Source organism: Okeania sp. KiyG1 (assembly GCF_014132355.1).
In the GTDB taxonomy this organism is placed as follows: Bacteria; Cyanobacteriota; Cyanobacteriia; order Cyanobacteriales; family Microcoleaceae; genus Okeania.
In genome coordinates this window covers 1-57,671 of sequence record NZ_BLZO01000180.1, presented here as the reverse complement: position 1 = coordinate 57,671, position 57,671 = coordinate 1, and the positions used below count along the sequence as shown (strand labels likewise).

The window sequence follows — 57,671 nt, the reverse complement described above, 5'->3', positions numbered from 1 at the left end:
TTTGCTTGTAACTCCTGCAACTGTCCCTGATTCGGTTCGACCCAAATTTCACCTGTTTCCCCATCTAAGGCAATTTGAGACCCTGGGGTTAATGACAATAACTGACCGCCTACTCCCACTACCATCGGAATACCCAACATATTTGCAATCAGCGTACTATGGGCAGTCACACTGCCAGCGCTAGTACAGATACCCAAGACTAAATTTGGTTGCAGTTGGGTTGCTTGGGAGGGGGTTAAGTCTGGAGCTACCAAAATACCAGGTTGTGACAAATTTAGAGTTCTTCTACTCGTACCTGTAAGTAGTTGTAGCACTCGTCCTCCCACATCTTTGATATCTATGGCACGCCCTTGCAAGTAGGGGTCTTCTAATTGTTGGTAAGTGGCTATCATTTCCTCAATAGCTGTTTTCCATGCTACTGCTGCACAGCAATTTTGTGCAAAAATGAGCTGATGTACTTGTTCTAACAGGGTGGGGTCTTCTATATATAATTGGTGTGCTTGAAAAATATCGGCTTGATTATTATCACTTTTATTTTGGTCAGATAGACTGTCAATTATTCTCTGAATTTCCTGTTTAGCGGTTTGCAACATTAACTGTAGGTATTGCCACTCTGCCTCGGAATTTTCTACAGGATAGTCTTCAACTTCTTCTAGAATTTCTGCTCGATCATGCACTACATTTCCAATAGCAATTCCTGGAGATGCTGGAGTTCCTACTAATTTATTATTTGTATTTGGTGTAGTTAATATTCTTGGTGTTTTATTAACTATTACTTCCTCTTCATAGAAATTATTTGCTATTAATTCTTGTATTGCTTTTAAAGCATCAACAGCTTTATTGCCCGTAGCTTTTATTTCGATCTTATCCCCTTTTTTTACTGCTAATTTCATAACTTGATTAATACTTTTTGCATTGACTATATGACTATTTTTCGTCAAGTTTTGCAGACTAATTTTAGCAGAAAAATTATTAGCTATGGCTACTAACTTAGCAGCAGGTCGAGCATGAATACCTTGGGAATTTTTTACCGTAATTTTGATTTTTTCTGACGGTGTTTCGTCATCTTTATGTTGAGTATTTTCAATATTTATTGGGATAGCTTCATCAACATTAAGCTGAGAACTTTTAGCCATTAAAGCTCCATTTGCTTCAGCTATTACCTGTTGAAGATTAGCTCCCAAAGAAGCTTGAATTATTGCAGCGATCGCTCCCTCTATCAAAGGTGCAGGACAGATTTTAATATGATTTTTTTGGGCTGGGGGGAGCAATTCTACGGCCATTTCAGCACTCATTATAGCACTGCCTAAGTCCATGAATATTACAACTCCTGCATCAGTATAAACAGATTCTATAGCCTCTTGTACTTTCAGAACATCAGTGCCAAAAGGGTTTTCTGGGTCATCTATTCCAGCAGCGATCGCTATTGGTACTCGTTCTTGGGTCATTTGTTTTGCTAGTTCTGCCACAGCTTCGGCTAATTTTGCACTGTGGGATACAAGTACAATTCCTACCTTACTTTCTGAAGAAACTGTCATTTTGTTTATCAATTTCTGATATTACTACTTGAGATACTAATATTACCAATTAATAGTTGACAATTGGCAATGGCTTTGTTGCATGAAAGTAGCGTTCTTAAAATTCATTCCGCAGCTATATCGCTGTGTTTGACGATTATTGATGTTCTATTTATCAAAATAACATGGGTCGCGTAACCCCGCCTTGACTGGCGATCGGGTTTTTGGAGAGTTGCTCAAACCCCCTACTTCCTCCTGGGAGGGTTAGGAGTGGGTTAACTTCTGACTTCTGACTTCTGACTTCGTTAACTATTGTCCAATAGTTATGACTCTACAGAGAAAGCGAACGCTGTATTTGGGGATGATTGATAATCAATTTAACTATTGTCCAATAGTTATGACTCTCCACAGAAAGCGATCGCTGTATTTGGGCATGATTGATGTTTAATTTATCTATTGTCCAATAGTTATGACTTTGCCTCAAAAGCGATCGCTATATTTGGGGATGATTAATGTTTAATTTATCTATTGTCCAATAGTTATGACTTTGCCTCAAAAGCGATCGCTATATTTGGGGATGATTAATGTTTAATTTATCTATTGTCCAATAGTTATGACTTTGCCTCAAAAGCGATCGCTATATTTGGGGATGATTAATGTTTAATTTATCTATTGTCCAATAGTTATGACTTTGCCTCAAAAGCGATCGCTGTATTTGGGGATGATTAATGTTTAATTTAACTATTGTCCAATAGTTATGACTCTACAGAGAAAGCGATCGCTATATTTGGGGATGATTGATAATCAATTTAACTATTGTTCAATAGTTATGACTTTCCACAGAAAGCGATCGCTGTGTTTGGGAATTATTAATGTTTAATTTAACTATTGTCCAATAGTTATGACTCTCCACAGAAAGCGATCGCTGTATTTGGGGATGATTAATGTTCTATTTAACTATTGTCCAATAGTTATGACTTTCCACAGAAAGCGATCGCTGTGTTTGGGGATGATTAATGTTCTATTTAACTATTGTCCAATAGTTATGACTCTACAGAGAAAGCGATCGCTGTATTTGGGGATGATTGATAATCAATTTAACTATTGTCCAATAGTTATGACTCTACAGAGAAAGCGATCGCTGTATTTGGGGATGATTGATAATCAATTTAACTATTGTCCAATAGTTATGACTTTCCACAGAAAGCGATCGCTGTATTTGGGGATGATTGATAATCAATTTAACTATTGTCCAATAGTTATTACTTTGCCTCAAAAGCGATCGCTGTATTTGGGGATGATTAATGTTCTATTTAACTATTGTCCAATAGTTATGACTCTACAGAGAAAGCGATCGCTGTATTTGGGGATGATTAATGTTCTATTTAACTATTGTCCAATAGTTATTACTCTACAGAGAAAGCGATCGCTGTATTTGGGGATGATTGATAATCAATTTAACTATTGTCCAATAGTTATTACTTTGCCTCAAAAGCGATCGCTGTATTTGGGGATGATTAATGTTCTATTTAACTATTGTCCAATAGTTATGACTCTACAGAGAAAGCGATCGCTGTATTTGGGGATGATTGATAATCAATTTAACTATTGTCCAATAGTTATTACTCTACAGAGAAAGCGATCGCTGTATTTGGGGATGATTAATGTTCTATTTAACTATTGTCCAATAGTTATGACTCTACAGAGAAAGCGATCGCTGTATTTGGGGATGATTAATGTTCTATTTAACTATTGTCCAATAGTTATGACTCTACAGAGAAAGCGATCGCTGTGTTTGGCGATTATTAATGTTCTATTTAACTATTGTCCAATAGTTATGACTCTGTAGAGAAAGCGATCGCTGTATTTGGGGATGATTGATAATCAATTTAACTATTGTCCAATAGTTATTACTTTGCCTCAAAAGCGATCGCTGTATTTGGGGATGATTGATAATCAATTTAACTATTGTCCAATAGTTATTACTTTGCCTCAAAAGCGATCGCTGTATTTGGGGATGATTGATAATCAATTTAACTATTGTCCAATAGTTATTACTTTGCCTCAAAAGCGATCGCTGTATTTGGGGATGATTGATAATCAATTTAACTATTGTCCAATAGACATCTCCAAAATAGAAAATAAGGTAAAATTATCAAAACCATTTATGTATACAGTCTCCCAAATGAATCCAACTTTAGAATATATTTCTAATCATCCACTCATAAACAAAAAGAATTATTGGTATTACTTATGAACAGCTAATAAAATTAATAGAAAATGCCCAAAGAATAGAATCAGAAAAAAAGGAGGCGATGTAGCTGCCGCACTTGCTCCGCCAACGCCAAAACAGAAAAAGATTAATTAAAGCAGGTGGAGGAAGAAAAAAGAATTTAACAAAGGAAGAAGAAATAATTTTAACGTGATTTTATTTACATCAAATACCAACTTTTCAAACATTAGGAATTAACTTTGGTATAAGTGAATCAAGTGCTAATAATATTTTTCGCGCTCTGGATAGATATTCTCAGAGAATTACTGCCAGCAAGTTTATTAGAACAAGTAAAAAAAAAGTTTTAGGTATTGGAATGGGTAAAGGAGATATTAACAGAATTAGAATTAATTGTAGATAGTACAGAACAAGGTAGAGAAAGACCAAGTGAATATAAAAACTAAGAAAAATATTACTCAGGAAACAAGAAAAATCATAATGAGTAAAAATCAAATAATAACGACACCAAAAGGAACAGAAATAGTGGATGTAATAGTAGGAGAAAAATGTCCAGTAAGTGATGTAAAAATATTAAGAAAACAACAGGATAAATTTGATAAAAAACAAAAATTCAAGGAGATAAAGCTTATGAAGGAGTAGAAAGAACTACTACACCAAAAAGAAACCAAGAAAAAGAAATGCCACCAGAAATCAAAGAAAAAAATCAAGAAAAAGCCAAAAAAGAATATTTGTAGAACATGTAATAAGATTAATTAAAATATTTGGACTTGCTAGAGAAAGATTCAGATTAAAAGATAATAATTATCAAAAAGTAATTTGAACAATATGTGGTTTAGTGCGACTAAGAATTGGCTCATTTATATTAGTATAAATCATCAAAAACTGAGATAAAAATAATAAATCAAAGTCTAATAAATATTTGAATTAGTAACACTAAGTGTCTCTGATACCCATAAAACTGTACAAATTAACTATCTTCATAAGTAGCGATAACCTCCGGTTAAGCGTACGCTATCGCTCCACTAAAGATAGTTAGTATAAGCGTTTGAGTATTTTTGGAGATGTCTAATAGTTATTACTTTGCAGAGAAAGCGATCGCTGTGTTTGGCGATTATTAATGTTTAATTTAACTATTGTCCAATAGTTATGACTCTGTAGAGAAAGCGATCGCTGTATTTGGGCATGATTGATAATCAATTTAACTATTGTCCAATAGTTATTACTTTGCAGACAAAGCGATCGCTGTGTTTGGGGATGATTGATAATCTATTTATCTATTGTCCAATAGTTATGACTCTACAGAGAAAGCGATCGCTGTATTTGGGGATGATTGATAATCTATTTAACTATTGTCCAATAGTTATGACTCTACAGAGAAAGCGATCGCTGTATTTGGGCATGATTGATAATCTATTTAACTATTGTCCAATAGTTATGACTCTACAGAGAAAGCGATCGCTGTATTTGGGGATGATTAATGTTCTATTTAACTATTGTCCAATAGTTATGACTCTACAGAGAAAGCGATCGCTGTATTTGGGGATGATTAATGTTTAATTTAACTATTGTCCAATAGTTATGACTCTACAGAGAAAGCGATCGCTGTATTTGGGGATGATTAATGTTTAATTTAACTATTGTCCAATAGTTATGACTCTACAGAGAAAGCGAACGCTGTGTTTCGGGATGATTGATAATCAATTTAACTATTGTTCAATAGTTATGACTTTCCACAGAAAGCGATCGCTGTGTTTAGGGATGATTAATGTTTAATTTAACTATTGTCCAATAGTTATGACTCTCCAGAGAAAGCGATCGCTGTATTTGGGGATGATTAATGTTTAATTTAACTATTGTCCAATAGTTATTACTTTGCCTCAAAAGCGATCGCTGTGTTTAGGGATGATTGATAATCAATTTAACTATTGTCCAATAGTTATGACTTTGCCTCAAAAGCGATCGCTATATTTGGGGATGATTAATGTTTAATTTATCTATTGTCCAATAGTTATGACTTTGCCTCAAAAGCGATCGCTATATTTGGGGATGATTAATGTTTAATTTATCTATTGTCCAATAGTTATGACTTTGCCTCAAAAGCGATCGCTGTATTTGGGGATGATTAATGTTTAATTTAACTATTGTCCAATAGTTATGACTCTGCTGATTAAACCTCAAAGCTTTTACAGGTAAAAGTTTCAGCCTTTTTTACCTCAAACATTATAGTTACAGCAGTTTCCGCGCATTATGAAGTACATATGTGGAACAAGTACGGCAGCTATATACTTTCATGCAACAAAGTCATTGACAATTGATAATTCTTTACAGCGCTTTTGCTGATTGATAAACCACATCTATCTTCACAAGCAAAACCCTGTAATTTATGTCCGGATAATTAGTTAAGTATTCAACCAGACATGATATAAGGGCAAATGGCATTCACCCCTACTGTGGTCTACTGAAATGAAAACCGCTGTAAATAGTTGGGCAGAACAATCTTGGGATAATTCTTATTCCTACCTCCTCGCTCATTCCCATTTCTTCTGTCTCCTGTCTTCCCCTCCCAGGAGGGGAGGGGTTAGGGTGGGTTGGGAGGGGTTAGGGGTGGGTTGTCTCCTGTCTCCTACAAAGAGCAAAAAGACTTTCCATACGCAAACCCTAAAGACCCCATCGTAATGCCGGAGTTTTCACGGGCGCATCCCAGAATTTAATAAACTCATCATCCAATTTCAACAAAGTAATAGAACAACCTTGCATTTCTAGGGAAGTAATATAAGGTCCGATAAAATTACGGACAATGTGTAGTCCTTTTTGTTCGCAAATTTCTACTAATTTACGATAAATAATATATAACTCAGAAATAGGAGTACCACCCATACTATTAACAAAAGCCAGGATGCGATCGCCAGACTCAAATGGTTGGTCCCTCGACTCCACTTCCTGCCATTCTCCTTTATCCTCATCCCACTCCCGTAGTATCCGACTATAACCTATATCTTCAATAATAGATACAGCCAACATTTCCGCAATTTCATCGGCAGATTTCATAGACATTCGTTCTCGCCCTGGCTCCCCATGAATGCCAATACCAAATTCAATTTCGTTATTACCTAACTCAAAAGTGGGGCTACCTTTAGCAGGTGTTGTGCATGATGTCAATGCCATTCCCATACTGCGTCCGTTAAGATTGACTTTCCGGCAAAGGTCAGCTATTTGCTTCAGGCTATAACCTGCTTCAGCAGCAGCACCACATATTTTTTCTGCTAACACTGTAGTCCCGACACCGCGTCGTCCTTGAGTAAAGAGACTATCTTTAACGGCGACATCATCATCTATTAATATATTCAAGACTCGGATATTTTCTGAGGAAGCAAGTTCAGCTGCCATCTCGAAATTCATCACATCGCCACTATAATTTTTGACAATATTGAGAACACCTGCACCTGAGTTGACGACTTTAGCAGCTTCTAACATTTGGTCGGGAGTGGGAGAGGTAAAAATTTCACCAGGACAAGCAGCGTCTAACATTCCCATCCCCACAAAACCCCCGTGCATGGGTTCGTGACCGCTCCCACCACCGGAGATGATGGCAACTTTATTTTTTATCGGTGCATCAGCGCGGTAGATAAAGTGGGGATCGAAGTTGACTTTAATTAGATCGGGGTGGGCGATCGCCATACCTTGAAGGCTTTCCCGAACTAGATCGTTGGGGTTATTAATCAATTTTTTCATGGCACTTTTCTCAATTGGTTATTGTACTTATATCATGTCCGGATAATGAATAATTAATAATTAATAATTAATAATTAATAATTAAGAGTTGATAGTGGCTTTGTTGCACAAAAGACGATCTGGTAAGCTATTTTTTTGCTAGTCCCTTATATCATGTTCCCCCGGAGGGGGAGCTACGAATTGCGGATAATTACTTATAATAAAACTTTTGTTTGTAGTTGGGCTTTAGCCTCTAAAATACTTACTATTATTGCTAGAGCAAAACTACGAGCCTAATGATAACTGTTCTACCGATAGCGTAGCTCCCCTGGAAGGAGCATATGATATTACTCAAGCGATAGAACATCCGTTCCGCGAGAGCGATCGCTCACTTTCGGGAGATTGATGTTTGATTTATCTATTGTCCAATAGTTACAGCAGTTTCCGCGCATTATGAAGTACATCTCGGGAGTCTAGTCGCAGCTATATACTTTCATGCAACAAAGCCGTTGATAGTTAATAATTATTCATTCAACAATTCACGCCTTGAAGCCTTCTCTTTTAAGGGGATAAAGCGGTCGTAGCGCAGCTTCCCGTAGGGTGGGATGGCTCCGAAACCTGGGCCATATCCAATCGACCAAGAGAATCAAAAAAATCCTTAAGGGTCAATTCTCTTCTTTTAAGAAGAGGTAATTGTTAATTGTTAATTGTTAATTGCTGAAAAGGGAAAAGGTTTTTGATAGCTGATTATAGGGAAAATTGCTGAATTTGCAAAATTTTACTTCAATTTTAACATGATTTTCCTAAGTTATTCCCACAAATTTCATCAATTCTAACAAATGATTTATATTGACAAAAATATCCTCTAAACGATGGTTTGGTGAAAGAAGTTCATGGAAGGAAAAACCTAGGGGATTTTCTCCTAATAGATAGTAATATTCTAAACCGACTAAGTTAGAGATTAACCAATAACAAGAATATATATAGTTAGGGGAAAATATTTCGATTACTTTGGTTCCGGGATTGCAAAATACTAAGTTAGTTAAACCTCCACCATGAGGAGAAATTACTACTTTTGCATTTGCTAATAATGATGCTTGTTCTGTGACAGACATTGATTCTAAAGTTATGCTTTGAAACCCGATTTTTTCAAAACATTAATAATTTCATCTTCGTTAATAATCTGGCGGTTATTTGCTTGTTTTCGACTTATATATATCCGGTCGATTTTTTCAGCATTTTCTGAAGGTGGCAAAAATTCTTTTCTGAGAAAATCACAAGTCCATTTTGGCATCCAAGCAACAGAACCAGGAAAGGAAGGAACGATTAATTTTGTGGCTTGAATATGTTGATGTTTTTCGGTATTGATGATTTTTGCTTCAGGAATATCTAGAATTTTTAAGGTTTCTTTTTGGAATGGAAATTGATAGTTAATTAAAAATCTATCTATGTCGTTAAAATTTATTCCACTCTGACGCAATAATTCAATTCTGGGCAAAATATCAAACATCCAGTGAAAGTAGTTATTATTAAATATTCCGGATAAAACTGCTACTGTTCCTTCAATATTCTGAATCGGAGGTAAAGTTTGCAAGGAAAAAATAGAATGTTTACTGGGATGATTTTCTGGGGAGTCTGGGCTGAAAATCGGAAATTTTGGCGAGATGTCTCCTAATATTTTACTTTCTTTGTTTTCTGGATTTTCTGATGTAATAATAGCGGTTTGAAAATTCTTTTCATCTATCCAAAACTTGCCCTCTGGAATAATTGCTACAAATGTTGCAGGTAATTTAATTTGATTGCCAAATCTAAAACTAAAATGTACTGAGTTATCTGGTGTAATGGGTGGTTTAACTTGTAGAAAATTTTCAGGATAAATATTGATATAGTTACTTGTTTCTAAACCTTGAGTAACTGCCCATTCCCAAGTTGATTCATAAAATCCTGTAGGTGCTTTGACTTGAGAAATATTTTGCTGAGGATTAGCTGTAGGTTGCTGTTTTTGCTTGAGGATATTATCAATTTTATCCCTTAATTCTGGTTTGACTTCCCTAGCTTTTTGCAGACATAAATAACCTATATCTAATATTTGGTCTTTCACTACTAATTGAAAACTTTTATTGGCAACTAAAATTTTACCTAACTCCAAATAAATTTCAGCATCTTGGTGATTTTGTAAAGCCATGAATAAGCTGGCATGAGAAGTAATTTTTCCCTCGAAGTTTAGATAAGCTTGAATAAAATTTGGTTGTGTTTCAATAGCCGTTTTTAATCGAGCGATCGCTTCTTCCAACTTCCCCTGTTTTAACAGAATAATTCCCCAATTCCCCCAAGCAGGTGTATAATTTTGTTGAATTTTTATAGATGACTGACAACAAACTTTTGCTTCCTCCAAATAATTCATTGCAGAAAAACATAACCCCAAATTTTCATAAACTTCGAGACTGTTGGGTTGAATTTCCAGCATCTTTAAATAATAAGAGATAGCTTTCTGAAATTCTCTGAGTCTCTGAAATAAACTTGCCAAATTTTGATAAGCTGCGAAAAATTCTGGCTGGAGTTCGACTGCTTTTTCCCAACATTCTATTGCCTCCTCTTCTCTGCCTTGATAAGCAATAGCATTACCCAAATTATAATAAGTTTCTGCTTCAGTATTATTAACTTCAATAATTTGCCAATAAATTTTTTCTGCCAATTGTAACTTTCCCGAATTAAGATATTGAATTGCTGTAGTTTCTAATATTTCAATTAACTCCGTCATCCAGACATCAAATTCATCTGGAGTTGCCTCCGTCATTGCCGATAACCAAACAGTTTGAGCAGCAACTTCTTCTCCTTGCAAAAGTAAAGCTAATCCCAAATACCAATAATTTGACTTAATATTTGGATTAATCTGAATGGAAGTTTCATATAAATTTATTGCCTGACTATAGTCACCTTTTGCTAAATATTTCAATACTTTTTCTTGGGAATTATTTATATTCATAGCTAGAGAACAGGGAACAGAGAACAGAGAACAGGGAACAGAAGACAAATAAAGATAGGTTTAGGTGTACCTCATTAGGTTGAGAAACGCTATATTGGTATTATATTGGTAGATGCCAAATTCATCAGAAGTTGCATAGAATAAAATTCTAATCAGAGTTGACTTGTAGATAAAAACAGAAATACTTACAGGACTTACGCACAGACACTAAATTCAGTGAGGGCGTTAGCGAAGCTTTGCGTTAGCAAATGCCATTCGCCCCTACAGGGGATTATTTATATTCATAGCTAGAGAACAGGGAACAGGGAATAGAAGACAAATAAAGATAGGTGTAGGTGTACCTGATTAGGTTGAGAAACCGCTATATTGGTATTATATTGGTAGATGCCAAATTCATCAGAAGTTGCATAGAATAAAATTCTAATCAGAGTTGACTTGTAGATAAAAACAGAAATACTTAATTATTTACTCCTATTGACCACCATGATTTTCTGCTGACTCCTGACTCCTGACTCCTGACTCCTTATTTAATATTTTATAGATAAATGGATGAAATTATTATCGTCGAACATAATCCAGACTGGAAATTGATGTTTCAGCAAGAAGCTACACACATCCGTGAACTTTTAGGAGAATCTCTGATTAATCGTATCGAACATTTTGGCAGCACATCAGTACCAGGTTTAGCTGCAAAACCTATTATTGATTTATTGATAGAAGTATCTTCACTTGAGGAAGCAAAACAAATAGCTATTCCTCAGTTAAAACTCTTGCGGTATGAATATTGGTTTGATAACCCCGACCCTCAACGGATGTTTTTTGTCAAAGGTCTACCACCTAACGGTCCACGCACTCATCATGTCAATATCGTCGAAGCAGACAGTATATTTTGGGAGTGTTTAATATTTCGAGACTATCTTTGTCAGCATCCAGATGAAGCAGCACGCTATGCACAATTAAAACGTAATCTTGCTCAACGCTTTTCGAGCGATCGAGAAGCATACACAACAGGAAAAACGGATTATATTAAGTCTGTCATGGAAAAAGCACGACTTCAATAATAATAATTTTCACATATTCAGGACTTACGCAAATTGACTTTTAGAACACCATTTGTAGGGGCGAATGGCATTCGCCCTCCCTATATGTAGAGCCTCTGCGTAAGTCCTGATATTGATAAAGATATGGAAATTCAACAAGCTGAAGTGGAAGTAAGTTTTAATTTCGAGGGAGAAGGTAATCTATATATTACTAAAGCAAAAGCTGGTGCTTATTTCATGGTAAAATTAGTCTTGAAACCTAAACAATCAGAAAATGAGTAGACAGCTAGAGCTAGAAAAATCTATTGTTTTAATTACCAGTGCTAATGAGAGAAAAGCAAATGTTATTGGTACTGGATTTCCTTTTTATACTGAACAAAATTCAACTTATTTGTTGACCTGCGCTCATGTTGTTGAAGATGTGGGTGTTCAATAATTGATAATTGATAATGGATAATTGATAATTACCTCTCCCTAAAAGGAAGAGGATTGAATAAAAGGAAAATTTTTTCTCTCTTGGTCGATTGGATATGGCGAGGAAACCTCGCCATCCCTCGACCGCTTGTTTCTCCTTTAAAGGAGAGGCTTTAAACCTTAGTTATTCGGTAAAGAAAGTGTATTGGTGAATAGTATTCCCGCAAAAGTTATAGGAATAGGAGATATTACGGGTTTTGATTTGGCAGTTTTGCAAGTTAAATATCTCAATAATATCCCACCATTTCAGCTTATAAATTTATCCCAGGGAAAAAATAGAAAATTTCAGATAGCAGGTAATTATTTCTATGGTGAAGAGAAAAAAAGAAGCCTCCAAATTGTTGATGGAGTTTTGGGCAAAACAAGTTTCCTAACCCAAAATAATCAAAAGGTTATAGCTTGGAAGTTGTTAATAAATGAAGGTTATCGCCTCCGTCAAGGTTATAGTGGGGCACCTGTAGTTGATTTGGAAACTGGTCATGTATTGGGTATAGCTACCAATATGGAGAAAGATGGAGCGGAAGGACTTGCTATTTCCATAGAAGCTTTAAAACATATTTGGCCGGAAATGCCTCTTGCTATTTCAAAACAACTTCAAACAGAAGCTTATATATCTACAGATTCAAAGGAAAATGATACTCCTGTTCAAGGTCAAGATAAGGCTGTTGAATCAACTCCAAATTCTATTCCTCAGCTCCCCAAAGAACTTTCCCAAGAAGACTACATTTACTTGAACAACTTGCTCGCATCAGGAAGATGGCGACAGGCAAATGAGATAACTAGAAAAATCGTTCTGAAAGCAGCCAACGGAGAAAAAGAAGGCTACCTTACCGACAAGCAAATTCAAAACTTTCCTTGCCAAGTTCTGGAAATTATCGATCGCTTGTGGGTAAACTACAGCGATGGACATTTTGGGTTTAGTGTCCAGAAAAGAATCTTCAATGAATGTCAAAAAGAGCCACAAGCATTTGGCGATCGCGTCGGTTGGCGCGTCCAGAAGCTTTGGATTTCTGCAAGCCAGGTTGTTTATACTCCTGCCAATACACCAGATGGTCATCTTCCTTGGGGAATTATGCCAGTTCTGGTAATGGATAATGTAGCTTTGGATGCCTTTGTTGGAGGTTTACGAACCATCAGCAAAACAACGATACGAGAGGATTGGCAAAAGCAACTTCTGGCAGATTTTATGGGATTTAGCCTATCTTTACTCGGTGATAACTTTGATAAAGAGGAATTTAAGAGAAATCTGGAATACGAACTTTCTCACGATGAAGCTTGGTGGGAGAAACAGAGATTAGAAGAGTTAAAAGTCTTTAAGCTTTTTTCCCTACTGACAGCTTGTCTTAAGCTATAGCCACCAAAGGTAGCTTCTGGCTTTGACCTCACTCTAGCAATAGAATAGACTCATCAAAAAAACTCCAACGTTGTAGTTTTTGAGCTATTTTATCTATTGTGCAAGAGTTGAGAGATTTCTGAAGGAGCCATAAAACCTACATTCCGCACGACAAAATGTAGCACATAAAAAGGGGAAAATTTGAGTAAGTATTTAGACTTATAGTATGCGGTAGGAGGCGATATAGCTACCGCTAGACTTCGCCAACGCAAATCAATCAGTTATATCATGCTTCGGATAAGAGCGTGATAAAAAAACTTATTATGAGTGCTTCAACAGTAAATCTTTCCCTACTCCCCTACTCCCCTACTCCCCTACTCCCCTACTTCCCCGCTCCCCTACTATCTTAATTATAAGTATTCAACCGGACATGATATTAATGACCCATTCCCACTCTAATTTTTTCTTGAGGGATGTTAGCTCAAAAGCTTATCCCACTTATGTTTTCAATGCAAAGCATCCGATACTATGAAAATGTGCCTAAACATTGCGAAATCCTAATGCCAAATCCTGTAGACATAGGCTAGGGTAGTTTCAACCCACCCACTTAACCTACCTTCTTCTGTTTAACAGTCATGCTACAAGAACTAGCAATTGAAACTCGTGGCCTTACCAAACAATTCGATCGCCATATAGCAGTCAACGACCTCCATTTACAGGTAGCTACCGGGGAAGTTTATGGACTAATTGGACCTAATGGGGCAGGCAAAACCACCCTATTAAGAATGTTAGCTACTGCTGAAGAACCCACAATAGGGGAAATATATATAAATGGAGAACGTCTCAGGCGCGACCATACCAACCCCACTCTCAAACAACGCCTCGGTTTTCTACCAGATGATTTTCCTGTATATGATGACTTGACTGTGTGGGATTATCTCGACTATTTTGCCAGACTTTACAATTTGCGGGAACCCCACCGTTCGCGCCGACTTTTTGAGGTATTGGAATTAGTACAACTGTTAAATAAACGGAATAGTATAATTTCTACTCTGTCGCGGGGTATGAAACAACGTTTGAGTTTGGGTAGAACTATTATCCACGAACCCCTACTTTTGTTATTGGATGAACCTGTTTCTGGTTTAGACCCCATTGCCAGGATGCAGTTTCGCCAAATTATCAAAGCTTTGCAGGAAGCAGGGATGACAATAGTCATTTCTTCTCATGTTTTGAGTGACTTGGCAGACCTTTGCTCTTCTATAGGAATAATGGAATTAGGTTATTTGGTAGAAAGTGCTTCTCTCAAAGAACTTTATCAACGTCTTAGTACTCAGCAAATTTTGATTTCTGTGATGAGTGGGTTATCAGAGTTGATTACTGAAATTAAAAATTTTCCCTTTGTTGAAGGGTGGGAAGTTTTGCCCGAAACTCAGCAATTACAAGTTCAGTTTTCAGGAACTCCTGAAGATTCTGCTACTTTGTTGCGATCGCTCATTCTTGCTAATATCCCAGTCACAGATTTCCATTGTACTCAAGAAGACCTGGAAGCAATTTTTCTCAAGCTTGGACATAAACAAGCTATTTAATGTAGATTTCTAGCAGGAGTCGGGAACAAAAAAAGTAGTAAAGAAAAATTCTGCCAGTTGTTTCATAATTTTCGGAGTAATTACTCATGTTATCTAAACCATTTGTCAATTTATTAAATTGGAACTCGCAGTTATTCAGAGAAATTAAAGGTCGCCTCAAAGTTAGAAATGTAGCGATCGCAATCTCAGCATCTCTCCTGTGCCAATTCATAGTAATGATGGTTTTTCGAGAAATGCTTCCACCAAGATCCCTGCGATATTGTCTCCAAGTAAAACGATATTGTACCGATATTAATTGGTCTGATTGGTGGGCAGGTATCTTCATAACTTTGAGTTCGATTTTGCTTACTTTAATGTTAATTGGAGGTGTCTATATGTTAGTAGCAGACCTAGCAAAAGAACAACGTCTTGGTACTCTCAATTTTATTCGTCTTAGTCCTCAATCTAGTCAGAAAATTTTGCTCGGTAAACTATTAGGAGTACCAATTTTAATTTACCTAGCAGGAGCTATTTCTTTGCCCCTACATTTGTGGGCAAATGTATCATCTGATTTGCCTTTATATTGGTTGTTTGGATTCTATGGAGCTTTAGTAGCAGCTTGTTTTTTTTTCTACAATGCCTCAGTATTTTTTGTGTTTCTAGGAGTTACTCAAGCTTGGTTAGCTGCTGCCATAACAGGCATATTATTGTTCCCTTTTATCCTTATTATGCAATGGTACACTGATGATATTCCCAATATTATTGCTACTTATCAAATGAATGTTCTACTAATAGGTGGTGCGATAATTATTTCAGGTGTAATTTTGGCAAACTACTGGATTTGGCAAGCTGTAAATCGTCGTTACAGAAATCCTAATGCTACAGTTATTAGCAAAAAACAAAGCTATTGGTTAATAGGATGTTTCCAAGTCTATCTACTGCTGTTTTTCTTAGTGGCAAATATTCACAACTTAACTTACGTTGCAGAAGAATACCTAATTATTTTCTGTACTCTGAATTTGTTTTGGTTTTTGTTAGTGATTGCCATGTTGTCACCTCAACGACAAAGCATACAAGATTGGGCAAGATATAGACATCAACAAGTTAATAATGATGAAACTACAATTGTCAAAGGAGCAGCTATTAGTTTAAAACAAGATTTAATTTGGAGTGAAAAAAGTCCCGCTTTAGTAGCAATAGGAATTAATCTAGTTATTACAGCAGTAATGGGGATTTCCTGGATTTTACTTTGGCAAGATAACACGATTAAAATACGAGCTATTTTGACTTTAATTTTGAGCTTCAATTTAATCTTAATTTATGCAGCGATCGCTCAATTTATCTTGCTAATAAAAGTCAAAAAGCCTGCTATTTGGGCAATAGGAATACTAGGTAGTTTGATTGTTCTCCAACCTTTGGTACTAATAATATTTATAGCTCACCCCGTTCAGTCTCCTAATTTGTGGTTATTCTCTACTTTTCCTTGGTTTTCTATTGGCCAAGCTTCTTTAGCTATTAAACCAATGTTAATAGCAATTATTAGTCAGTGGAGTATCTTGACATTAGTAACTTTTCTACTAACTCGAAAAATTCAAAAATTAGGTGCATCTGATTCTCAGAAATTACTAATAGGTCAAAAAATTGAAGAATTCACCATGGAAAATTTATCATTGGAGTTATAAATTATGTTATCAAAACCATTCGTCAATTTATTCAATTGGAATCCTCAATTATTCCGAGAAATTAAAGGTCGGCTCAAAACCAGAAATGTAGCGATCGCCATTTCTGCATCTCTCCTGTGCCAATTCATAGTAATGATGGTTTTTCTAGCAAACCTTCCTGAAAAACATGGCGAAAATGTTCTTAGCCATAACAAATATTGTATAAGAATACCAGAAGATTATTATAATTGTATTGCTATTGACTGGTCAACTTGGTGGCTAGATGTATCTAAAACTTTTAGTTGGATTTTGTTGGCTTTAATGTTACTTGGCGGTATCTATATGTTAGTAGCTGATTTAGGGAAAGAAAAACGTCTTGGTACCCTCAATTTTATTTGTCTCACCCCCAAACCTAGTCATAATATTTTGCTCGGTAAACTATTAGGAGTACCAATTTTAATTTACCTAGCAATAGCTATTTCTCTACCTTTACATTTGTGGGCTATTATTTCATCAGGCTTATCTTTATCTTGGTTTTTTGGATTTTATGGAGTTGTAATTACAGCTTGTTGTTTTTTCTACAATGCCTCACTCATTTTTGTTTTTTTAGGAGGTACTCAAGCTTGGCTAGCTACTACGATTGTCGGGATATTTGGGTTTATTGTTATAGCTATTAGTGATGACTATATAGATGACTTTTTTGATAACTAACATTAAGTATCAAATAATTATCAGTCTAATAGTTTTCGGCTTTATTTTGGGGAGTTACTGGACTTGGAAAGCTGTAAATCGTCTTTACAAAAATCCTAGTGCTACAGTTATTAGTAAAAAACAAAGTTATTGGTTAATGGGATGTTTCCAGATTTATTTGCTACTGTTTTTTCTAGAATATCCAGTTCAATAATTGATAATTGATAATGGATAATTGATAATTACCTCTCCCTAAAAGGAAGAGGATTGAATAAAAGGAAAATTTTTCTTGTTTCCCCTTGAAAGGGGAGGCTTTAAACCTAAATTATTTAATTATTTAATTATTTAATTCTTAATTATTCGGTAAAGAATCAAGTGATTTTGTTGATTTAGAGAAATCAATGTTTTTCTTGTTTACTATTAACTTAATATGGTTTTTATTAGTCATTGCTTCATTATCACCTCAGCGACAAAATATTCAAGATTGGGCAAGATATAGACATCAACAAGTTAATAATGATGAAACTGCAATTGTCAAAGGATTATCTATTAGTTTAAAGCAAGATTTAATTTTGGGTGAAAAAAGTCCGGCTTTAGTAGCGATAGGAATCAACCTAGTTATGACTGCTGTAATTTGGATGTCATGGATTTTGTTAAAGAGTGAAAATCAAATTAAACTACCAGCTATTTTGACCTTAATTCTGAGTCTAAATTTAATCTTGATTTATGCAGCGATCGCTCAATTTGTATTATTGATGAAAGTTCAAAAGCCTACCATTTGGGCAATAGGAATATTAGGTGGTTTGATTACTTTACCACCTATTGCTTTATTATTATTTTCAATTACACCTGAAAACCATCCTAATCTGTGGTTACTTTCAACTTTTCCTTGGCTTTCTTTTCCATATAATTACCAATTAATAACACCCATGTTAATTACAATTATTGGTCAGTGGAGTGTCTTCACATTAGTAACTTTACAACTGACTCGAAAAATCAGAAAATTGGGTGAATCTAATTCACAAAAATTACTGACATAACTATTCATCTTTGTGGAATTCAAAACTCAAAAAGTACCAGGGTGAGCAAATATTGATTTATGAATATTAGTAATTAGAACTTAGGCACATACCATCATTTTGCCCCCCCAACCCCCCAACCTTGGGGGGAGTAAATCTGGTTCCCCCCAGATTTGGGGGGTTAGGGGGGCGAGTGCGTAAGTCCTGATCCTCTTGCTTCAACAGTAAATCTTTCTATTTTCCCTACTCCCCGCTCCCCTACTCCCCCGCTCCCCTGCTCCCCTACTATCTTAATAATTGGAGAAATTAATTATGCCATCTAAACCATTAATCAATTTATTGAATTGGAACCCGCAGTTATTCAGAGAAATTAAGGGTCGCCTCAAAGTCAGAAATGTAGCGATCGCTATATTTGCATCTCTCCTATGCCAATTTCTGATAATGATAACTTTTCTAGAAATGCTTCCCAAAAAATATGGTGCAGATGTTGTTCTCTATAACCGATATTGTATAAGAGTAGGAAAATATTGTACTGATATTGACTGGTCATATTGGTGGCTAGATATATTCAAAACTTTGAGTTGGATATTTTTGGCTGTGATGTTAGTTGGGGGTGTCTATATGTTAGTAGCAGATCTAGCCAAAGAAAAACGTCTTGGTACTCTCAATTTTATTCGCCTCAGTCCTCAATCTAGTCAGAAAATTTTGCTCGGCAAACTATTAGGAGTACCAATTTTAATTTACCTAGCAGTCGCTATTTCTTTGCCTTTACAGTTGTGGGCTAATATTTCATCTGGTTTGTCTTTATCTTGGTTATTTGGATTTTATGGAGTTTTAATTACAGTTTGTTATTTTCTCTACAATGCCTCACTATTTTTTGCCTTTTTAGGAGTTACTCAAGCTTGGTTAATTGCAGCGATAACCGGAATATTTTTGTTTCCTATTATAGGTATTATTCAAGCATATACTGATGAGGCTCACGCTCTTATTGGTACTGATGGAATAAGAGATTTACTAATAGTAGGTGCCATAATTATTTTAGGTTTAATTTTGGGAAGCTACTGGATTTGGAAAGCTGTAAATCGTCGTTATAGAAATCCTAATTCCACAATTATTAGTAAAGAACAAAGCTATTGGTTAATGGGATGTTTCCATCTTTATCTACTGCCGTTGTTCTTATTAATAAATATTGGCATTGACGAAAAATCCACCTACATTTTCCGGGAATTGCTGATTTTCTTCTGCACTATTAACTTATTCTGGTTTTTGTTAGTCATTGCTTCATTATCACCTCAACGACAAAGTGTGCAAGATTGGGCAAGATATAGATATCAACAAATTAATAATGATGAAACTGCAATTGTCAAAGGTTCAGCTATTAGTTTAAAGCAAGATTTAATTTTGGGTGAAAAAGTCCGGCTTTAGTGGCGATTGGAATTAACTTAGTTATTACTGGTTTAATTTGGAGTTCATGGATTTTACTTTGGCATGACAATGAAATTAAATTACGAGCTATTTTAACTTTAATTCTGAGCCTAAATATAATTTTAATTTATGCAGCGATCGCTCAATTTGTATTGTTGATGAAAGTCAAAAAGCCAGTCATTTGGGCAGTAGGAATATTAGGTGGCTTAATTTCTTTGCCACCTATTGCTTTATTCTTACTGTCAATTTCACCTTATAGTCATAGTCACTCAAATTTATGGCTATTTTCAACTTTTCCTTGGCTCTCCATTGACTTAAATTATCCAGCGATCGCATCAATTTTAATGGCAATTATTGGTCAGTGGAGTGTCTTGACATTAGTAACTTTACAACTGACCAGAAAAATCCGAAAATTAGGTACATCTAATTCTCAAAAATTACTGACCTAACTATTTAGCTTTGCAGAAGTCAACAGTTGAAAAAATAGTAGTAGCTCGTCTAGATTAAAAATGTAGGTTAAACAACCTACCCTTGCCTTTCTGCTTAGTAAGGCGGGAAAGGGGGTTTTCACCCATAACTTTAGTCTAAACGTGCTAGTAAGGTGGGTAAATATTGATTATATGAGTAGACAGCTAGAAAAATCTATTGTTTTAATTACCAGTGCTAATGAGAGAAAAGCAAATGTTATTGGTACTGGATTTCCTTTGAACCTAAACTACAAGAAGAATTGAAAGATGCACAAGGATTTTCCAGTTATAAAGAGATCCAAGTATGGTTGAAAGCGATGTGTGACTTGGACATAGGGTACACAGTAGTACAGTCGGTGGGCCTGACTAAACCTTAAGACTAATAAAGTATTTTACACGATTCAGAAATTTCCCCAATTGTATGGTACTTTTTACTTTGTCGAGTCAAAGGAACCTCCGATGTACAAAAAGTGGCATAAATCTATTTTTGCGGCTAGCATTGCTTTGGTGCTAGTGCTGTTTCTAGCTGTTCCCCCAGCCTATGCTTACGACCCCGCCGATCTGGAGCAATTACTATCTACCAGGATTTGTCCCGGTTGTGACCTGAGTGGAGCTGATCTGTCAGACACCGAACTTTCAGGCGCGCAAATGCAAGAAGCTAATCTCCAAGAGGCATTATTCAATAGAGCTACTTGGCAAGGAGCCAACTTGCAAGGAGCCAACTTACAGGGATCTGTAGGTTCCGAGGCTAACTTACAAGGAGCTAGAATCCAAGAGGCTAACCTCACAGCAGCTTTGTTAGAATATGCTAATCTCCATAAGGTCTACCTGCAAGAAGCTAAACTCGAACGCGCTGACCGAAAAAATGGGTCTCAAGCCTCGCCCTTCTAGGGCGACTTTTTAGTTGATTTTTTCAATAAATATGTTATCGTGTTGTTAGTTTGAAAGTCAAGTTATGAAAGCTAGATTTAAGTACCGTATATATCCAAAACCGGGACAAAAATACCGATTAGCCAAGCTATTTGGCTGTGTCCGTGTGGCGAGTGAATGATAGTCTAGCTTTCTGCCAACAGAGGTATAAATCAGGAGAAAAGAAATCTACTAATTCAGAACTACAAAAGCTTTTTATTACTCAAGCGAAAAAGACTGAAGAAAGAGAATGGTTGTCAGAGGTTTCTAACATACCATTGCAGCAATCATTGAATGACTTAAACCAGGCTTACCAAAATTTTTTCAAATCGACAAAAGGTCAACAGAAAGGTAGACCTATTAAACCTCCTAAATTTAAAAGTAGAAAGTCAAAGCAAACTGCTAGGTTTACAAAGGGAGGGTTTAAAGTTGGTCAACACAAAGTCTATTTAGCTAAAATTGGAAAGCTGAAAATTGTATGGTCAAGAGAATTACCTACTGCTCCATCATCAGTAACAGTAATCAAAGATTCAGCTCATAGATATTTCTTGAGTTTTGTAGTAGAAATACAAACAGAAATCTTACCTAAAACTGATAATTCAGTAGGCATAAATTTAGGTATTAAAACCTTTGCTACATTTAGTGACGGTACAAAGGTTGATGCTCCTAAGCCACTAAAGAAACGAATTAAGAAATTAAGAAAGTTAAGTAAGTCATTATCTCATAAAACTAAAGGCTCTAAAAGGTATGAAAAAGCCAGGGTTAGAGTAGCTAAATTCCATGCCAAACTGAAAGATACAAGGACAGATTTTCTACATAAATTATCTACTGAAATAATTCGTGAAAACCAAACAATTGTTTTAGAAGATTTAAACGTTTCTGGAATGCTTAAAAACCGTAAATTATCCAGGGCTATATCCGATTTAGGTTGGAGACAATTCCGGACATTCTTAGAAGGAAAAGCAGAAAAATATGGTCGTGATTTTAGAGTAATTAGTCGTTGGGAGCCAACATCCCAAATTTGCTCAAATTGTGGCTTTAAAGGTGGGAAGCTAGACCTGAAGGTGCGAGAATGGGAGTGTCTAAACTGTGGCAGCAAACACGATAGAGACGAGAATGCAGCAATAAATATATTAGTCGCGGGCGGGCAGTCCGAGACATTAAACGGACGTGGAGGCAAGCGTAAGACTACCGCCAAGGCAGCAGCAGCCTGTGAAACGTCAACCCACCGAGGAGCTTAGGCTCGGTAGGAATCCCCGTGCCTTCAGGCCGGGGAGGATGTCAAAGGAGCCTATCTAGCAGATGCCGACCTAAGACGTGCCGATCTGTCAAGATCTGTCCTAGAAAATGCCTTGCTGCCAAGATCCCAGTTTTTTCGAGCCAATCTTCAAGATGCCTTGTTACCAAAAGCCGATCTAGAAGATGCACAGCTGGAACTTTCTATCCTCAAAGACACCAACCTGACAGAGGCGAATCTGCGAAACACTCGTCTGTCTGATGCTAACCTAGAAAAAGCCAATCTATACCGAGCAAATTTGCAAGGATCTAACCTGCTACGGGCAAACCTCAGACAAGCGATCGCCCAACAAGCGAATTTTCAAGGAGCAAATCTTGATGAAGCTGACCTTGAGAGAGCAGATTTATCCCTAGCCACCCTTTCAGAGGTACAATTGAGAGGTACTCAATTGGCCTATACTACCCTGGTGAAGGCAGATCTACAAAACGCCCGCCTGTACCAGGCCAATCTATATGAAGCTAATCTCCAAGAGGCTCAACTAGAAGGAGCGTCTATATCTACCAGTAGGCTCCAAAATGCCAACTTCCAGAATGCCAATCTCCGAGATGCTGTCTTGCCTTCGGCGTTCATGCCAAATGCCAATCTCTATAAAGCTAATCTTTTCAATGCAAATATGGTAGGAGCGAACTTGCAACATGCTAACTTACAGTCTACAGACTTGAGAGTCGATTTCCGCGACCTGATGGAACAGCTAGCAGACTGGATAGCAGAAGGTATTAATGCTTTATTTATCTATGCCGATGTGGTGCGATTTCCAGATAATTACATGTCCGATCGCTTAGACATTTATATTCAGATTGCCGCTCGGCGGATTGAAGTTGGTATAGGCTCTAATATTTGGTTGGACTATCGGACAACACAGCAGGCAACTTTCAGAATTTTTACTAATGAAATTTTGGGTTATCTCAAGGTTGTGGCGGAGTTCGAGGAAGCCGATAAATCTAAAACCTACATCCTGCGAGATTTTGAAGACAATCGACAGAAAGGCGTTACCATTTTTTGTACCTCTGGAGGGGAATCGCGACAGATCCCAATTTATTGGCTCGACGATCTGACAATCGGTGACAACCCCGATTTTTATTTGTCTCTAGGTGCGATTTTCCAGTTTGCCACCTTGTTTTTCGATCGCAACCCCGCCCTAGCCACCTCAATGTTGGAATGGACCAAGGGCAGCACGGGGGAATGGGACAGAGCGATTGATATGTTTCTCCAAAGCTCGTCCTTGCTAGCAATGCTACAAACAGCTAGTGAGGATGTCACGTTTGTTCCCTTCTTGAGTAGAGATATTTATGCGCGACAAGCAGAGGTATTTGTGCGAGCAGCAGCTGCTTACGAGGAGCAATATATCCGTTTGAGTGACATCAATCAGGATATTAATCTTCGCCAAGCAGAACAAGAACTGCAACGCCTGTACGCACAGGACAAAGCAGTATTTCTTGATCGCCTGATTATACAGAATCGACAAAACCTATTACAAGCTCAAGTAGCCGTAGAAGTTCTCCAGAAAAAATTAGATCGACAGACTCTCAGGGTTGACCTAGCTCAAATTGACTTTAAGCACGGCTTGCTAGAATGGGAATACGACCAAAAGAAACAGCAAGCATTTAAGATTATCACTGCCATTTTTGATTTTGGACTAGCGATAGGTGGTTTGTTTATCGGCGATCCTACAGCAGGTCTCAGGGCTGGCAATGCCGCTAAAAGTGCTGCCGAAGCTGGCTCCCGACTGGGAGGGATTATGAGCAATATCAAAGATATCACAGAGGCATTGTACACAGTCTATGATTTTTCACTCACTGTTGAGGAAGCATCGAAGGATTTAGAGGAGTCAAAATCCTTGATTCGAGAATTGAATCAGATTGAGTTTTCCTATCCCGATGATGAAAATTGGGACTTGGTGGCTTCAGTCTATTGGCCGCAGTTCCAGCTAGAAGCTACAAGCCAATTGCAAGATCCGATCGATCTGGGAATTAGTGGAGCGCGAGAGTATTTGCTAGCTTTGGACATTTTGGTTCTCTACGGGCAGTCCCTAGCAGAGAAAAAACGAGATATGATTCCGATTAGTCAAGAAATAGCGCAACTGAGATTGCAAAAGCTAGCAGTCGAGCTTCAAGACGAACGGATTTGGGATTACGTCCAGGAACTTGAAGATTACGAACGAGCGAACGCAGAAATGATGCAGGTGTTTTATGATCGCTATTTGAATATCAAGCGCTGGCTGTTTATCACTGTCGGAAACTACACCTGGGCCTATCATTTTTGGTCGTTGCATGATTCTTTGATACAGCCATCAATGACGAAAAGCGTAGCCTATTTAAAGGACGATCTGGCTAAAATAGAACTCGATTACGAGAATGCTTTGGAACGGTTTAAACCCAAAGTACCGACAGAACTCGATGGCAAGACTTATGAGATTATCTCCTCGGAAGATTTAAAATCTTTTCAGGAGACGACAAGAGTTACAGTGCCGATTTTGCTAGCCGATCCTGCTTTTTCTAATTACGATCGCGTGCGGATTAAAGAAATCCGGGTTTGGCTGGAGGGAGTAACATTTCATGGATCGAATAAAGCGGTTTATCTGAAGATACAAACCCAGGGAGAAAACTATGACGATCGCTTTGAGGAGAACGATTATCACTTTACAGGAGAACCGTTAGATTTACCCTTTGAATATCAAGTGGCTGAGGAATCAGATCCGACACCGCCCCCTAAAGATATAGATTGGTACTTTGATGATGGGAGTGTAGGAACTGCAATTGTTAGGAATAACACGGTTAACGAGTTCCAATACGCCTATTTTGAACCGCCAGTTTTTACCTATTGGACGCTAGTATTTGAGTCGAGTCGAAATCCCGACGCCGATATCACAGGTGTGAGCAAAATTACGCTCCAGTTTTATGGCAGTATTATCGGTCAGTAATGTAAGCATTCAGCCATCAGCTATCAGCTATCAGCTATGAGTTATTAACTCATTATCTTGGAAGAAGGAATTAGTAGTCAAGGTCAATTAAAAGTTATGTTTGCGCAGCATTCCACAGGAAATGAAATATTTCTGTCAGCTAACCTCAGTCTTTGCTTGATTCTTTAAAAAGCTGATAGCTGACTGCTAATAGCTGAATTCTTACAAATTAATTATTTTGCAAATAAATTGTTAGCTTGTTCTTGAACTTTATCTTCAAATTCAGGCTGAGTAATAACACCATTTTTCAAGTCTTCAAAAAGAGTTAATAAAATCTGATTTTGCTCCTGTAATTTGAGTTTAAATTTAGCTTCAAAATCAGCTTCAGTAATTGCACCTTCTTTCAAGTCTTGACTCATATCTTTCAGAAAAGACCTTTGTTTTTTCTTCAGGGAACGAAACACCCAAGGTGGAATAAATTCTGACTGAGATTCTTGCCATATTCCACGTTGATTTATCTGAGCATCCGCTTCTGCTAATAACAACATTATTGCAGTATCTCTTGGACATTCGCTAATATAATCATAATAAATTCGACTCAAGCCTTCCTGCACTAAAATGTATTGTACAAAAGTACCATCTAATAAATAAACTTCACCAAAACAACGTGGCGATCGCCCTGGTCGTTTTTCTTCTCCAGTAACTTTAACTTTGACTTTATTACCACTTTTTTCAACTAATTCTTGGAGTCGCTCTTTGCCTTTTTCTCCCCATTCAAATTGACTACGATATATTTGATTTTCATTTTTACGATTCATTTTCTCCACCTGTGAATCTCCCCAACCTTTAGGAGTTTCTGGAGTATCAATATAAACAAAACGCACAGTCATTTCCTGGTTATCTTCATCAGAAATAACATCAAAAGTGTCGGCATCTGATACTTTTTTGACAGTGTAAGTTTTTAAGGTCTCAAAATATGACGGACTAGGTAGTTTTACTTCACCCAGGTGAGTTAAAATATTGTTGATTATTTCTTTCATAAATAATTATAAATTGCTAGCTATAGACTAATATAGCAGAGAGGTCTAATTATTAAGATTCTGAATTTGGCTAATTAACCAAGCATATATCTGACTACGACCTGTTGTCCGACAACGGTGCAACGCCTCTTCAAGTAAGCTCAAAGGTAATGGGGGTAAAACTTGTGATTCGCCAATAACTCTACTCCCACCAGAGGTAATGTAGCAAGCTATCGTCCCGTACACCCCATACCCAGAAACCCTAACTCAGTCGCAGTATACTATCACTTAGTATTATCAAAGTCTTCATCTATATTATCAAAATTATCAAAGTCTTCACTGTTCCAACCTTCAATTAGATAGTCAGTTAATAGACCAGTTAATAGACCGACAGACATATCAAATAAATCTAACTCTTTAGCAACTTCATCGTTCAAGACAACGTAATTGTGGCGATAAAACTTATCCGCAGACTGAAGAACACCTCTTATTAACCATAAATTAACACTTGCACAAGCAATACCTCCAACAATAGGAATCATCATCGGTCCTAGCTTTGCCGTTAATTTAGTAAGTATTTTAGATATTGCTACACTTGATGCAAGATGTGCAATTTTTGCACCCATTTTCGTTCCTACTTTAAGTATTCCTTTTTTAGAATTAGTTTTCCTCCTAATTTACTCAATACTTTTACTGCAGCTTTAGTACCAATTTTTGTTTCAACTTTTACTTGAACAAAACTTGCTGTGCTTTCAAGATCAATCTTCTTACAGGAAACATCAGTATCTCTAGCTATTGCTACTTGACCATCTGAAACTGAATCAGTTGCTGTAGCTGCTCCTGACCATATCATTAATATTAGTTTAATGTCGTCAGGAACAGCATCTTTTTCTAATAGATGACCAATTCCCATGCAACCTATTCCAGCTACTTTACCACACCACATTAATTCGACCGCTATAAGTAGTAAACCACTAACTCCTCCTCCAAAACCTATTAGTAAACCAGAAATAATGACTAATGTTAGGCAGAATCCCTTCCAAATAGTGACATTAAAGATATTAATAAACTTCAGGAGTGCATCCATTTATTCGTCATTAAGAGAAGGATTAAAAAGAGTTTCTACGAAGTTTATTGCAATAAAATCACATCCTTTTTCTCCTGCTATTTTTAACTTTTCACGCAAATAGTCAATTGCTTCGCGAGTTTCTTCTATTAATTTTTTTATACTTTCATTTTCTAGTGCTCTTTCAACGAGATGGAAGTAATTTTGTATTAAATCATTAATATTATATTGGTCTGTCGTCATTTAATAAATCTCCATTTAGATAAGAGCAAAACAAGATTATTCAGCAGCCTTTTTGACAACTTTGAAGCTGCAATTGGCAATTATGGTCTCAGCGATCGCTTCTTCAACTGTTACACGAGTAGTGAAATATGAAGTAGTCCTTAATTTTTCATTTGCCATTTTATTAGCAAGTTGAGCTTCTGTCAAACCTTAAGGTATGACCTCCCTGTTTGAAATACCTGATAATACTAAAATCTACCTCCCACAAACCCAGGTTATTGTACACTTTAAAGCAAGCGGATTTAATATTAGCAGTTAAGATAGCATCAGATTTTCCCACTTAGATTATAGTAAATTTCTTACTTTTGACTTTTGACTTCAAAAAAGGCTGTAAGATGTAATCAGATTTTCCCACTTAATTATAGTAAATTTCTTACTTTTGACTTTTGACTTCAAAAAAGGCTGTAAGATGTAATCAGATTTTCCCACTTAATTATAGTAAATTTCTTACTTTTGACTTTTAACTTTTGACTTTTGACTTGAGAATTAATGTTTACCAATTTTTTCATCAAAAAACCAGTATTTGCCTCAGTCTGTTCCCTGCTAATTATCCTAATCGGATTAGTAGGTTACACTCGTCTACCAGTGCAAGAATTTCCGACTATTGAGCCTCCAGTAGTTAGCGTACAAACTAGCTACCCAGGAGCTAACCCAGAAGTAGTAGAAACAGAAGTAACAGAAATTCTCGAAGCAGAAATTAACGGTGTTGAAGGAGTCAAAACTCTAACCTCCAGCACCAGGGAAGGTTCAAGTTCCATAAATGTTGAATTTGAACTCGAACGCGACCTAGAAGCAGCAGCTCAAGACGTTCGTAGTCGAGTTTCCCGGGCTATGAGAAGACTGCCCGATGAAGTTGATGCGCCAGTAGTTTCTAAACGAAGTAGCGATGATGAACGTATTATATGGCTTGCTTTAACTGGAGAAAAATACTCCTCCTTAGAGTTAAGCAACTACGCCGATAAATTCATCAAAAATGTCTTAGAAACTGTCAACGGAGTAGGTAGTATTTTTATCGGTGGCGAACGTCGCTACGCTATGCGTCTATGGTTAGACCCCCAAAAAATGGCTGCCCGAAATATTACGGCATTAGATGTAGAGCAAGCACTCAGACGACAAAACGTAGAAATTCCCAGTGGGAGAATAGAAGGGAAATCAACCGAATACCCAATTCGGACTTTTGGTCGTCTGCAAACTACAGAAGAATATCAAAATCTGATCATCAGACGAAATGATGATAATTCCCTCACCAGACTAACAGACATTGGTAGAGCAGAAATTGGAGCAGAGAGCGATCGCACCCTTGCTCGTTATAATGGTAAACCAGCAGTAGGTCTTGGTATCAGTAAACTATCCGGGGCAAATATCATAGAAGTTGCCAACGGCGTTAAAACCAGGATGGAAGAATTATCCAAAGACTTCCCCGAAGGAATGGAATATTACATCAGCGTTGACTACTCAACATTTGTGGAAGCTGCTATCAAAGAAGTTTGGAAAAGCTTATTTTTAGCAATTTGTTTAGTTGTCCTAGTTATCTATGCATTTCTGCGAGACTGGAGAGCAACTCTCATTCCCACCATCACCATTCCCGTTTCTCTCATTGGTGCCTTTGGGGTAATGTATTTCATGGGATTTTCCATCAACACCCTCACCCTATTTGCTCTCACATTATCAACAGGTTTAGTAGTAGATGACACCATTGTTGTCTTAGAAAATATAGTTCGATATATTCAAGAAGAAGGCAAAACTCCCATGCAAGCAGCCATGTTAGGAGTAGGAGAAGTAGTATTTGCCGTCATTGCCACCACCGTTGTATTAATTGCCGTATTCTTACCAGTCGGATTTTCTGGAGGTTCTACAGGGCAAATATTTAATGAATTTGCTCTAACTATTGCCGTCTCAGTAGTATTATCCACCTTCGTTGCTTTGACTTTAGCACCACCATTATCCGGGCGAATATTAAAAAGACATGAGTCCAAAGAACATAAAAATTTCCTTTCCCGCGTGGTTGCTCTTCCCCTAGATTTATTTGATTATGCTCTAGGTCGCATCTCAGCAATATATGATTGGTCATTGCGTCTGTTGATGAGAATGAAGCCATTAATAATTTTAGGATTTGTCCTATCTTTCTGGTTAATCTTTTGGTTATTTCAACAACTACCCCAAGGATTTTTACCAACAGAAGACCGGGGGCGGGTATTTGTATCTGTTTCTGCACCAGAAGGTGTAAGTGTTCAATATACCGATAACGTGATGCGTCAAGTGGAAGATAAACTCTCTCAAGTACCCGAAATGAGAGGTTATTTCAGTATTGTTGGATTTGGTCGTTCTGCCCAAGCTAACCGAGCTTTTGCTTTCACCAACCTCAAACCATGGTCAGAACGCAAGAAACCAGAGGAAGCACAACAAGAAATTGTTAAACGGTTGTTTGGAGCTTTTGCTCCCATTACTGATGGACGAGTATTTCCCATTAACCCCGGTTCATTACCTGGTAGAGGTCGTAGTCAACCAGTAGAATTTGTCTTGCAAGGAAATGATTTAGAAGAATTAGCGCGAGTATCTGAAGAATTTACCAGTGAAGCGCAACAGTTACCCCAGTTGAATAATATTGATACAGATTTGAAGATTAATAAACCGGAGATATCGGTAGAAATTGACCGTGCTCAGGCATCTAATTTAGGTGTGTCGGTGCAGGATATTGCCAGAACATTGCAAATAATGATGGGAGGGGAGGATATTACTAACTTTAACCAAGGAAATCAACGTTATGATGTAATTGTGCGAGCTGAAGAACAGTTTCGTAATAGTTTACAAAATATTGATGATTTGTATGTACGGACTGAGTCAGGAGTAATGATACCTTTGAGTAATGTGGTGAAGGTAAGTACGACAACCACTCCTCCTCAGATTAATCATTTTAATAGATTTCGTTCGGCAACTATTCAAGGAAGTCCTGCTCCAGGGGTGAGCTTGGGTGAGGCGTTACAAGCGTTAGACGATTTGGCAGACCGGGTTTTACCTGCTAGTATGCGAACTGATTTAAAAGGTGATTCAGCGCAGTTTCGAGATGCTGGTGAAGCGACGGCGTTTATTTTTGGCTTGGCAATGATCTTTATTTTCTTGACTTTGGCAGCTCAATTTGAGAGTTATATTGACCCGGTGGTGATTTTGTTGGCAGTACCGTTATCTTTGTTGGGTGCTTTTGGAGCGTTGTGGTTGGCGCAGTTGGAAGTGAATGTTTATAGTCGAATTGGGTTAATTATGTTGATTGGTTTGGCAACGAAAAATTCTATTTTGATTGTGGAGTTTGCTAACCAGTTGTTGGCAGATGGTATGTCTATTACTAAGGCGGTAGTTGAGGCATCCCGTTTGCGGTTTCGTCCAATTTTAATGACGGCGTTTTCTACCATTTTCGGGGTAATGCCATTAGCTTTTGCTTCTGGTGCAGGTGCTGCTAGTCGGGTTTCAATTGGGATGTCGGTTATGGGTGGTATGTTGGTTTCTACAATTTTGAGTTTGTATGTGGTGCCGATATTTTATGTGATGGCGAAGGGTTTACAGTCACGTTTATTTCATAAATCTGCTGAAGAGTTGGCAGGGGGTTATGAGATGAATGGTTTTTCTAATGGAAACGGAAATGGCAATGGTAATGGTTATACTAACGGAAACGGAAATGGCAATGGTAATGGTAAGGCAAGTTATGTTAAGGATGGGGTGAAAGAAGTGAAACAGTAATATAGCAGGTAACAGGGAACAGTCAGAAAAACATTTCCCTGTCTTACGGTTTATCGTCCGCATAAGTTCTAAACAACTCGTTCTTTACCTATAGTTGAAATTGGAAGCGATCGCTCTATATTAGTAATTTATCTTCCGATACAGAAAATTAATAAAGTATATAGTCACAGAATGGGAATTGAGGCCATGTTCAAAGATTGTAAAAGTGGAGGTTACAATCTTGAAGGGGCAAAATCAAATGAAACTAGATTAAATAATTTGATTTTACTGATAGCTATTTCTTACCGAAAATTTGGGTCTAAAGCCTCGCCCTTCTAGGGCGACTTTTTAGTTGATTTTATTTCTATAAATATGTTATTATACTGTTAGTTCAAATAGGAATTATGAAAGCTAGATTTAAGTATCGTATTTATCCAACACCGGGACAAAAATACCGATTAGCAAAGCTATTTGGTTGTGTTCGTGTGGTTTGGAATGATAGCCTAGCTTGTTGTCAAAAAAAGTATTCTTCAGGAGAAAAGAAACCCACTAATTCAGAACTACAAAAACAGTTTATCACTCAATCGAAAAAGACTGAAGACAGAGAATGGTTATCAGAAGTTTCTGCTATACCATTGCAGCAATCATTGAATGATTTAAACCAGGCTTATCAAAACTTCTTTAAATCGACTAAAGGTCAACAGAAAGGTAGACCAATTAAACCTCCTAAATTTAAAAGTAGAAAGTCAAAGCAAACTGCTAGGTTTACAAAGGGAGGTTTTAAAGTTGGTCAACACAAAGTTTATTTAGCTAAGATAGGAAAGCTAAAAATAGTCTGGTCAAGAGAATTACCTGCTGCTCCATCATCAGTAACAGTAATCAAAGATTCCGCTCATAGATATTTCTTGAGCTTTGTAGTAGAAATACAACCAGAAGTCTTGCCTAAAACTGATAATTCAGTAGGCATAGATTTAGGTATTAAAACTTTTGCTACATTTAGTGACGGTACAAAGGTTGATGCTCCTAAGCCACTCAAAAAACGAATTAAGAAGCTAAGAAAGTTAAATAAGTCATTATCTCATAAAACTAAAGGATCTAAAAGGTATGAAAAAGCCAGAATTAGAGTTGCTAAGTTCCATGGCAAACTGAAAGATACAAGGACAGATTTTCTACATAAATTATCTACTGAAATAATTCGTGAAAACCAAACAATTGTTTTAGAAGATTTAAACGTTTCTGGTATGATTAAGAACCGTAAATTATCCAGAGCAATTTCAGATTTAGGTTGGAGACAATTCCGGAAATTCTTAGAAGGAAAAGCAGAAAAATATGGTCGTGATTTTAGAGTAATTAGTCGTTGGGAACCGACCTCTCAAATTTGCTCAAATTGTGGCTTTAAAGGTGGAAAATTAGACCTTCAGGTGCGAGAATGGGAGTGTCTCAACTGTGGTGCAAAACATGATAGAGACGAGAATGCAGCGATAAATATATTAGTCGCGGGCGGGCAGTCCGAGACAAAAAACGGACGTGGAGGCAAGCGTAAGACTACCGCCTACGGTAGCAGCAGTCAATGAAGTGTCAACTCACCGAGGAGCTTAGGCTCGGTAGGAATTCCCGTGCCTTCAGGCCGGGGAGGATGTCAAACAATTAGTTCATTTAAAGGACAAAAAATCAAAAATCAAGGTATTCAAAAATATATATCAAGAAGGAATGAAAGAGGCAGGATAGAAAGAAGACACAGTAGCTTTTGGATTGGATTATATGGTGTTTCTTGGACATTTTATTATAATTTCATTCAAGAATGGGTAGAAAATTTAATGAGGCTAAATTCTCATAAGTTACCCTATTATCAAAAAGGAATTAAAGCTATGTCAAAGATTAATACGTTGTATAATTATTGATTTTTATGATTAATTAAAATTAATAAGAGTGACTTTTTTTCTAATGTTGTTGGCTATGGCAGTTGAACTATTATTCAACTAAAATGGGGGGTGTAGGCGAGAAGCAGGGCGAACGCACTACACCCCTTTCATTCTCAATAAGGGTTTTATTTTAGTTGAAGTATTCTTCAGTTTCAAAACGCAAATTCATTTCTATATATAGCTTTCAACTAGCTTGTCACCCCGTGAGGCTTTTAATTTTTAACTTTTAAGAGATAACCTCCTGGATTAAATGTCATATAAAATTTTTCCTGCTCTCGGTCAATTTTGAAGTCTGAATTTTCCTTGAGAAAGTCTTCAATTGCCTCCCATGGACCGGGACCAAAATTTTGTTTAACAGGGTTCCCGTTGAAACCAGAATCTTCAACAATCAGGTAGCTTCCTGGGGTAACAAATTCGTGATAAAGCCTTAACTCATCCAGAACATGATGCTTATGGTGATCGGAATCAAGAATCACTAAAACTGTGCTATCAATCGGTATCAGTTGACGAATTTGATTGATAATTTCATTAGATGTTGAAGAACCCAGTAGATAGGTAATTCGCTCATGTTTAGGTCTGTTGCCTCCCCCATAATGATCTGTTATATCAATAGAAATTACTTTGCCATTGCTGATTAAATCGCACATATGTGCTAGATATAGAGTGCTACCACCATAATTTGTTCCAGTTTCAATCACAATATCTGGCTTGAGCGTAAACATTATTTCCTGGTAGATCCATAGATCTAAAGGACATTTAGACAAGGGATATCCCATCCAGAAGGTTTCACTCCAAGTTTTGCCAAAGAGATAAGAGTCAAAGTACAGTTTCTTGTATTTTTGGACAATATCCTGAATGGCTTCTGCAGAGGTGTATCTTTGATGGTTTTCTTCATCCTCAATAAACGTTTTGATATCGTTTTCTGGCAAAACCATGAAACGGCATTTAACCACTTTACCCTGCTCAATCACCCAACGAATAGTCCAGTCACTATTGAAAGACTCTCCCCCAGGAATTGTAGACCAAGTCGAATCACCTAAGATCACCACTTCTTCATGCTGAATCACATAATCTTGAGCTTGAAACTTTTTGACCTGATAAAGTCCAAATAACTTGGTAAAAAACTGTTGAACTTCTTCAGCTCCTGAACAGGGATGGAGACCAAATAAAGACCCACCCCCATAAATTCCTTCTCCTTTCCAATCCACCATCCATTGAACATCATCTGCAATTATCCCCATTAAATGAGTCGTATCTTGTCGATCAAGAGCCTGGTAGAATGTTTTGAATATTGTTTGTGTTTCACTTGTAGTCAACATATTTTTGAATTTATCTAGGTTGATATTTGTGGGATATAGGAATCGAAGCAAAGGTTAGGACGTTAACTTAACAGCATAATCAACTCTCAATACGAAAATTTTCTATTGTTCCTTCTGACTTTCGTACCTCGGTTTTTAATTGGAAACCAATAATGTTCTATTTCATTTAACTCAGGATAATATGGTGGTAAATATTCAATTTCACAATTCACTGATTCTATTAATTCTCTAATTTTGGGGGATTTATGAAAACTTGCATTGTTTAATATTACTAATTGTCCTGTATCTCCTAATTTTTGCTTCGACTGCTATAACAGTAATAAACTATCTTTCCCCAATCTGGTAGGGACGTTGCATGCAACGTCCCTACATTGCGTTTAATTAATATTATATCATGTCCGCATAAGAGCGTGATCAAAAACTTTCTCCTTTTCCTTCTGTTTCTTCTTCTTTCTTCCCTCCTGACTCTTAACTCCTGTCTCCTACCCCTACTACCTAGTTGCGAACAATCTACTCGCGTGAGGTTCCCCAGGCAAATCTTCAACAATTGCACCTTGCTGTTTCAACTCTCTCTTCATCTCTGCAGATAGTCCAATACCAAGAGAAAATCGAGTATCCTTCACCTCAACCCCATTCATCTGGGTATTCTTGAGGTCGGCACCACTTAAATTAGCATGACTCAAATTTGTATCAATTAAAATTGCTTTCTGTAAATTAGCGCGACTCATATCAGCGTAACTGAGATTAGCATAACTCAAAATTGCCCCACTCAAGTCAGCAGCACTCAAATCTGCTCCACTCAAATCTGCTCCACTCAAATCTGCACGAGTCAGGTTAGCTCCACTCAGATTCGCCCCACTCAGATTCGCACAATACAAATTAGCACCAATCAAAGTAGCATTGTACAGATTAGCGCCAATTAAATTTGCTCTAAATAAATTAGCCCGGAATAAGTTAGCACGAAACAAACTCACACCAGCTAAATTCACATTACTAAGCTCAGATCGAAATAAATCAATATCCCGAAAATTTCTTTCTCCAGAGGCATAACGTGCTAAAAATTCTTCAATTTTCATAATTTTCTCTTAAAATTTTCTTGATGTTTTCATCTAAAACTTTAACTTTCAGATGCGTTTCTCTTCTTTCGTAAATCTTAAAGACAAAAGACAAGAAACTTATATTTAATTATCTTGAACTGTTTTAAAAGTGTTAGGTGATTTTTATAACAATATTTTACAAAAGTTATATTTACTTGATTTATGCCAATAAAAGTTAAAATTTTATCAAAAAAGTTGACTGATACAAATACAAGAATTTATGTACATCTAAGTTGCACTTTTTATGATTTTAAATCAACCTGTATATCGCAATCCTATATCATTAATAAAACATCAAAAAATAGATCGAAAATCTGAAACCATAATTCTTTCCCCCTACTCCCTCTTTAATCCAAAATAAAATCAATTATTGCCCTCTTATTCATCAATTATTTCCCCTACTCCCTACTCCCTACTCCCTCTTTTGCTTAAAAATTTACCAAAAAATTGTGGTTTAAAGCCTCCTCTTTTAATACCAGTTTTATAAATCTTTGCTACAAATATTTAGGTTACTGCTTAGGAGTCAGGAGACAGGAGTCAGGAGTCAGGAGACAGAATAAAAGGAGAGGTAATTCTAAATTCTAAATTCTAAATTCTAAATTCTAAATTCTTGAACAAAAAGCGTATTTATAATAAAAAATATTCTATTTTGAGAAAAAATTAGTGACTACTACACCTCTAAATCCTACTTCAACTCAACAACCAGATTCCCTGGGCAGATATGGCCAGTTTGGCGGTAAATATGTCCCCGAAACATTAATGCCTGCCTTATTTGAACTAGAAGCGGCCTACAAAAAATATAGTCAAGAACCCGCTTTCCAGAAAGAACTCCAACAACTTCTGCGAGACTATGTAGGTCGCCCTAGTCCTCTTTATTTTGCCGAACGTCTCACAACTCATTATGCCAAACCTGATGGCACTGGTCCACAAATTTACCTCAAACGGGAAGACCTCAACCATACTGGGGCCCACAAAATCAACAATGCTTTAGCTCAAGCTCTATTAGCCCTGAAAATGGGTAAAAAACGTGTCATTGCCGAAACAGGTGCTGGTCAACATGGTGTTGCCACTGCCACAGTTTGCGCTCGGTTCGGACTGGAATGTATCATCTATATGGGCGTTCACGATATGGAACGTCAATCTCTAAATGTGTTCAGAATGCGACTAATGGGAGCAGAGGTACGACCAGTGGAAGCTGGCACCGGCACCCTGAAAGATGCAACATCAGAAGCTATTCGAGATTGGGTAACAAATGTGGAGACTACCCATTATATCCTTGGTTCCGTTGCAGGACCTCACCCATACCCGATGATGGTACGAGACTTTCATGCTGTTATCGGTCAAGAAACCCGCGCTCAATGTTTGGAAAAGTGGGGCGGTTTGCCTGACATTTTGATTGCTTGTGTTGGTGGTGGTTCTAATGCAATGGGTTTATTCCATGAGTTTGTGAATGAGTCATCAGTCCGAATGATCGGTGTAGAAGCTGGTGGTGAGGGAGTTGAGACGAATAAACACGCTGCGACTCTGACTCTTGGTCGTGTTGGTGTGTTGCATGGAGCTATGAGTTATTTGTTACAGGATCAGGAAGGTCAGATAATTGAACCTCATTCTATTAGTGCAGGTTTAGATTATCCTGGAGTTGGACCCGAACATAGTTTTTTGAAGGATAGCGGTAGAGCTGAATATTATAGTGTGACTGATAATGAGGCAGTAGCTGCTTTTCAACGTTTATCTCAGTTGGAAGGTATTATTCCAGCACTGGAAACTGCTCATGCGATCGCTTATTTGGAAACTCTTTGTCCACAGTTAAGCGGTAGTCCGCGTATTGTGTTTAACTGTTCTGGACGTGGGGATAAAGATGTGCAGACAGTGGCTAAGTTTTTGGAGGGTTGCTGAATTGAAGTATGAATGTGCGATTGTTTGGTCCTGGTAAAGCCCCCTAAATCCCCCAATTTTGGGGGACTTTTAGAGTTTTATTCCCCCCAATTTTGGCTTGCTCGGGGGGCTTGCATCATACCCATGTTTGGTTCTGGTAAAGCCCCCTAAATCCCCCAATTTTGGGGGACTTTTAGAGTTTTATTCCCCCCAATTTTGGCTTGCTCGGGGGGCTTGCATCATACCCATGTTTGGTTCTGGTAAAGCCCCCTAAATCCCCCAATTTTGGGGGACTTTTTAGAAGCAAATTGACTCTTGTTCCCCCCAAAGTTGGCTTGCTCGGGGGGCAAAATTCAGTTATCAGTTATCAGTTTTTAGTAGGGATGTTGCATGCAAAGTCCAAGCCCCCTAAATCCCCCAATTTTGGGGGACTTTTTAGAAGAAAATTGACTCTTGTTCCCCCCAAAGTTGGGGGGCTAGGGGGGCAAAATTCAGTATCAAAAAACTTTTCAGATATCCGAATGTCTCTACAAAAATTTTAGAATAAAGCTTCTGTAATTCTGAAAATATCTAGTGTATATAGATGTAGGAGTGTCAGCTATAAAATTAGAGAATACATTTGACTATAAGCTAATGAATAAATATTTAAAACAAATTTTCTGAGTCTGGCAATATTGTTGAGTAGTTGTAATTATCAACAAGTCATTAAAAATTTGCCAGAAATGCCAGAAGTTCAAAATTCCAGACAAACTCCTATTTCTAGACCAAGAGTAGCAATTTCACCTGATGTTAATGGCTTAGAAAAATCTGTATTTGCCCAAATAAATCAATATCGAAAATCTCAAAACTTACCACCTCTCCAGTGGGATAATACTATTGCTGAACAAGCAAGAATTCATGCTCAACAAATGGCTAGTGGAAAAGCAACTTTTAGCCATGATGGTTTTAAGGAAAGAGTAGAAGTAATTAGTCAAAAAATTACTTACAAAAGTGCTGCGGAAAATCTAGCTAATAATTTTGGTTATAATAATCCTGGAGAACAAGCTGTTGAAGGTTGGATAGGTAGTCCTGGTCATCATAAAAATATGATAGGTGACTATAATTTAACGGGTATTGGTATTACTCAAAATTCTGAAGGAACATATTTCTTTAATCAAATTTTTATCAAAACTAGATAGTGCCGCTACTAAGCATTCAGCCATCAGCATTCAGCTAGCCTCCTACGGAGGAACTGCGTTAACAGCTATTGCTTTTAATTTTAGGTAAAAGCTTTACTAATTGAGTTAGAATTTATGCTTAACTATAAAAGCTGGCTGAAACAGTCTATATTAATTAAAACCCCCTCATAAGAGCTGAGAGCTGACAGCTAATAGCTGTTTGCGCAGCATTCCGCAGGAAATCCTTACCGAAAAATTGTGGTTTAAAGCCTCCCCTTTTAAGGGGATAATAAAGAAAAATTGTCAATCCTCTTCTTTCAAGGAGAGGTAATTATTCATTATTCATTATTCATTATTAATTGTTGAAATATCACCTGTAAATAAAATTTTTCCTTTGAGTCAATCCTCTCCTTGAAAAGAACAGGTAATTATTAATTAGGGCTTGCTGAATAAAGTCTTTTAGCAGGGGTAGGAGACAGGAGACAACCCACCCCTAACCCCTCCCAGGAGGGGGACAGGAGAAATGGGAATGAACAAGGAGGTAGGAGTAAGAATTGTAAGAATGATTTTTCTGCCCAAATCTTGAGCCAAATCCGCTCCTAAATTGAACTATTACCACTTAAAACCTTGCACTTTTTGATACTGAAAAAGGCTAAAATATTTATGTATAAAGACTTTTATATTTAATCAGCAAGCCCTAATTATTCATTATTAATTATTCATTATATTTGGCAAAAATTAAAGGAATAAATATTAACTATGGCAAATAAATTATTGCAGAATATTTGGCGAGTTCTCAACACAGAAATAGAATTGAATTTACTGGAATCGGAAACTGTTAAAGGAGGGGTTGAGGGTGGTAAAGCGGTTTTTGAAATAGCAGAAGTTATACAAAAAAATGCTACAGATTTAAGCTTGTTAAAACCCTTTATTAATAATATTGATTCACTTTTGGATGCACTAAATTCTCCCTTGGGACAAGTTGTCAAGGAGGGTTTACCTTTTTTGCCTATTGCAACTGGAATTATTAGTTATATTATCAAAAAAACTGGGCATGAACCAACTTTAGAAGATGAAGTACAATTGGTGGCTCAGGCGGCTTATTTAGAAAGTTTACGACAATTTTTAATAGACCATCCTGAAATATCAGAAAAGCTGGAAACTGAAGCTTCAGAAGCTGTACAAAAACAGATAAAAAAATGGGATGAAGAAATTGATTTTAATGACCGAAAAGCTAAGGATACTTTGATTTGTTTCTATGATTCACCGTTGAGAGAAAAGTTTGATGAGATTTTATTTGCTCGTCTAAAAGAGTCTGGTTTGGATGACAATATGGCAGAAAATGTCACTGAAAGAATCTCTCGCAGTACTCACCGTTATTTGAAAGAAGCAGTGTTGGAAGTGAAAGATGATGCTAAAAAGTTAGCCAGAGTCTATGGGGGAAGTTGGCAACAAGATTTGGAAGTTTATAGCAGTATTGATAAGTATTTGGAGGAGGCGATCGCTGAAAAACCAAAAGAAAAAGTATTTGATGAAAATTTCTCTTTTCAGGATATTTATGTACCACTAAAAGTTAAACCTGTTGACTCTAATGGGGAAGTTGAAAAAACAGCAACACCCCAGAATATTGAGGAGTGGGCAAAAACAATTTTGCTGGATAAAAACAAAAATAAACAGGTGTTATTTATTCAAGCTGGGCCCGGAAGAGGAAAAAGTGTATTTTGCCGGATGTTTGCCGACTGGGTGCGTCGGGAATTACATCCTATATATACGCCGATTTTAATTCGGTTGCGGGATGTCAGAAATTTTGCAGCAAATATTGATGAGACTTTAGCTAATGCAGTGGGTAGAAATTTTGTTACGAGCGATGGTGGTTGGTTGACAGACCGCAATACTCGATTTTTATTTTTGCTGGATGGGTTTGATGAATTGTTGTTGGAGCGTGGCGCTACTAATGAGTTGAAACCTTTTCTAGAGCAGGTGGCGCAGTTTCAGAAAGACGCAGGAGACAATTCTGAGCGCGGTCATCGAGTTTTAATTACGGGTAGACCTTTGGCACTTTATGGTATTGAAAGGTTGATGCCACAAAATTTAGAGCGGGTCAGTATTTTGCCAATGGATGACGATATTCAGCAACGGTGGTTTGAGAAGTGGCAGACTATTGTTGGGGAAGTGGAAGCAGAAAAGTTTCGGGAGTTTTTGCACAGCGAGCAATGTCCAAAGCAGGTTAAGGAGTTGGCACGGGAGCCACTTTTGTTGTATTTGCTAGCTGCAATGCACCGGGATGGGAAGTTACAGACAGAGATGTTTGCTGATGCTAATGTTGGTGGAGCCAAAATTCTGATTTATGAGCAAGCGTTGGAGTGGGTGCTGGAGAAGCAGCGAATGGAAGAAGGCAGAAATCTTAATCCGGAAATTACAAGGTTAGAGCCAAGAGATTTAGAAATTTTGTTGGCAGAAGCAGGGTTGTGTGTGGTGCAGTCTGGTGGCGAATATGCTGCAATAAAAATGATTGAAGACCGACTTCTGGAGCAGGGATGTCAGGAGCTGAAGGATTTAATTGAGAATGCTCGGCAAAATAAGCAAGAGGATGGATTGAAAAATGCTTTGGCTGCTTTTTATTTGAAGAAGTCGGAAACAGCAACCAATAATTCAGTGGAGTTTTTTCACAAGAGTTTTGGTGAGTTTCTCTGTGCAAAACGCATGGTAGAAAGTCTGGAAGATTTGACCGAGAAAACTGAAAGACGAGGTCAGGTTAATTATTTTGTGTCTGATAAGGAGTTGGAACGGCAGGTTTACGACCTCTTTGGTTATGGCAGTTTGACTGTGGAGGTTGTGGGATATTTGATGGGGTTGTTGGTGAAAAGTGAGGTTAAGTTGGAGGTGTTGTTTCAGCGGTTGCATGGGTTTTATCTAGACTGGTGTAAAGGGAAGTTTATTGATGAGATGGAGGAGGCTTTATCTCAGAAGGTGAGGCAGTTGTGGAAGTGGGGAATTGAGTCTGGGCAACGTCAGGTGGATATTTATACGGGGTTGAATGTGATGATTTTGTTGTTTGAGCTGCATCGTTATGGGCAGTCTCAGGAGGAATTGCGAGAGCAGTTGCATTTTTATCCTTGCGGTCAACTTAATAGTGAAAATTTTGATAAAACAAGACTATTGAGGATGATTGGTTATAGTCAATGTCTTGGGAGTGGTACTTTTGTGGAAATAGTAGGTAGTTTTCTCAATGGTGCCGACCTCAGTTTTGCCGACCTCAGTTTTGCCGACCTCAGTAGTGCCGACCTCAGTTTTGCCGACCTCAGTGATGCCAAGCTCAGTGGTGCAAACCTCAGTGGTGCAAACCTTAGTGGTGTCAACCTCAGTTTTGCCTACCTCAGTTTTGCCTACCTCAGTGATGCCGACCTCAGTGGTGCCAAACTCAGTGGTGCCAAACTCAGTGGTGCCAACCTCAGTTTTGCCTACCTCAGTGGTGCCAAACTCAGTGGTGCCAACCTCAGTTTTGCCTACCTCAGTAGTGCCTACCTCAGTAGTGCCAACCTCAGTGATGCCTACCTCAGTTTTGCCAACCTCAGTAGTGCCAACCTCAGTAGTGCCAACCTCAGTGATGCCTACCTCAGTGGTGCCAAACTCAGTGATGCCGACCTCAGTGGTGCCGACCTCAGTGGTGCCGACCTCAGTGGTGCAAACCTCATTACTGCCGACCTCAGTGGTGCCTACCTCAATAATATCAAATGGAATAATCAAACCAAGTGGTCAAATACTATTGGTTTACACGAAGCAATAGGAGTTCCAGAAGACCTACAACAAAATCCAGAATTTGCCACAGCGGTTGCTCAGTCGGAAGCAGCAAGTTAACAACAAGAGTAATTTTTTTGAAGTAGAGTGAGTGAGATTTTTGTCCCTTGTCTTTGCCGAGGAACAATTTGACAACAGCGGTCAATTGTATTGAATCATGCGATCGCTACATTTTGCCTAAATAGGGAGTGGGGAGTTGGGAGTGTGGGAACGGTGGGAATATAAACAGGACTTACGCAAAGGCACTATGTATAGAGCCTCGCTCAGTTACGCTAGCGCTAACACACCCTACTAGACTGACACGCCTAAAAATGTAGGTTGGGTTGAACGGCAGTGAAACCCAACATTAGCAGGGTTTTGTTGGGTTTCGGTTCCTCAACCCAACCTACGTCTAATGCACCATTTTAGCTGTGTCAGTCCACTACCAATAGCGTTCATGCGTAAGTCCTGATAAAGAAAGATTTGGCAATGGCGCTCAGATGGAACATTTTTTTGTACTGAACCCGAGCGGACTTGATATAATAGAGTTTTATGCTGATTTTCTTCCTTCTTACTTCTTCCCTCTTCCTCCTTCCTTCTTCCCTCTTCCTTCTTCCTTCTTCCTTCTTATAGTATGATAGAAAATTGTATTTTTCATCTCAAAAGGAAAGAGTCAAGATGGCAGAAACACCGCCCCCAGTAAAGTCTAAAAACTTGGGAATAGTTAATCAAACACTTATTTTTATTGAAAAAATTGGCAATAAACTGCCAGACCCCATTACATTATTTTTCTATCTTTCTATAGCAGTAATTTTGATTAGCGCGATCGCTAATTTAACCAATCTCTCCGTCATACATCCTGCAACTAAAGAAACTATTCAAGCAGTCTCTCTATTTACTCCTGAAGGTATCCGCAGAATAATTACTGAAGCTGTAAATAACTTTGTTAATTTCCCTCCCCTGGGTACTGTACTTGTAGCAATGTTAGGAGTAGGAGTCGCAGAATCTACAGGATTAATTTCTGCTCTATTGCGTCAGGTAGTTCTAGTTGCTCCGGCAAAATTTATTACTCCAGCAATTATTTTTTGTGGTGTAATGTCTAATCTTGCATCTGACGCCGGATATGTAGTTTTAACTCCTCTTGCTGCTTTAGTATTTTTAGCATATAAACGTCATCCCATAGCAGGTTTAGCTGCTGCTTTTGCCGGAGTTGCTGGAGGTTATAGTGCTAATTTATTAATTGGAACTATCGACCCTTTATTAGCAGGAATTACTGAGAATTCGGCGAAATTAATTAATTCTGAATATACAGTAAATCCAGCAGTAAACTATTATTTCATGGTAGTTTCTACATTTGTTATTACTTTAGTTGGTTGGTATATTACGGATAAAATTGTAGAGCCTCGCTTTGGTAAATATGATGGGGAAATTAATCAAGAAGAAATTCCAGAATTGACTGCTGCTGAACGAAAAGGTTTGCGTTGGGCTGGATATTCTTTATTGGCTTTCGTAGCACTTTTATTAATATTAGTTTTACCTCCTGAAGGAATTTTACGCGACCCGGAAACTTTAACTATTATTCCTTCTCCTTTTTTCCAGGGAATTGTACCAATAATAATGGTAGGATTTATTCTGCCTGGTATTGTCTATGGAAAAGTAGCAGGTACAATTCAGAGCGATAAAGATATTGCTCAAGGTATGACTCAGGCTATGAGTTTAATGGGTTATTATATTGCTTTATCATTTTTTGCTGCTCAATTTGTTGCTTATTTTCGTTGGAGTAATTTAGGCATTATCTTAGCTATTAATGGTGCAAATATTCTCAAAGCCACTGGTTTTACCGGATTGCCTTTGCTCATAAGTTTTATCATTGTTAGTGGTTTTATTAATTTATTTATTGGTTCTGCATCAGCTAAATGGAATATTATGGCTCCGGTATTTGTGCCAATGTTAATGTTAGTTGGTTATACACCAGAGTTGACACAAATGGTTTATCGAATTGGAGATTCTACAACTAATATCATTACGCCTTTGATGCCTTATTTTCCAATTATTGTTGCCTTTGCTCAGAGATACGATAAAAAGACAGGAATGGGAACTTTAATTGCTACAATGCTTCCTTATTCTTTAGCTTTCCTAATATCTTGGTCAGCTTTATTTATAATCTGGTTTATTTTTGGAATTCCCATCGGACCTGGAGCAGGAATTAGACTTTGAAATAGCAGTCAGCGGTCAGCAGTCAGCCATCAGCTTCTCAAGGTGTATAATGAGTGGTTAAAACTTAGTTTTTTTTCGTAACTACCTACCTACTTAGCTATCTTTAGTCATCTTTAGATGACTTCTGCTTTCTAGCCAAGAAATTTAGGCGTTGCTGATTCTGGGTATGATGCAAGCCCCCCTAGCCCCCCAAAATTGGGGGGGAATAAAACTCTAAAAGTCCCCCAAAATTGAGGGGAATAAAACTCTAAAAGTCCCCCAAAATTGGGGGGGAATAAAACTCTAAAAGTCCCCCAAAATTGGGGGATTTAGGGGGCATTACCAGAACAAAAAAATCGCACATTCATACTTCTAATTCAGCAACGCCGAAATTTATTTCTTGGCGGATAACATAGCTTTACTTATTGATAAGAAGAAGTAATTCTAAATTCTAAATTCTAAATTCTTGAACTACCACCTTCTTCAAGAAATAGCTATCGCCTCCGACTCATCTACTTTTTTATTTTCTTGAACATCAGAAATATCTTCTACAAATAAATATTGATTATTAATTTCAACTGTGCCAAATAAAGTGGCAAAAGAAACATCAGCCGCATCTCTACCTGTACTAATTCTAATAATATTTTCTAGTGGTACTAATTTAGTTGGGTCAAACAAATACCAGCGATCGCCTAAATAAGCTTCAAAACAAGCATGAAAATCTGGAGGATTAAGATTATAAGCATAAGCAGAAACAAAACGAGCTGGAATATTTAATGTCCGACAAAAAGCAATTCCTAAATGAGCAAAATCACGACAAACACCCGCCCTTTCCGTAGCAGTATCAAAAGCTGAAGTTTGAGAATTTGTACTACCAAATAAATATTTTACCTTGTCATAAATCCAATCACAAATCATCATTACCCGAGAATAACCAGGACTTAAACTACCAAATTCTGATTGTGCTAAACCAAATAATAAATCTGATTGACAATAACGACTAGGATAAAGATAAGGAAGTGTTTCCACAGGCAAATTAGCAGGTTTAACTTCATAAATATTATGATAATTGCCATAATAATGTGATAATTCTACAGTCGCTTGATAAGAAACTTCAAGTTTACCAGTAGAGAAATTTACTCGAACAAATCGATTTTTTTCCGAGCTACTAATATATTCATCTATTGCCAAAAATGGATTAAACTGTAGTTGTTCCTGCACAATATTTTGACAGTTATTATTAACTACTTGAACATTAAATAAGAAAGTGGTAGGTTGAGAAATAGTATAATTAAGTTGACAACCAAGTTTGAATTTTTTCATTGTATTTTGTGTATGACTTATGATAGATATAAATAGCAGTTTAGTCTGCTAACCTCATTAAGATAGAAATTAGTAATATTTATTTGTCTTTTCCTTTATGGGTTTAATACCCCACCGTTAACGCAGGGTCTATTTATTGTCACGCTTAGAAAAATTGATGGGGGGATGGGGAGATGGGGAGATGGGGAGATGGGGAGATGGGGAGATTCTTATATTTATTCGCTATTTGCACAATTAAATGTATTTCATATCCATATAAATATTCTAGGCGCGACAATGAATTAGCCCTGCACCGTTAACGGGGGTGCTTAAAATTATTTGGGTTTTAATACACCATGGAATTTTCCCTCCTGACTCCTGACTTCCCCTCCACCGGAGGGGTTAGGGGTGGGTTGACTCCTGACTCCTTCTTCAAACTATATCAAGGAAACTAAAGTTGTGAACTATAAAATAATCTTTCGACTACTCAAAAAAACCGTTCAAGAATGGCAAAAAGATAAAGCACCAATTTTAGCCGCAGCTTTAACTTATCATACATTATTTTCTATAGCGCCATTATTTATTATTGCAGTGGCGATCGCTGGTTTTGTCTTTGGAAAATCTGCTGCTGAAGGGGAGTTAGTAACACAACTAGAAAATTTTATGGGTCAGCAAATTGCAGAAACCATTGAACAACTGGTAATCAATATTTCTCGTCCTGAGTCAGGAATTATTGCCACTCTCATCGGTGTCGCGACCCTGTTTTGGGGAGCATCAAATTTATTTGCCCAATTAAAGTTAGCTTTAAATATGATTTGGAATGTTTCACCCCCACCAGACCGTGGTATTGTCGGATTTATTCAAGACCGGTTGTTGTCAGTGGGGATGGTCTTAGGAGCAGGTTTAGTATTAATTTTATTATTGGTAGCTAGTGCTGTATTAACCGCAATTAACCAATGGCTTAATAAAATACTCAATACTCCAGATGGTATTTGGAGTCTAATTGATATTTCTATTTCGTTTGGCATAGTAATATTATTATTTGCTGGAATTTATAAATTTTTGCCAGATGTAAAAATAGCCTGGAGTGATGTTTGGATCGGTTCAGCAATTACTGCTGTATTATTCACAATTGGTAAAAGTTTAATCGGATTATATTTAGGTAATAGTGGAGCAGGTTCAGCCTACGGTGTTGCGGGTTCTTTGGTAGTACTATTATTATGGATTAATTACTCGTGGCAAATTCTATTTTTTGGGGCAGAATTTACTCAAATTTGGGCTAATAAATATGGTTCGAGAATAGTTGCTAAACGCTAGAAAAAAATTTGTTCAACAATTAAAAATTAATAATTCGATAATATCAGGACTTACGCACCAAGCGCCATATATAGTAGGGGCGAATGGCATTTGCCCCCTACAGATAGCGTATTTTCCAATAATTTGCGTAAGTCCTGAATATACAACATAAAAAAAGAAGGAGAATTCAGTAGATACAATATCACTCTCTCCTTCCGATTAAATAAAATTACACACAAACCTAAATAAATGTCTTAAATCAAAGTCGATAAAAAATAATAATTAGAGCATAATTAGTCAAATATTAATTTCTGTCTTAAAGTACATTTTTATTCCATTTCTACCGAATGACTTGCCTGAGTAGAAAATCTGCTTATAGCAAAACGAAGAATGAAAGACCGAAGGAGCGAAAAATACTGCATTGTCTAAGTTTTAAACTTTTAATATCAAATCCGTTTAATTCTGTATAAAAAAATGTTCCACCTTCAACCATTACCAAATATTTCTCGATCTCCCCACACCCCCCACACCCCCACACTCCCCACACCCCCCACCCTCTTTATCTAATTACACCGATGCTACCGGAGTTGATATGATATGTCCGCTCCCTTCCCTTCGACTGCCATAATTTAATCTTGGCGGTGGCGACGCAGAGCAGCAAAACCACTTCCGATAGCAGCAATTAAACCCAAGACTGAAGATGGTTCAGGCACCCTTGTAGCTACCACCTCTTCACCAGGTATCACTCCTTGAGCAGCTATCACTTCTTCAGGAGAGGTAGGAATGCCACCAGGATTATCGAGAGTTCGCACACCGTAACGTTCCTCAAGCTCTTGTTCCTTCTGATTTTCTACCTCAGCAGCAGCTAGAGATTCGCTCATTTGCTCCCGTCTTTCCTGTGCAATTGCTTCGTCACGAACTTGAGCTATTTGTGTTTCAATTTCTAAGAGAAGTTCACCTTTCTGGTTGATTTGCTCTTGTTTCTGTGCTAAACTGTTATTCCGATTTTTCAATGCCTGATTGCGACTTTTGATATCTTCTTGCTTGGCAGTAAGTTCGTTATCGCGAGCAATTTCATTATTCTTTTGCTCTTGATCTCGATCTTTGCGAGCATTGTTAAACAGGCTTGATTCAGCACTGAGGCGAGCATATTCGCTAGCAACGGTTTTCGATGCCCCCTCTTGAGCCACATCATGGGTAGTGTAACCGCTAATGTTGCCGTCTTCATCGTAAACTGGAACCTGCACAGTTACCTCATCGGGACCGTAAACCTCTTGATTGCCACTATCATCAAATATTTTGCGGTCGCTATTTTTAGCATCTGCTCTCAAGACATTCTTGAAATATTGGTCAGCTCCATCAAAAAGACCATCTAGGGACTCCCGGGAGTTATCAATTTCATCGATGAGTGCTTGGGTACGAGCAATATCGCTTTTGTAGAAGGCACGGCGCTCGTCTTTCTGGGAATCGTTGAGGCTGTTGTCAGTGTCAATAGCTGCCTGTTTCTGTTCTGCATTAGCTTTAACTGCTTCAAGTCGATCGCGTAGGTCGTTATTTGCGTAGAAGTTCTCTACATTCTTCTCTACTGTAGGCTTGAGTTCTTTGGCATCATTAAGTTCTGTTACCAAGTCATTGATATTCTTTTGCTTCCGGTTAATTTGTCTCTGGTATTGCTGAATTTTTGTTTGGCGGTCTTGTTTAACTTCAGATTCAAAGTCGGCTAAAACCTGGCTAAACAAAGTCAACTCCTGCTCTTGCTTGGCTGGAGTGCCGTCACCACGCAGTTCTATCCAATCACCACCGTAGGCTTCTTGCACAGCAAGCTTTTGAGGTAATTCCAGATTGTCCCAGTTATTTTCTTGCTTGTGTTTTTCCCATGCTTCTTTTTTAGGTGCCAGTTCTGCAACAGCTTCGTCAGCTCGCTTAATATTTCCACCTGCGTTTTCCCTAGCTATAGCGATCGCTTCTGCTTCGCTAGGAACCTCATTCAGTTTAGTTTTTAGTGCATCACGTTCATTTATAGCATTAGTGATTTTTCCAGGGTTTTTGTTGATTATTTTATTGACTGCATTAAGTGGTTTGAGGAATTTGTTGCGGTCGTTGCGCTCTCTTTTAACGACATTGTTGGCTTCTCCGCCAGGACTGTATCTAGCAGCTCGCCAGAGTTCACTGTTGCGGTCATTGCGCTCTTGTTTCAGGTTATTGGCTTCTTCTTTTGCAGTTTGACTGCGGGTATCATAGATATCTGCTTGTGCTTGGTGAGCATTAGCTTTTGTTTGGGAGTCATCAGCTTCACCTTGGTAAGTGTTGGCTTGTTCTTGTTTCTCGGCGATTTGAGTATCGTAAGCTGCCAATTCTCCATCCCAACCTTGGGAATCCCAGTCGAAGCCATATCCTTCACCAATTCCTTTCAGAGTGCCGATATCTTTTGGTAGTGGTGCGGGTTCTGGAGGAACTATAGCATCAAGGTTAAATTTAAAGCCTAAAATTTCGCTGCCACCGACTGTGTTTCTGTCGAGTCCTGCTGCCGCGAGTTCGTCGAGGGTCAACATTTGGAAGCCGTCGTCCTCGACTTTTTGGCCTCCAGAAATTACGTTGTAGCCAGTAGCATCGCCGTCAAAGTAAGAGTTATTAACACCGAGGTCGCCGTAGAAGTTACTGCTGCTAGAATCAACCATGGCAGCATAGTTATTGTAGGTACGATGTCCGAAGTTGTTCATACCTACACCTTTTGCTGCTACGTTCTGATATACACCTAGCCCTGCACTAGCTCCAGAATCTGAACTACCAGAGAAGTGAATACCGTAGAGATTTCCTGATTCCATGGAGTCTTGGAAATTGTCACCACCTGGGGTAAAGAATACGTCACCGTGGAAAATTTGATCGACGTTGCGGTCGTAACCTGCACCTGTTTGGGGTAAGTTACTGCCAATGGCAACAAAGACTTCATTACCGTTTTGGAATACTCCCATTCCAGTAATATCATAGGTGCTGCCGTCGGTCATGTCTCCAATGGCATCTTGACTATATTGCCATCCATTATGAGAGTCTAAGAATAAAGCAGTTCCATCATTATTACATTCTAGAAATAGGCTAAACATTCCACTTGTAAGACCTATACCCTGTGCGCTTTGTCCTGCTCCATTTAATAGTAAGGCAGCGATCGCTAAACTGGTAGTAGTTGTATAAACTTGTTTCATGGTTTAAGATTTCCGAATAATTTCTTTTGTTTACTGTTCTCAGTATATGAAGAAAAATGTAAATTCTATATCACTCGATCGGGTGATTTTTAATTAGCCTAATCGGGTGAATCAATTGAGGTTAAGTATTTACAACAGTTTTATCTTTTATTTTGCTTGTGTTAGTTTTAGTATAAACACCGCTATAAAAGTAATATTTTATACAATTTAGTGATATCATATTTGATATCAAATCCGGTGGGGTTGCACATAGAATCCGGTTATATAATAGAGTTGTTGGGAAATAACTTAAGTAGGGAAAAAAGGAAAACAAAAACTCATAACATTTGTTACTGATTGCATTCTTTATGCTACCATTAGGTAGAAATTCCATAATCCACTGGCAGTTAGCATTAATTTGTCATCAAAATCACTCTTATGATTACGATAAATCTGACTGACTGCACCATAACGTTTAACACCGGCGCTCTTCATTTTCACATCTCACTCTTGAACTACTTAAATTTCGGTTTTCTGACTTCTGGTGTTCAGTTAATTCTCCTCTCTTTGGTTTTTTATGGGGGATACGGATATTTTCATATTGATTTTGGAGACCTTGAAAACCACTATCTACTTCAATTGGAATCACGACCGGTATATTTCCTATTAGCTTCTGTTGATCATGGAATTTCTTGTCATGTAACTTTCCTTCTCTTGCCTGACTCAATACCAATACTTGCTTGTTTTGGTCTACTGCGACTAGATGTTTGCGAGTATGACGCTTTTTTTTTCCGAATAATTCTGTTTTTGTTTTTCTTGGTAAGTAGGTCGTTGCACTGGCCGTTCTGTTCCATCCATTATTACTCGTTTTACTCCAGGGAAACGCTCTATAAATGCTTGGACACTGTTAATTTGACGCTCTGGTAGCGCCTTTTTTTCTCCTAGGGCAGCTTCTAAAATTGCTTGTAAACGATGAGCCCAATGATGTGTCTGGCTACGATCTATGTCAAACAAGATACTAGCGCTCATCAAAGGTTGGGTAACATTTAAAATAGAAGAGAATGTAAAATAATTTGTGTTGAGTGGTGAGTAAACGAGCCTTTCGGCCTCCTCATCGAGAGCGTTGACGAGGTTTCAAGAGCAATGTTTCCTCATAGATTTGGCTAAAAGACTTTAACAACGATTCAAATGCTTTACGGTTTAATCCTGTTAATGCTCTGAGTAACCTGTCCTGTTTTAAAGCTCGTTCAATATTTAGCATTTCCCTGGCCAATTTATTATTGAATCATTTTACCTTATTTCCCAACAACTCTACTATATCAGGACTTACGCAAAGGCACTATTTATAGAGTCAAAGTACTATTGGACAATAGTTTTGAACGCTATATATAGCGTATCTGCGTAAGTCCTATATATATAGTATCTTTGCATAAGTCGTGATATTATCAGGTAAGGCCGAGAGCTTGAAAACCATGTCGCTTTAGCCCATGGACCTGTAGCTCACGTGCGACTTTAGTCGCCTGTAAAAATATCTAATTTTTCCTTGACATTTTCTCAGTCAATTATGCCATAATACCAAACATAAGGATAAAAAGGTAGGTCGAGCCAAAATGATAATTTATGAGTTTAAAGTGAAAGCAAAAGAAGTCCAATATCATGCAATAGACGAGGCAATTAGGACATCTCAGTTCATCCAAAATAAGTGCTTAAGATATTGGATAGACAATAAAGGTGTAAGTAAATATGACCTAAATAAATATTGTAAAGTATTGGCTCAAGAGTTGAAATTTGCCTCGGAACTAAACTCAATGGCTCGACAATCGGCTGCGGAAAGAGCTTGGTCTGCCATATCTAGATTTTATGATAATTGCAAGAAAAAAGTCAAAGGTAAAAGAGGTTATCCTAAATTCAAAAAGTATTGCCGTTCTGTAGAATACAAAACGTCTGGCTGGAATTTGTCACTAAACAGAAAAGCTATTACGTTTAGTGACAAAAAAGGAATAGGCAAACTAAAGCTTAAGGGGACTTATGATCTTAACTACTACCAAATAAACCAGATAAAACGGGTAAGGCTAGTAAGACGAGCCGATGGTTATTATTGCCAGTTTGCTATTAAAGTTGATATTCAAATAGATACTGAACCAACAAGAAAAGCAGTCGGTTTAGACGTTGGCATCAAATATTTCTTAGCAGATAGTAACGGCAATACTTTAGAAAATCCAATGTTTTATCGGCAATCGGAAAAGAAGTTAAACCGTGCTAATCGTCAGAAATCTAAGAAGTATAAAAAAGGCGCAACACCGCAGTCGAAAAACTACTATAAAGCCAGATGTCGATATGCCAAAAAGCATTTAAAAGTAAGTAGGCAACGAAAAGAATATTGCAAGGGAGTAGCATATTCCGTCATTCACTCTAACGATGTGGTAGCATACGTAGACGCGGAGCTGCGTGCCGAAGGCAGATTTAAACGTTAAAGGCATGGTAAAAAATCGGCATTTAAGCAAATCTATTAGTGATGTGGGATGGTCAACTTTTCGACAATGGGTAGAATATTTTGGCAGAAAGTACGGGAAATTAACTATTGCTGTATCGCCACAAAATACTTCTCAAAACTGCTCTAACTGTGGTCAAAAAGTGCAGAAGTCTCTATCAACTAGAACTCATATTTGTCATCATTGTGGATATGTAGAAGATAGGGATATTAATGCAGCCAAAAACATCCTACAAAAAGCACTCAGTACCTTGGGGCTTGTAACTGTTGGCTAAAATCTGGTATTATCTATAAAAATCTGGGATTATCTGTTTATGCTACTTGGATATCATACTGAACTACATCCGAATAACCAACAAAAAACATTACTGGCTAAACACGCTGGTGTAACTCGTCACGCCTGGAATTGGGGGTTATGGCTAACTAGAAACATCCTTAATCACAATTCCAATAATCCTGAGAGTAAGCTGAAATTTCCTACTGCTATTGATTTGCACAAACTATTAGTAGCAATGGTTAAACCTAACAACTGTTGGTATTATGAAGTATCTAAATGTGCACCTCAATATGCTTTGAGATATTTATCTCAAGCCTGGAAGCGAAGATTCAGCAAAGTGTCTGGTCAACCTAAATTCAAGAAGAAAGGTAGAGATGATAGTTTTCCTGCGGAATGCTACGCAAACACTCTAGATGGGTCAATATCAGTAGGTGTGTTTCATATAAAACTGCCCCGAATTGGATGGATTAAAACTTATGAAGTACTGCCAGATCATGTCACTCCTAAATCTGTAACTATTAGCAAAAAAGCCGATAGATGGTTTGTCAGTTTCAAAGTAGAAACCACACCTCAAATTACTGATAAATCAGTAGATGTAGTTGGTGTAGATTTAGGTATAAAATCTCTAGCTACGTTATCTACTGGTGAAGTTTTTGTTGGTGCTAAATCTTTAAGAAAGTTAGAAGCTAAACTCTCTCGGTTGCAATATTTAAACCGACATAAAACTAAATTCTCTAAGAACTGGAAAAAGGCTCAACTTAAGATAGCTCAGTTACACAAAAGGATAGCGAACATCAGAAAAGATACATTGCACAAGCCAACTACTTACTTGGCTAAAAACCACAGCCAGATAGTAATAGAAGATTTAAATGTATCAGGCATGATGGCCGAGCCAAAGCTTGCTAAGGCTGTTGGGTCCATGGGTTTTTATGAATTCAGAAGACAGTTAGAGTACAAGTGTGAGTTATACGGTTCTGAGTTAATCGTTGTTGATAGATGGTTTCCTAGCTCTAAGACTTGCAGTAGGTGTGGTGAGGTGAAACAGTCTCTGTCTTTATCGGAGCGTGTATTTAATTGTGAACACTGCAATTTCAGTTGTGATTGCTCCGCAACGCTAGCGCGAACGAGACTTGATAAGAGGGTTAAATTTAGCTATGGCGGTGAGTTCGACCGTGACAGCTTGCGGACTGGATAACGCCGACGTTGCCAGATTGAAGCAGGAATAGAACAGATAATCATAGATTTCTATAGATTATCGTAGGTTTCTAAGAACGGCACAGGGAAACTAATACGCTTGCGGGAGATTTGCCCTCTGGCTTGGTTTGCTTCGGCCTGTCAAGTGATGGCAAGTCGATGTTCGCGCAGCGTTGCGCCAGCAAACCAAGAATCCCCGTAGCTTTAGCGCAGGGAGTGTCAAGAATATATATTACTGATGGATACAAAACGAACTTTAGATTCTATCAAGCTAGATTTTATTTTAGAAACGATCAACCGCAAGTTACTAGAAACCAAAAATCTTCCTTTAAATACTGCAGAAATTATGCTTCTGGGAGGTATCTGGGATAATAAGACCTATAATATTGTGGCTGAAGAGGCAGGTTACAGCTCAGGTTATCTCAGTAGTGTCGTTGCTCCTGAGTTATTTAGACGGATTTCTGATATTATTGGTCAAAGGGTGACAAAGAAAAACTGTCGGATTCAACTTCAAACGTATCTCATCCCACAAGCTAGCTCAAAAAAAAATGTCCGACCTCAACAATATGAAAAACTTTCTGCTAGTATAACACAACTAATGTCACCAAATTTTCCGAGTGGATGTATTTCTCTAAATTCGCCATTTTACATACAACGATCCGATATTGAGAAGCAAGTGTATGCAGAAATTGAAAAACCAGGAGCATTGGTGAGAATAAAAGCACCGCAAGAGATGGGCAAAACTTCCCTTCTTTTGAGAGTTATAAACTATGCAGAAAGTTTGGACTATTGCACCGTGAACTTAGACTTACAACAGGTAGGTCAAGACATTTTGAGTGGTGGTATCAACAAATTTTTACGTTGGTTTTGTGCTAATATTGCTTATCAACTAAACCAAGAGCCAAACTTAGATGACTATTGGGATGAAGATATTGGTTGTAAAATTAGTTGCACTTTATACTTCCGCAACTATTTATTACAGTCAATTAATTCTCCCCTACTTCTAGCTTTAGATGAAGTCAATCATATTTTTGAGTATCCAGAAATAGCAAAAGATTTTTTTCCTCTATTGCGATCGTGGTTTGAGGAAGCAAAAAGACAACCTGTGTGGCAAAAACTTCGTTTAGTGGTAGTTCACTCCACTGAAATTTATGTACCTCTGCAACTGAAACAGTCACCTTTTAATGTGGGGTTACCAATTCAGTTAGGTAGTTTTAGCTTAGAACAAGTTGTGGAATTAGCCCAATTTTACGGACTCAACTGGAGTGATGGAGAAGAAGCACATCTTTTGATGGCAACCACCGGAGGACATCCAGCATTGGTGCATCTGGCTATTTATTATCTGAGTCGAGAGGATGTAACAATGGGACAATTATTAGAAACTGCTGCCACATCAACTGGAATTTATGCCAATCATTTGCGACGTCATCAAGTGAAGTTGGAAGAGGAGGCAGAATTAGCGATCGCTGTGCAAAATCTTGTCAATACGAATGAACCTATATTATTAGAGCCTATTATTACTTATAAGTTGAGTAGTATGGGATTAATTAAGTTAGTTGGAAATAAGGCCACATTAACTTGTGATTTGTATCGACAGTATTTTAGAAGTTAACAACAACCTCTTAATAATTAATAATTAATAATTAATAATTAATAATTGCTTTTTCTTATAAATAAGAGGGGGAGGTTTTAAACCCAATTTTTCGGTAAAATTACTCTCATCAGAATATTGTTGCCGTCAATCTTATACTACGGTCGAATCGTAGTTCTGCAATGGCCAGTTTTTAACTGATTTATTGGTTTATGGTTCTATAACAATATTAGGACTAACTACAAATCTAATCAAAGTGTTCAAGTGGCCAGTCCTGAGCTTCTTTTGTTCGGCATTAAACGGGTAAAAAGATTTGAAAAACCAGTGTGTCCCAGCTCTCTAAAAGCCAAAATAACTGGGCGAGGCCAACTTTACGCATTTTCTACAGAATAGACGCAACAATGTCCAAATTTTTGCCTAACTATATTTTTGAATTTTTGAAGTCAGTTAATTGACCTCAAAAACGTCTTATTTATGTACGAAGTCTTATTTCTGTAAGAAATAGGGACAATTACTCATTTTAAGCACATTTTTTCTAAGAGGTAGTAATAAGTATGTTTACCGATGTAGGTAATGCTAATAATATATCAATTCCAGGAATAGAACGACCAGATTTAAATAAATCAAATGCTCTAAATGCTCTACAGTATCAGATCCTGATAGTTGAAGAAGAAGGGAATTCTACCAATCCTCGACTAGGATTAAAAAGAACAATGTATATAGGTACAAAAGAGGAATTAAACGAACATTTTAAAGAGTTTACAAACCTAACGAAAGATATTAAGAAATTGCCTCATCAAGGAACAGACATGAAAGATGTATTTCCTCTTCCTATTCCTACTCAAGAGGAATTGAAACTTTCTGGGAATGATAAACATCGGGATGATATATTAAGTCAATATAGTATGGTGCGAAGACTTTTGCAAGCGAGAAAAGCATCTCAATTGATTGCCAAGTCATGGCTCGAAGAGAAAGATATCAAGGAGGAGAAAAAAAGCCAAAATGAGGAGGAACCGGAATATTATACAAAAGGGGAAAATTGTATAAGATTGAAGGCTATCAGGAAGCTTTTTCTGACTGGCGATCAAGGATTTAATTTTGGGGAAGGAGTCAAACTTCTTCATTATAAGGGAGATAAAGAAAAACTATCGGAAGAAGAATGGAGAAAACAATGGGCAGAACTACAACAACAGCCTTATATTATAACGCCAGATCAAGACAATTGGCATAATATTTCTTTGAATCTACTGTTTTGTGGACAAGTTTATTTAAAGTATGAAGTAACGTATGAAGGAGGATGTCAAAAAGAAAACAAATATTTACCCCTATGTTTTCCTATTCTTTCCACTTATGAAGCTTGTTCTTTCTACGCTTTGTTTATGAATGTGGATAGCTTTTCAGGCACGATAGACGAGATCGAGAAGAAAGGTACAACCAATCCTCTACCTCCTTACTACAGAGCATCACTTCCTTATCCTCCACGCCCTAATTTTAGTACAGAGGATAAAGTAGTTCAGGAGAATTACAATGAGATGATAAAAAAATGGGCGTATGCGAAAGACATCTCTTCAGATAATAATGAATTACCATTTTGTAAGGAGATTTGGAGCGAGCACAATGGAATCCAACTCAGATATATTTGTCCTCCTTACCCTTATGTACCAATGAGTTGTATTTGTTAAATTAAGCCTCAA

Annotated in this window: 50 protein-coding genes and 7 pseudogenes (1 of these 57 running past the window's edge); 37 read left to right on the top strand and 20 right to left on the bottom strand. The window is 37.6% G+C overall.

Translation table 11 applies throughout. From position 1 onward, the window contains the following. Positions 1-1,538: the 5' portion of a phosphoenolpyruvate--protein phosphotransferase gene (ptsP, locus tag SAGCYANO_RS39355; protein WP_202224991.1), read on the bottom strand. 988 nt of this gene lie to the left of the window's left edge; 1,538 of the gene's 2,526 nt are visible here — the first part of the coding sequence; the start codon lies at positions 1,536-1,538; its stop codon lies off the left edge, out of view. Between the two features lie 304 nt (positions 1,539-1,842). Here ptsP and SAGCYANO_RS48635 point away from each other — a divergent pair, with 304 nt between their 5' ends. The 6 genes from SAGCYANO_RS48635 to SAGCYANO_RS39340 all read left to right on the top strand — a co-directional run bounded on the left by SAGCYANO_RS48635 (position 1,843) and on the right by SAGCYANO_RS39340 (position 4,389). After that, positions 1,843-1,965, top strand: a complete 123-nt coding sequence (locus SAGCYANO_RS48635; protein WP_255502882.1) for a hypothetical protein — start codon at positions 1,843-1,845, stop codon at positions 1,963-1,965. A 309-nt stretch (positions 1,966-2,274) separates the two neighbouring features. Beyond that, entirely contained in the window at positions 2,275-2,397 is a 123-nt protein-coding gene (locus SAGCYANO_RS48630; RefSeq protein ID WP_255502881.1) for a hypothetical protein, read from the top strand. A 21-nt stretch (positions 2,398-2,418) separates the two neighbouring features. Next, positions 2,419-3,366 (top strand): hypothetical protein, encoded by a 948-nt coding sequence (locus tag SAGCYANO_RS39350; protein ID WP_202224990.1) that lies wholly within the window; start codon positions 2,419-2,421, stop codon positions 3,364-3,366. A gap of 24 nt (positions 3,367-3,390) precedes the next feature. Further along, complete coding sequence (locus tag SAGCYANO_RS46765; protein ID WP_237397131.1) at positions 3,391-3,774, top strand: hypothetical protein; 384 nt, start codon at positions 3,391-3,393, stop codon at positions 3,772-3,774. Between the two features lie 184 nt (positions 3,775-3,958). Next, a complete protein-coding gene (locus SAGCYANO_RS48870) occupies positions 3,959-4,150 on the top strand; it encodes a transposase family protein (RefSeq protein WP_307786301.1) in 192 nt (63 codons plus the stop codon). 26 nt (positions 4,151-4,176) lie between these two features. Continuing rightward, entirely contained in the window at positions 4,177-4,389 is a 213-nt protein-coding gene (locus SAGCYANO_RS39340; RefSeq protein WP_202224989.1) for a hypothetical protein, read from the top strand. A 426-nt stretch (positions 4,390-4,815) separates the two neighbouring features. Here SAGCYANO_RS39340 and SAGCYANO_RS48625 read toward each other — a convergent pair whose 3' ends face one another. After that, positions 4,816-4,947, bottom strand: a complete 132-nt coding sequence (locus SAGCYANO_RS48625; protein ID WP_255502880.1) for a hypothetical protein — start codon at positions 4,945-4,947, stop codon at positions 4,816-4,818. On the opposite strand from SAGCYANO_RS48625, the gene SAGCYANO_RS39335 reads away from it, so the two are divergent. Together SAGCYANO_RS39335 and SAGCYANO_RS48620 are read left to right on the top strand one after the other, a co-directional pair. Further along, positions 4,933-5,307, top strand: a complete 375-nt coding sequence (locus tag SAGCYANO_RS39335; protein WP_202224988.1) for a hypothetical protein — start codon at positions 4,933-4,935, stop codon at positions 5,305-5,307. The genes SAGCYANO_RS48625 and SAGCYANO_RS39335 overlap by 15 nt on opposite strands. Before the next feature lie 93 nt (positions 5,308-5,400). Further along, positions 5,401-5,523 (top strand): hypothetical protein, encoded by a 123-nt coding sequence (locus SAGCYANO_RS48620; protein WP_255502879.1) that lies wholly within the window; start codon positions 5,401-5,403, stop codon positions 5,521-5,523. Positions 5,524-5,784: 261 nt separating this feature from the next. On the opposite strand, the gene SAGCYANO_RS39330 is transcribed toward SAGCYANO_RS48620, so the two are convergent. The 3 genes and pseudogenes from SAGCYANO_RS39330 to SAGCYANO_RS39315 all read right to left on the bottom strand — a co-directional run bounded on the left by SAGCYANO_RS39330 (position 5,785) and on the right by SAGCYANO_RS39315 (position 10,447). Continuing rightward, positions 5,785-5,928 (bottom strand): hypothetical protein, encoded by a 144-nt coding sequence (locus SAGCYANO_RS39330; protein ID WP_202224987.1) that lies wholly within the window; start codon positions 5,926-5,928, stop codon positions 5,785-5,787. A gap of 480 nt (positions 5,929-6,408) precedes the next feature. Further along, the gene (gene dhaK / locus SAGCYANO_RS39325) at positions 6,409-7,482 is read right to left on the bottom strand and encodes a dihydroxyacetone kinase subunit DhaK (RefSeq protein ID WP_202224986.1); all 1,074 of its coding nucleotides are present in this window, start codon (positions 7,480-7,482) and stop codon (positions 6,409-6,411) included. Between the two features lie 782 nt (positions 7,483-8,264). Then, positions 8,265-10,447: pseudogene (locus tag SAGCYANO_RS39315) on the bottom strand (glycosyltransferase 61 family protein). A 545-nt stretch (positions 10,448-10,992) separates the two neighbouring features. Here SAGCYANO_RS39315 and SAGCYANO_RS39310 point away from each other — a divergent pair. The 16 genes and pseudogenes from SAGCYANO_RS39310 (at position 10,993) to SAGCYANO_RS39245 (ending at position 25,247) form a co-directional block, all read left to right on the top strand. Continuing rightward, positions 10,993-11,508, top strand: coding sequence for a GrpB family protein (locus SAGCYANO_RS39310; protein ID WP_202224983.1), 516 nt, complete (start codon positions 10,993-10,995; stop codon positions 11,506-11,508). 123 nt (positions 11,509-11,631) lie between these two features. Beyond that, the gene (locus SAGCYANO_RS39305; protein ID WP_202224982.1) at positions 11,632-11,769 is read left to right on the top strand and encodes a hypothetical protein; all 138 of its coding nucleotides are present in this window, start codon (positions 11,632-11,634) and stop codon (positions 11,767-11,769) included. Beyond that, positions 11,762-11,923 (top strand): hypothetical protein, encoded by a 162-nt coding sequence (locus tag SAGCYANO_RS39300; protein ID WP_202224981.1) that lies wholly within the window; start codon positions 11,762-11,764, stop codon positions 11,921-11,923. The genes SAGCYANO_RS39305 and SAGCYANO_RS39300 overlap by 8 nt, the downstream gene beginning before the upstream one ends. Before the next feature lie 186 nt (positions 11,924-12,109). Then, positions 12,110-13,315, top strand: a complete 1,206-nt coding sequence (locus SAGCYANO_RS39295; protein WP_202224980.1) for a GUN4 domain-containing protein — start codon at positions 12,110-12,112, stop codon at positions 13,313-13,315. 614 nt (positions 13,316-13,929) lie between these two features. Further along, on the top strand, positions 13,930-14,880 hold the full coding sequence (locus SAGCYANO_RS39290; protein WP_202224979.1) for an ABC transporter ATP-binding protein: 951 nt from the start codon (positions 13,930-13,932) through the stop codon (positions 14,878-14,880). Positions 14,881-14,966: 86 nt separating this feature from the next. Further along, a complete protein-coding gene (locus tag SAGCYANO_RS39285) occupies positions 14,967-16,541 on the top strand; it encodes a hypothetical protein (protein WP_202224978.1) in 1,575 nt (524 codons plus the stop codon). Between the two features lie 3 nt (positions 16,542-16,544). Then, positions 16,545-17,231 carry a hypothetical protein gene (locus SAGCYANO_RS39280; RefSeq protein WP_202224977.1) on the top strand — a complete coding sequence of 229 codons (687 nt, stop codon included), beginning with the start codon at positions 16,545-16,547 and terminating at the stop codon, positions 17,229-17,231. Further along, the gene (locus SAGCYANO_RS39275; RefSeq protein WP_202224976.1) at positions 17,221-17,424 is read left to right on the top strand and encodes a hypothetical protein; all 204 of its coding nucleotides are present in this window, start codon (positions 17,221-17,223) and stop codon (positions 17,422-17,424) included. The genes SAGCYANO_RS39280 and SAGCYANO_RS39275 overlap by 11 nt, the downstream gene beginning before the upstream one ends. 187 nt (positions 17,425-17,611) lie before the next feature. After that, positions 17,612-18,250, top strand: coding sequence for a hypothetical protein (locus SAGCYANO_RS39270; protein ID WP_202224975.1), 639 nt, complete (start codon positions 17,612-17,614; stop codon positions 18,248-18,250). A gap of 291 nt (positions 18,251-18,541) precedes the next feature. Next, positions 18,542-19,654: a hypothetical protein gene (locus SAGCYANO_RS39265; RefSeq protein WP_202224974.1), complete on the top strand. Its 1,113-nt coding sequence runs from the start codon at positions 18,542-18,544 to the stop codon at positions 19,652-19,654. Beyond that, positions 19,654-20,103, top strand: coding sequence for a hypothetical protein (locus tag SAGCYANO_RS39260; RefSeq protein ID WP_202224973.1), 450 nt, complete (start codon positions 19,654-19,656; stop codon positions 20,101-20,103). The genes SAGCYANO_RS39265 and SAGCYANO_RS39260 overlap by 1 nt, the downstream gene beginning before the upstream one ends. 435 nt (positions 20,104-20,538) lie before the next feature. Next, positions 20,539-21,012 carry a pentapeptide repeat-containing protein gene (locus SAGCYANO_RS39255; RefSeq protein ID WP_237397130.1) on the top strand — a complete coding sequence of 158 codons (474 nt, stop codon included), beginning with the start codon at positions 20,539-20,541 and terminating at the stop codon, positions 21,010-21,012. 64 nt (positions 21,013-21,076) lie between these two features. Beyond that, complete coding sequence (locus tag SAGCYANO_RS49770) at positions 21,077-21,172, top strand: helix-turn-helix domain-containing protein (RefSeq protein WP_307786300.1); 96 nt, start codon at positions 21,077-21,079, stop codon at positions 21,170-21,172. After that, positions 21,165-22,271, top strand: coding sequence for an RNA-guided endonuclease TnpB family protein (locus SAGCYANO_RS39250; protein ID WP_307786299.1), 1,107 nt, complete (start codon positions 21,165-21,167; stop codon positions 22,269-22,271). Before SAGCYANO_RS49770 ends, SAGCYANO_RS39250 begins: the two co-directional genes overlap by 8 nt. A 51-nt stretch (positions 22,272-22,322) precedes the next feature. Continuing rightward, positions 22,323-22,916: pseudogene (locus SAGCYANO_RS51115) on the top strand (pentapeptide repeat-containing protein); the annotation flags it as partial. Then, the gene (locus SAGCYANO_RS39245) at positions 22,896-25,247 is read left to right on the top strand and encodes a pentapeptide repeat-containing protein (protein WP_375340084.1); all 2,352 of its coding nucleotides are present in this window, start codon (positions 22,896-22,898) and stop codon (positions 25,245-25,247) included. The pseudogene SAGCYANO_RS51115 and the gene SAGCYANO_RS39245, both read left to right, overlap by 21 nt. A 212-nt stretch (positions 25,248-25,459) precedes the next feature. Here SAGCYANO_RS39245 and SAGCYANO_RS39240 read toward each other — a convergent pair whose 3' ends face one another. The 6 genes from SAGCYANO_RS39240 to SAGCYANO_RS39215 are packed head-to-tail and all read right to left on the bottom strand — an operon-like array spanning position 25,460 to position 27,740. After that, positions 25,460-26,266, bottom strand: coding sequence for a thermonuclease family protein (locus SAGCYANO_RS39240; RefSeq protein WP_202224970.1), 807 nt, complete (start codon positions 26,264-26,266; stop codon positions 25,460-25,462). Between the two features lie 45 nt (positions 26,267-26,311). Next, on the bottom strand, positions 26,312-26,491 hold the full coding sequence (locus SAGCYANO_RS39235) for a hypothetical protein (protein WP_202224969.1): 180 nt from the start codon (positions 26,489-26,491) through the stop codon (positions 26,312-26,314). A gap of 38 nt (positions 26,492-26,529) precedes the next feature. Then, a complete protein-coding gene (locus SAGCYANO_RS39230) occupies positions 26,530-26,871 on the bottom strand; it encodes a hypothetical protein (RefSeq protein ID WP_202224968.1) in 342 nt (113 codons plus the stop codon). Positions 26,872-26,879: 8 nt separating this feature from the next. Then, entirely contained in the window at positions 26,880-27,332 is a 453-nt protein-coding gene (locus SAGCYANO_RS39225; RefSeq protein WP_202224967.1) for a hypothetical protein, read from the bottom strand. After that, positions 27,333-27,554, bottom strand: a complete 222-nt coding sequence (locus SAGCYANO_RS39220) for a hypothetical protein (RefSeq protein ID WP_202224966.1) — start codon at positions 27,552-27,554, stop codon at positions 27,333-27,335. It lies immediately after the preceding gene. 36 nt (positions 27,555-27,590) lie between these two features. Beyond that, a complete protein-coding gene (locus SAGCYANO_RS39215) occupies positions 27,591-27,740 on the bottom strand; it encodes a hypothetical protein (RefSeq protein WP_202224965.1) in 150 nt (49 codons plus the stop codon). A 342-nt stretch (positions 27,741-28,082) separates the two neighbouring features. Between SAGCYANO_RS39215 and SAGCYANO_RS39210 the strand changes: the two genes are divergently transcribed. The 3 genes from SAGCYANO_RS39210 (at position 28,083) to SAGCYANO_RS39200 (ending at position 33,205) form a co-directional block, all read left to right on the top strand. Further along, on the top strand, positions 28,083-31,325 hold the full coding sequence (locus SAGCYANO_RS39210) for an efflux RND transporter permease subunit (protein WP_202224964.1): 3,243 nt from the start codon (positions 28,083-28,085) through the stop codon (positions 31,323-31,325). Positions 31,326-31,708: 383 nt separating this feature from the next. Next, the gene (locus SAGCYANO_RS39205) at positions 31,709-32,878 is read left to right on the top strand and encodes an RNA-guided endonuclease TnpB family protein (protein ID WP_202224963.1); all 1,170 of its coding nucleotides are present in this window, start codon (positions 31,709-31,711) and stop codon (positions 32,876-32,878) included. A 42-nt stretch (positions 32,879-32,920) separates the two neighbouring features. After that, the gene (locus SAGCYANO_RS39200; protein ID WP_202224962.1) at positions 32,921-33,205 is read left to right on the top strand and encodes a hypothetical protein; all 285 of its coding nucleotides are present in this window, start codon (positions 32,921-32,923) and stop codon (positions 33,203-33,205) included. 233 nt (positions 33,206-33,438) lie between these two features. On the opposite strand, the gene SAGCYANO_RS39195 is transcribed toward SAGCYANO_RS39200, so the two are convergent. From SAGCYANO_RS39195 to SAGCYANO_RS39185, 3 genes and pseudogenes are all read right to left on the bottom strand, one after another. Continuing rightward, on the bottom strand, positions 33,439-34,545 hold the full coding sequence (locus tag SAGCYANO_RS39195) for a CmcI family methyltransferase (protein WP_202224961.1): 1,107 nt from the start codon (positions 34,543-34,545) through the stop codon (positions 33,439-33,441). Between the two features lie 79 nt (positions 34,546-34,624). Beyond that, positions 34,625-34,829, bottom strand: a pseudogene (locus SAGCYANO_RS39190) (transposase); the annotation flags it as partial. Between the two features lie 207 nt (positions 34,830-35,036). Next, entirely contained in the window at positions 35,037-35,621 is a 585-nt protein-coding gene (locus SAGCYANO_RS39185; protein WP_202224960.1) for a pentapeptide repeat-containing protein, read from the bottom strand. 684 nt (positions 35,622-36,305) lie between these two features. Between SAGCYANO_RS39185 and trpB the strand changes: the two genes are divergently transcribed. The 5 genes and pseudogenes from trpB (at position 36,306) to SAGCYANO_RS39165 (ending at position 44,668) form a co-directional block, all read left to right on the top strand. After that, complete coding sequence (trpB, locus tag SAGCYANO_RS39180; protein ID WP_202224959.1) at positions 36,306-37,538, top strand: tryptophan synthase subunit beta; 1,233 nt, start codon at positions 36,306-36,308, stop codon at positions 37,536-37,538. Positions 37,539-38,194: 656 nt separating this feature from the next. Next, on the top strand, positions 38,195-38,695 hold the full coding sequence (locus tag SAGCYANO_RS39175) for a CAP domain-containing protein (protein ID WP_237397128.1): 501 nt from the start codon (positions 38,195-38,197) through the stop codon (positions 38,693-38,695). 738 nt (positions 38,696-39,433) lie between these two features. Next, positions 39,434-41,953, top strand: a pseudogene (locus SAGCYANO_RS39170) (NACHT domain-containing protein); the annotation flags it as partial. A gap of 12 nt (positions 41,954-41,965) precedes the next feature. After that, a pseudogene (locus SAGCYANO_RS51110) lies at positions 41,966-42,532 on the top strand (pentapeptide repeat-containing protein); the annotation flags it as partial. A gap of 597 nt (positions 42,533-43,129) precedes the next feature. Next, the gene (locus SAGCYANO_RS39165) at positions 43,130-44,668 is read left to right on the top strand and encodes an AbgT family transporter (protein ID WP_202224957.1); all 1,539 of its coding nucleotides are present in this window, start codon (positions 43,130-43,132) and stop codon (positions 44,666-44,668) included. A gap of 462 nt (positions 44,669-45,130) precedes the next feature. Here SAGCYANO_RS39165 and SAGCYANO_RS39160 read toward each other — a convergent pair whose 3' ends face one another. Beyond that, a complete protein-coding gene (locus SAGCYANO_RS39160; protein ID WP_202224956.1) occupies positions 45,131-45,970 on the bottom strand; it encodes a transglutaminase family protein in 840 nt (279 codons plus the stop codon). Between the two features lie 438 nt (positions 45,971-46,408). Here SAGCYANO_RS39160 and SAGCYANO_RS39155 point away from each other — a divergent pair, with 438 nt between their 5' ends. Further along, the gene (locus SAGCYANO_RS39155; protein WP_202224955.1) at positions 46,409-47,266 is read left to right on the top strand and encodes a YihY/virulence factor BrkB family protein; all 858 of its coding nucleotides are present in this window, start codon (positions 46,409-46,411) and stop codon (positions 47,264-47,266) included. A 608-nt stretch (positions 47,267-47,874) separates the two neighbouring features. Here SAGCYANO_RS39155 and SAGCYANO_RS39150 read toward each other — a convergent pair. The 5 genes and pseudogenes from SAGCYANO_RS39150 to SAGCYANO_RS46745 all read right to left on the bottom strand — a co-directional run bounded on the left by SAGCYANO_RS39150 (position 47,875) and on the right by SAGCYANO_RS46745 (position 51,685). After that, complete coding sequence (locus SAGCYANO_RS39150) at positions 47,875-50,445, bottom strand: PEP-CTERM sorting domain-containing protein (RefSeq protein ID WP_202224954.1); 2,571 nt, start codon at positions 50,443-50,445, stop codon at positions 47,875-47,877. A gap of 345 nt (positions 50,446-50,790) precedes the next feature. Then, positions 50,791-50,919 (bottom strand): hypothetical protein, encoded by a 129-nt coding sequence (locus SAGCYANO_RS48615; RefSeq protein ID WP_255502878.1) that lies wholly within the window; start codon positions 50,917-50,919, stop codon positions 50,791-50,793. Continuing rightward, positions 50,900-51,163, bottom strand: a pseudogene (locus SAGCYANO_RS46755) (transposase family protein); the annotation flags it as partial. The gene SAGCYANO_RS48615 and the pseudogene SAGCYANO_RS46755, both read right to left, overlap by 20 nt. Before the next feature lie 20 nt (positions 51,164-51,183). Next, on the bottom strand, positions 51,184-51,438 hold the full coding sequence (locus SAGCYANO_RS46750) for a transposase family protein (RefSeq protein WP_237397127.1): 255 nt from the start codon (positions 51,436-51,438) through the stop codon (positions 51,184-51,186). 97 nt (positions 51,439-51,535) lie between these two features. Continuing rightward, complete coding sequence (locus SAGCYANO_RS46745) at positions 51,536-51,685, bottom strand: hypothetical protein (protein ID WP_237397126.1); 150 nt, start codon at positions 51,683-51,685, stop codon at positions 51,536-51,538. Positions 51,686-52,034: 349 nt separating this feature from the next. On the opposite strand from SAGCYANO_RS46745, the pseudogene SAGCYANO_RS39140 reads away from it, so the two are divergent. From SAGCYANO_RS39140 to SAGCYANO_RS39125, 4 genes and pseudogenes are all read left to right on the top strand, one after another. Beyond that, a pseudogene (locus SAGCYANO_RS39140) lies at positions 52,035-53,190 on the top strand (RNA-guided endonuclease InsQ/TnpB family protein). A 39-nt stretch (positions 53,191-53,229) separates the two neighbouring features. Further along, on the top strand, positions 53,230-54,387 hold the full coding sequence (locus SAGCYANO_RS39135) for a transposase (protein WP_237397125.1): 1,158 nt from the start codon (positions 53,230-53,232) through the stop codon (positions 54,385-54,387). 237 nt (positions 54,388-54,624) lie between these two features. Beyond that, positions 54,625-55,998 (top strand): AAA-like domain-containing protein, encoded by a 1,374-nt coding sequence (locus SAGCYANO_RS39130; protein WP_237397124.1) that lies wholly within the window; start codon positions 54,625-54,627, stop codon positions 55,996-55,998. 533 nt (positions 55,999-56,531) lie between these two features. Continuing rightward, positions 56,532-57,659, top strand: a complete 1,128-nt coding sequence (locus SAGCYANO_RS39125; RefSeq protein ID WP_202224953.1) for a hypothetical protein — start codon at positions 56,532-56,534, stop codon at positions 57,657-57,659. Positions 57,660-57,671 lie beyond the last annotated feature (12 nt).

Coding starts and splice junctions, on each gene's coding strand:
- SAGCYANO_RS39270 (WP_202224975.1), top strand. CDS start 17,612: ATGTTTTTCTTGTTTACTATTAACTTAATATGGTTTTTATTAGTCATT.
- SAGCYANO_RS39220 (WP_202224966.1), bottom strand. CDS start 27,554: ATGACGACAGACCAATATAATATTAATGATTTAATACAAAATTACTTC.
- SAGCYANO_RS39240 (WP_202224970.1), bottom strand. CDS start 26,266: ATGAAAGAAATAATCAACAATATTTTAACTCACCTGGGTGAAGTAAAA.
- SAGCYANO_RS48635 (WP_255502882.1), top strand. CDS start 1,843: ATGACTCTACAGAGAAAGCGAACGCTGTATTTGGGGATGATTGATAAT.
- SAGCYANO_RS39300 (WP_202224981.1), top strand. CDS start 11,762: ATGAGTAGACAGCTAGAGCTAGAAAAATCTATTGTTTTAATTACCAGT.
- SAGCYANO_RS39205 (WP_202224963.1), top strand. CDS start 31,709: ATGAAAGCTAGATTTAAGTATCGTATTTATCCAACACCGGGACAAAAA.
- dhaK (WP_202224986.1), bottom strand. CDS start 7,482: ATGAAAAAATTGATTAATAACCCCAACGATCTAGTTCGGGAAAGCCTT.
- SAGCYANO_RS39185 (WP_202224960.1), bottom strand. CDS start 35,621: ATGAAAATTGAAGAATTTTTAGCACGTTATGCCTCTGGAGAAAGAAAT.
- SAGCYANO_RS39195 (WP_202224961.1), bottom strand. CDS start 34,545: ATGTTGACTACAAGTGAAACACAAACAATATTCAAAACATTCTACCAG.
- SAGCYANO_RS39305 (WP_202224982.1), top strand. CDS start 11,632: ATGGAAATTCAACAAGCTGAAGTGGAAGTAAGTTTTAATTTCGAGGGA.
- SAGCYANO_RS48620 (WP_255502879.1), top strand. CDS start 5,401: ATGACTCTACAGAGAAAGCGAACGCTGTGTTTCGGGATGATTGATAAT.
- SAGCYANO_RS39285 (WP_202224978.1), top strand. CDS start 14,967: ATGTTATCTAAACCATTTGTCAATTTATTAAATTGGAACTCGCAGTTA.
- SAGCYANO_RS39265 (WP_202224974.1), top strand. CDS start 18,542: ATGCCATCTAAACCATTAATCAATTTATTGAATTGGAACCCGCAGTTA.
- SAGCYANO_RS39245 (WP_375340084.1), top strand. CDS start 22,896: ATGCCAAATGCCAATCTCTATAAAGCTAATCTTTTCAATGCAAATATG.
- SAGCYANO_RS46745 (WP_237397126.1), bottom strand. CDS start 51,685: ATGCTAAATATTGAACGAGCTTTAAAACAGGACAGGTTACTCAGAGCA.
- SAGCYANO_RS39160 (WP_202224956.1), bottom strand. CDS start 45,970: ATGAAAAAATTCAAACTTGGTTGTCAACTTAATTATACTATTTCTCAA.
- SAGCYANO_RS39130 (WP_237397124.1), top strand. CDS start 54,625: ATGGATACAAAACGAACTTTAGATTCTATCAAGCTAGATTTTATTTTA.
- SAGCYANO_RS39310 (WP_202224983.1), top strand. CDS start 10,993: ATGGATGAAATTATTATCGTCGAACATAATCCAGACTGGAAATTGATG.
- SAGCYANO_RS39165 (WP_202224957.1), top strand. CDS start 43,130: ATGGCAGAAACACCGCCCCCAGTAAAGTCTAAAAACTTGGGAATAGTT.
- SAGCYANO_RS46765 (WP_237397131.1), top strand. CDS start 3,391: ATGATTGATAATCAATTTAACTATTGTCCAATAGTTATTACTTTGCCT.
- SAGCYANO_RS48630 (WP_255502881.1), top strand. CDS start 2,275: ATGACTCTACAGAGAAAGCGATCGCTATATTTGGGGATGATTGATAAT.
- SAGCYANO_RS39135 (WP_237397125.1), top strand. CDS start 53,230: ATGCTACTTGGATATCATACTGAACTACATCCGAATAACCAACAAAAA.
- SAGCYANO_RS39350 (WP_202224990.1), top strand. CDS start 2,419: ATGACTCTCCACAGAAAGCGATCGCTGTATTTGGGGATGATTAATGTT.
- SAGCYANO_RS39230 (WP_202224968.1), bottom strand. CDS start 26,871: ATGGGTGCAAAAATTGCACATCTTGCATCAAGTGTAGCAATATCTAAA.
- SAGCYANO_RS48615 (WP_255502878.1), bottom strand. CDS start 50,919: ATGAAGAGCGCCGGTGTTAAACGTTATGGTGCAGTCAGTCAGATTTAT.
- SAGCYANO_RS39210 (WP_202224964.1), top strand. CDS start 28,083: ATGTTTACCAATTTTTTCATCAAAAAACCAGTATTTGCCTCAGTCTGT.
- SAGCYANO_RS39290 (WP_202224979.1), top strand. CDS start 13,930: ATGCTACAAGAACTAGCAATTGAAACTCGTGGCCTTACCAAACAATTC.
- SAGCYANO_RS39225 (WP_202224967.1), bottom strand. CDS start 27,332: ATGGATGCACTCCTGAAGTTTATTAATATCTTTAATGTCACTATTTGG.
- SAGCYANO_RS49770 (WP_307786300.1), top strand. CDS start 21,077: ATGAAAGCTAGATTTAAGTACCGTATATATCCAAAACCGGGACAAAAA.
- SAGCYANO_RS39335 (WP_202224988.1), top strand. CDS start 4,933: ATGATTGATAATCAATTTAACTATTGTCCAATAGTTATTACTTTGCAG.
- SAGCYANO_RS39125 (WP_202224953.1), top strand. CDS start 56,532: ATGTTTACCGATGTAGGTAATGCTAATAATATATCAATTCCAGGAATA.
- SAGCYANO_RS39280 (WP_202224977.1), top strand. CDS start 16,545: ATGTTATCAAAACCATTCGTCAATTTATTCAATTGGAATCCTCAATTA.
- SAGCYANO_RS39150 (WP_202224954.1), bottom strand. CDS start 50,445: ATGAAACAAGTTTATACAACTACTACCAGTTTAGCGATCGCTGCCTTA.